At 43.8% G+C, this 45,455-nt stretch carries 44 protein-coding genes; 31 read left to right on the forward strand and 13 right to left on the reverse strand.

Annotated elements, in window-relative coordinates; genetic code table 11:
- Positions 1 to 78: 78 nt before the first annotated feature.
- The gene (gene nrfA / locus AB4238_RS02835) at positions 79 to 1,482 is read right to left on the reverse strand and encodes an ammonia-forming nitrite reductase cytochrome c552 subunit (RefSeq protein ID WP_372031109.1); all 1,404 of its coding nucleotides are present in this window, start codon (positions 1,480 to 1,482) and stop codon (positions 79 to 81) included.
- Positions 1,483 to 1,722: 240 nt separating this feature from the next.
- Between nrfA and narQ the strand changes: the two genes are divergently transcribed.
- Both narQ and AB4238_RS02845 read left to right on the forward strand, forming a co-directional pair.
- Positions 1,723 to 3,426 carry a nitrate/nitrite two-component system sensor histidine kinase NarQ gene (narQ, locus tag AB4238_RS02840; protein ID WP_372031111.1) on the forward strand — a complete coding sequence of 568 codons (1,704 nt, stop codon included), beginning with the start codon at positions 1,723 to 1,725 and terminating at the stop codon, positions 3,424 to 3,426.
- Positions 3,427 to 3,513: 87 nt separating this feature from the next.
- Positions 3,514 to 4,143, forward strand: coding sequence for a response regulator (locus AB4238_RS02845; RefSeq protein WP_372031112.1), 630 nt, complete (start codon positions 3,514 to 3,516; stop codon positions 4,141 to 4,143).
- A 67-nt stretch (positions 4,144 to 4,210) separates the two neighbouring features.
- On the opposite strand, the gene AB4238_RS02850 is transcribed toward AB4238_RS02845, so the two are convergent.
- Entirely contained in the window at positions 4,211 to 4,588 is a 378-nt protein-coding gene (locus tag AB4238_RS02850) for a YacL family protein (RefSeq protein ID WP_372031114.1), read from the reverse strand.
- Positions 4,589 to 4,822: 234 nt separating this feature from the next.
- On the opposite strand from AB4238_RS02850, the gene AB4238_RS02855 reads away from it, so the two are divergent.
- The 3 genes from AB4238_RS02855 to AB4238_RS02865 all read left to right on the forward strand — a co-directional run bounded on the left by AB4238_RS02855 (position 4,823) and on the right by AB4238_RS02865 (position 9,713).
- Complete coding sequence (locus AB4238_RS02855; RefSeq protein WP_372031115.1) at positions 4,823 to 6,280, forward strand: sigma-54 interaction domain-containing protein; 1,458 nt, start codon at positions 4,823 to 4,825, stop codon at positions 6,278 to 6,280.
- Positions 6,281 to 6,440: 160 nt separating this feature from the next.
- A complete protein-coding gene (ccoG, locus tag AB4238_RS02860) occupies positions 6,441 to 7,874 on the forward strand; it encodes a cytochrome c oxidase accessory protein CcoG (RefSeq protein ID WP_372031116.1) in 1,434 nt (477 codons plus the stop codon).
- 240 nt (positions 7,875 to 8,114) lie between these two features.
- Positions 8,115 to 9,713 (forward strand): AMP-binding protein, encoded by a 1,599-nt coding sequence (locus AB4238_RS02865; RefSeq protein WP_372031118.1) that lies wholly within the window; start codon positions 8,115 to 8,117, stop codon positions 9,711 to 9,713.
- A gap of 84 nt (positions 9,714 to 9,797) precedes the next feature.
- Here AB4238_RS02865 and AB4238_RS02870 read toward each other — a convergent pair whose 3' ends face one another.
- The gene (locus tag AB4238_RS02870; RefSeq protein ID WP_372031120.1) at positions 9,798 to 10,745 is read right to left on the reverse strand and encodes a hypothetical protein; all 948 of its coding nucleotides are present in this window, start codon (positions 10,743 to 10,745) and stop codon (positions 9,798 to 9,800) included.
- A gap of 437 nt (positions 10,746 to 11,182) precedes the next feature.
- Here AB4238_RS02870 and AB4238_RS02875 point away from each other — a divergent pair, with 437 nt between their 5' ends.
- Positions 11,183 to 11,461 (forward strand): hypothetical protein, encoded by a 279-nt coding sequence (locus AB4238_RS02875; protein WP_372031121.1) that lies wholly within the window; start codon positions 11,183 to 11,185, stop codon positions 11,459 to 11,461.
- 21 nt (positions 11,462 to 11,482) lie between these two features.
- On the opposite strand, the gene AB4238_RS02880 is transcribed toward AB4238_RS02875, so the two are convergent.
- The 5 genes from AB4238_RS02880 to AB4238_RS02900 all read right to left on the reverse strand — a co-directional run bounded on the left by AB4238_RS02880 (position 11,483) and on the right by AB4238_RS02900 (position 17,522).
- On the reverse strand, positions 11,483 to 11,995 hold the full coding sequence (locus AB4238_RS02880) for a lipocalin family protein (protein ID WP_372031122.1): 513 nt from the start codon (positions 11,993 to 11,995) through the stop codon (positions 11,483 to 11,485).
- A 240-nt stretch (positions 11,996 to 12,235) separates the two neighbouring features.
- The gene (locus AB4238_RS02885) at positions 12,236 to 14,116 is read right to left on the reverse strand and encodes an ABC transporter transmembrane domain-containing protein (protein WP_372031123.1); all 1,881 of its coding nucleotides are present in this window, start codon (positions 14,114 to 14,116) and stop codon (positions 12,236 to 12,238) included.
- 120 nt (positions 14,117 to 14,236) lie between these two features.
- Positions 14,237 to 14,788 (reverse strand): heme utilization protein HutZ, encoded by a 552-nt coding sequence (gene hutZ / locus AB4238_RS02890; protein ID WP_372031124.1) that lies wholly within the window; start codon positions 14,786 to 14,788, stop codon positions 14,237 to 14,239.
- Positions 14,789 to 14,880: 92 nt separating this feature from the next.
- Positions 14,881 to 15,393, reverse strand: a complete 513-nt coding sequence (gene hutX, locus AB4238_RS02895; RefSeq protein WP_372031125.1) for a heme utilization cystosolic carrier protein HutX — start codon at positions 15,391 to 15,393, stop codon at positions 14,881 to 14,883.
- A 77-nt stretch (positions 15,394 to 15,470) separates the two neighbouring features.
- Positions 15,471 to 17,522 (reverse strand): TonB-dependent hemoglobin/transferrin/lactoferrin family receptor, encoded by a 2,052-nt coding sequence (locus tag AB4238_RS02900; protein ID WP_372031126.1) that lies wholly within the window; start codon positions 17,520 to 17,522, stop codon positions 15,471 to 15,473.
- A gap of 304 nt (positions 17,523 to 17,826) precedes the next feature.
- On the opposite strand from AB4238_RS02900, the gene AB4238_RS02905 reads away from it, so the two are divergent.
- The 19 genes from AB4238_RS02905 (at position 17,827) to AB4238_RS02995 (ending at position 35,051) form a co-directional block, all read left to right on the forward strand.
- The gene (locus AB4238_RS02905; RefSeq protein WP_372031127.1) at positions 17,827 to 18,567 is read left to right on the forward strand and encodes a TonB family protein; all 741 of its coding nucleotides are present in this window, start codon (positions 17,827 to 17,829) and stop codon (positions 18,565 to 18,567) included.
- Between the two features lie 201 nt (positions 18,568 to 18,768).
- Positions 18,769 to 19,533 carry a MotA/TolQ/ExbB proton channel family protein gene (locus AB4238_RS02910; protein ID WP_372031128.1) on the forward strand — a complete coding sequence of 255 codons (765 nt, stop codon included), beginning with the start codon at positions 18,769 to 18,771 and terminating at the stop codon, positions 19,531 to 19,533.
- A complete protein-coding gene (locus AB4238_RS02915; protein ID WP_372031129.1) occupies positions 19,533 to 19,946 on the forward strand; it encodes an ExbD/TolR family protein in 414 nt (137 codons plus the stop codon). Before AB4238_RS02910 ends, AB4238_RS02915 begins: the two co-directional genes overlap by 1 nt.
- 123 nt (positions 19,947 to 20,069) lie before the next feature.
- The gene (locus AB4238_RS02920) at positions 20,070 to 20,981 is read left to right on the forward strand and encodes a hemin ABC transporter substrate-binding protein (protein WP_372031130.1); all 912 of its coding nucleotides are present in this window, start codon (positions 20,070 to 20,072) and stop codon (positions 20,979 to 20,981) included.
- Between the two features lie 23 nt (positions 20,982 to 21,004).
- Positions 21,005 to 22,021, forward strand: a complete 1,017-nt coding sequence (locus AB4238_RS02925; protein ID WP_372031131.1) for a FecCD family ABC transporter permease — start codon at positions 21,005 to 21,007, stop codon at positions 22,019 to 22,021.
- Positions 22,022 to 22,040: 19 nt separating this feature from the next.
- Positions 22,041 to 22,865 (forward strand): heme ABC transporter ATP-binding protein, encoded by an 825-nt coding sequence (locus tag AB4238_RS02930; protein WP_372031132.1) that lies wholly within the window; start codon positions 22,041 to 22,043, stop codon positions 22,863 to 22,865.
- Between the two features lie 214 nt (positions 22,866 to 23,079).
- Positions 23,080 to 24,441: a heme anaerobic degradation radical SAM methyltransferase ChuW/HutW gene (gene hutW / locus AB4238_RS02935; protein WP_372031133.1), complete on the forward strand. Its 1,362-nt coding sequence runs from the start codon at positions 23,080 to 23,082 to the stop codon at positions 24,439 to 24,441.
- A 92-nt stretch (positions 24,442 to 24,533) separates the two neighbouring features.
- On the forward strand, positions 24,534 to 24,860 hold the full coding sequence (locus tag AB4238_RS02940) for a DUF2956 domain-containing protein (protein ID WP_372031135.1): 327 nt from the start codon (positions 24,534 to 24,536) through the stop codon (positions 24,858 to 24,860).
- Between the two features lie 263 nt (positions 24,861 to 25,123).
- Positions 25,124 to 25,294: a trimethylamine N-oxide reductase system protein TorE gene (gene torE / locus AB4238_RS02945; protein ID WP_372031136.1), complete on the forward strand. Its 171-nt coding sequence runs from the start codon at positions 25,124 to 25,126 to the stop codon at positions 25,292 to 25,294.
- A 41-nt stretch (positions 25,295 to 25,335) separates the two neighbouring features.
- Complete coding sequence (gene torC, locus AB4238_RS02950; protein ID WP_372031138.1) at positions 25,336 to 26,514, forward strand: pentaheme c-type cytochrome TorC; 1,179 nt, start codon at positions 25,336 to 25,338, stop codon at positions 26,512 to 26,514.
- 14 nt (positions 26,515 to 26,528) lie between these two features.
- Positions 26,529 to 29,021, forward strand: coding sequence for a trimethylamine-N-oxide reductase TorA (gene torA, locus AB4238_RS02955; protein WP_372031139.1), 2,493 nt, complete (start codon positions 26,529 to 26,531; stop codon positions 29,019 to 29,021).
- Entirely contained in the window at positions 29,018 to 29,677 is a 660-nt protein-coding gene (gene torD, locus AB4238_RS02960) for a molecular chaperone TorD (RefSeq protein ID WP_220737050.1), read from the forward strand. The genes torA and torD overlap by 4 nt, the downstream gene beginning before the upstream one ends.
- Before the next feature lie 301 nt (positions 29,678 to 29,978).
- Positions 29,979 to 30,263 (forward strand): hypothetical protein, encoded by a 285-nt coding sequence (locus AB4238_RS02965; protein WP_372031140.1) that lies wholly within the window; start codon positions 29,979 to 29,981, stop codon positions 30,261 to 30,263.
- 202 nt (positions 30,264 to 30,465) lie between these two features.
- Positions 30,466 to 31,098: a type B chloramphenicol O-acetyltransferase gene (gene catB / locus AB4238_RS02970; RefSeq protein WP_372031142.1), complete on the forward strand. Its 633-nt coding sequence runs from the start codon at positions 30,466 to 30,468 to the stop codon at positions 31,096 to 31,098.
- Positions 31,099 to 31,337: 239 nt separating this feature from the next.
- Entirely contained in the window at positions 31,338 to 31,979 is a 642-nt protein-coding gene (locus AB4238_RS02975; protein ID WP_372031144.1) for a LiaF domain-containing protein, read from the forward strand.
- A gap of 466 nt (positions 31,980 to 32,445) precedes the next feature.
- A complete protein-coding gene (locus AB4238_RS02980; RefSeq protein ID WP_248973115.1) occupies positions 32,446 to 32,691 on the forward strand; it encodes a YdcH family protein in 246 nt (81 codons plus the stop codon).
- A gap of 314 nt (positions 32,692 to 33,005) precedes the next feature.
- Positions 33,006 to 33,338 (forward strand): NINE protein, encoded by a 333-nt coding sequence (locus tag AB4238_RS02985; RefSeq protein ID WP_372031146.1) that lies wholly within the window; start codon positions 33,006 to 33,008, stop codon positions 33,336 to 33,338.
- A gap of 394 nt (positions 33,339 to 33,732) precedes the next feature.
- Positions 33,733 to 34,542 carry a cytochrome c3 family protein gene (locus AB4238_RS02990; RefSeq protein WP_372031147.1) on the forward strand — a complete coding sequence of 270 codons (810 nt, stop codon included), beginning with the start codon at positions 33,733 to 33,735 and terminating at the stop codon, positions 34,540 to 34,542.
- 17 nt (positions 34,543 to 34,559) lie between these two features.
- Positions 34,560 to 35,051: a hypothetical protein gene (locus tag AB4238_RS02995; RefSeq protein ID WP_371994492.1), complete on the forward strand. Its 492-nt coding sequence runs from the start codon at positions 34,560 to 34,562 to the stop codon at positions 35,049 to 35,051.
- An 87-nt stretch (positions 35,052 to 35,138) separates the two neighbouring features.
- On the opposite strand, the gene AB4238_RS03000 is transcribed toward AB4238_RS02995, so the two are convergent.
- The 3 genes from AB4238_RS03000 to AB4238_RS03010 form a co-directional block, all read right to left on the reverse strand.
- Positions 35,139 to 36,620: a YdiU family protein gene (locus AB4238_RS03000; protein WP_372031149.1), complete on the reverse strand. Its 1,482-nt coding sequence runs from the start codon at positions 36,618 to 36,620 to the stop codon at positions 35,139 to 35,141.
- A gap of 105 nt (positions 36,621 to 36,725) precedes the next feature.
- Positions 36,726 to 38,027 (reverse strand): NAD(P)/FAD-dependent oxidoreductase, encoded by a 1,302-nt coding sequence (locus AB4238_RS03005; protein ID WP_372031151.1) that lies wholly within the window; start codon positions 38,025 to 38,027, stop codon positions 36,726 to 36,728.
- 118 nt (positions 38,028 to 38,145) lie between these two features.
- On the reverse strand, positions 38,146 to 38,316 hold the full coding sequence (locus tag AB4238_RS03010) for a hypothetical protein (RefSeq protein ID WP_372031154.1): 171 nt from the start codon (positions 38,314 to 38,316) through the stop codon (positions 38,146 to 38,148).
- Between the two features lie 10 nt (positions 38,317 to 38,326).
- Here AB4238_RS03010 and AB4238_RS03015 point away from each other — a divergent pair, with 10 nt between their 5' ends.
- Positions 38,327 to 38,626, forward strand: a complete 300-nt coding sequence (locus AB4238_RS03015) for a DUF6482 family protein (RefSeq protein WP_372031157.1) — start codon at positions 38,327 to 38,329, stop codon at positions 38,624 to 38,626.
- Positions 38,627 to 38,635: 9 nt separating this feature from the next.
- Here the strand turns inward: AB4238_RS03015 and AB4238_RS03020 are convergent, their stop codons facing one another.
- Positions 38,636 to 39,352 (reverse strand): helix-turn-helix domain-containing protein, encoded by a 717-nt coding sequence (locus tag AB4238_RS03020; RefSeq protein WP_372031177.1) that lies wholly within the window; start codon positions 39,350 to 39,352, stop codon positions 38,636 to 38,638.
- 188 nt (positions 39,353 to 39,540) lie between these two features.
- Here AB4238_RS03020 and AB4238_RS03025 point away from each other — a divergent pair, with 188 nt between their 5' ends.
- The 3 genes from AB4238_RS03025 to AB4238_RS03035 all read left to right on the forward strand — a co-directional run bounded on the left by AB4238_RS03025 (position 39,541) and on the right by AB4238_RS03035 (position 43,143).
- The gene (locus tag AB4238_RS03025) at positions 39,541 to 40,779 is read left to right on the forward strand and encodes an MFS transporter (RefSeq protein ID WP_372031160.1); all 1,239 of its coding nucleotides are present in this window, start codon (positions 39,541 to 39,543) and stop codon (positions 40,777 to 40,779) included.
- Positions 40,780 to 40,999: 220 nt separating this feature from the next.
- Complete coding sequence (locus tag AB4238_RS03030) at positions 41,000 to 41,518, forward strand: hypothetical protein (RefSeq protein WP_372031163.1); 519 nt, start codon at positions 41,000 to 41,002, stop codon at positions 41,516 to 41,518.
- A gap of 329 nt (positions 41,519 to 41,847) precedes the next feature.
- The gene (locus tag AB4238_RS03035) at positions 41,848 to 43,143 is read left to right on the forward strand and encodes a hypothetical protein (RefSeq protein WP_372031166.1); all 1,296 of its coding nucleotides are present in this window, start codon (positions 41,848 to 41,850) and stop codon (positions 43,141 to 43,143) included.
- An 89-nt stretch (positions 43,144 to 43,232) separates the two neighbouring features.
- Here AB4238_RS03035 and AB4238_RS03040 read toward each other — a convergent pair whose 3' ends face one another.
- On the reverse strand, positions 43,233 to 43,844 hold the full coding sequence (locus tag AB4238_RS03040; protein ID WP_372031168.1) for a TonB family protein: 612 nt from the start codon (positions 43,842 to 43,844) through the stop codon (positions 43,233 to 43,235).
- A 382-nt stretch (positions 43,845 to 44,226) separates the two neighbouring features.
- Here AB4238_RS03040 and AB4238_RS03045 point away from each other — a divergent pair, with 382 nt between their 5' ends.
- Positions 44,227 to 44,790: a Crp/Fnr family transcriptional regulator gene (locus AB4238_RS03045; RefSeq protein WP_372031171.1), complete on the forward strand. Its 564-nt coding sequence runs from the start codon at positions 44,227 to 44,229 to the stop codon at positions 44,788 to 44,790.
- Between the two features lie 105 nt (positions 44,791 to 44,895).
- Positions 44,896 to 45,408, forward strand: coding sequence for a YgjV family protein (locus tag AB4238_RS03050; protein ID WP_372031175.1), 513 nt, complete (start codon positions 44,896 to 44,898; stop codon positions 45,406 to 45,408).
- Positions 45,409 to 45,455: the final 47 nt, after the last annotated feature.

Consider the following 45,455-nt stretch of genomic DNA (forward strand, 5'->3'; position numbering starts at 1 on the left):
TAACTGACCGGCATTACTCATAATGAGGGCTTTTTTACAATAGAGCTATGCAGAGAAAACTTAGCTATATATTAGCTATTACTTGTAAGTCGCTTCACGCTTTTCAGCTTCAGCATCCCACTTAGGTAACATAGTTTTCTTGAATTCAGCTTTATCAGCATTCATCTTCTTCATATCCATACCTAGAGCTGCTTGAGCTTTAGCTTTGGTAGAAGTGTCAGGGTAAGCAATTGGTTGCTTAACACCTTTAGCAGCGAGTAGTTGAGCAAGCTTGATGCGAGCATCAGCAGCTTTGTCTACCGCAGTACCTAGTACACGAAGCGCTTCATCAGCAGCGTGAGCAGCAACACCGTGTGATGCAGTTGCGTAGTCCCAGCGCCATTGTGAATGACGAATATCCATAAGGATAGGCTTCATTTCAACTTCAGTTGCACCCGCATCCCAAGCAGCTTTTGCTTCGAAATGAGCTTTAACTAACTGAGTTTCAGCGCGAGCTTTAAGGTCAGCAACTTTATGCTTACGTTCTTCAGTTAGGTTAACCATGAACTCTTTGCTTTGCTCGTGACAAGTTGCACAAGTTTCTTCAAAGCGATCGAATGGGTTACCCACTTTGTGATCGGTAAACTTACGGCCTTTGTCACTCTTAACTTTAGGCATGTGACAGTCAGTACAACTTACGTTGTTCTTACCGTGAACACCTAACTGCCAAGTTTCATAACCAGGATGCTGTGCTTTAAGCATTGGTGTTTTAGAAACAGCGTGAGTCCAGTCAGAGAACTCCATGTTGTCATAGTAAGCTTCCATCTGTTCAACAGTGGTGCCCATATCCCAAGGGAATTTAACAAAGCCTTTCTTATCTTTAGTCTTCTCGAAGTAGTACTCTACGTGACACTGACCACATACCATTGACTGCTTGTCTTTCTTAGACGCTTTATCAAATGGAGTGCCAAGTGTTTCCATTGCGCGTTCAGCGAATGGACGAGAGATACGTAGCTTAGAAGAACCTTTTACGTGACAATCGCCACAGCCAAGTGCGTTAACGATTTCAGGACCGCCTTTAGACCACTTGCCAGTGAAGTAACCATCTTCACCTTGCTCTTCGATCATACGAGGTACATCTGGGCTCTTACAAGACCAACATGCCATTGGCATTGGACCATCTTCAGCTGAAGTAGGTGCGCCAGTACGAAGCGTATTACGTACGTCTGTAACAGCGTACATGTGACCACGAGGAGCGTTATAGTCTTTAGCAAAACCATAACCTGCCCAAAGGACAACTAGGCTTGGTACTTCTTCAAGCATATCAACAATTTCTTTGCTTTCTGAAGTGTCATGCCAAGTCTCATATTGATTCTTGAACTTATTTTTGTAAACTTCGTTACGAGGTTCAGTTTTATCACTTGCGAATGTGCTGCCAGCTAGTAAGCTAGCAACGACCATTGCACTAAGTGCAAAAGTCTTTTTAGTTAATGTTCTCACCATCTCATCTCCATATTACTTTATAATATTTATAGCCCCACCTATTGCAAGGTTGAAGTTAGACTCTTATTTAAAACAAAAACATACCCCTTAGGGGGTATCCCGTGGAAAACTTGCGTTAGATCAACATGTGAACGTGTTGTTGCTCACACTTTTGCGTTTTTGTTAATGTATTCAATCAACCACTAATGTAGAACCGCTATAAACGAATAGCACATAAACCCAATAATTGAGAGTTTTTGAATGAAAAAAGGCAGACTTACATCAGCAATATGGGGATTCATGTTAACCCTGATATTACTCTCTAGTGGACTCGCCATTTTTGCCATTGTTAATCTTTCGTATAGTTTAGGTGATGCTCGGGCGATAAATGCGTCAGGCTCACTACGAATGCAAAGTTATCGGCTCATGTTTTATGCCAATTCAGGCAGTGAATCCGCTGCAGATAAAATAGCGGAGTTCGAGAACACTCTTAACTCTCAAGCCCTTAGAACATCACTGACTTGGTACACCCCTCAAGATCTTAAAGATAAATATTTGGCCGTTATCGATAAGTGGCAAGTGATGCGCTATTACATTGAGTCGGAAAACTCTCGGCTATACGCAGCAGCATTGAAAGACTTTGTCGATACCATCGATCTTTTTGTATTAGAAACAGAGCAACACGCCGCCTTTAAACTTAAATTACTCGCCATTAGCCAAATCACCGGTTTGGCAATAATGTTACTGATTGCTTTTGTCACCGTAAGAATTGCTAAACGCAAAGTTGTTAAACCTTTGCAACAATTGATGCAGGCCGCCGATACAATTTCACAAGGTAATTTTAATGTAGATATGCCTAAAACAGAGTATATCGAATTGAGTGCACTAAGCAGCGCACTCGATACCACAGTGAAAAAGCTTGCCAGTGTTTATCAAGGACTCGAATCACAAGTCCAAGAGAAGACAATAGCCCTCACCCGTGCTAACAACGAATTAAAATTACTCTACGATAATGTGGTGATGTTGCATTCAAGTAAATTAGACATTAGTACATTAACCGATGCAATTAATCAGCTGCAAAGCCATGATCCCGATATCAATTTAAGATTGGTGGTCGTCGAAGAAGAGCAAGTCCAATATATTATTGATGCGCAAGGCGAATGGCCTCGTGATGCAAAAGCCACACAAAAATTTGCGCTGCAGTTTGAACATAATAACTTGGGTTATTTGGAGGTTATCTCTAGTCAAACTTTCTCCACTGCGCTTTATAGCAATTTTGCGATTATGCTTGCTCGTTCAATGGTCACCTATAATGCTGGAGAGCAGAGACAACAGTTAGCACTGATGGAGGAGCGCGGCGTAATCGCTCGGGAACTGCATGACTCATTAGGCCAATTGCTATCCTTTTTGAAAATCCAAGTTAACCTGCTTTCTAAAGAACTAGATAAAACCTCAAAAAGTCCCCGCGCGGCCGAGCAGCTGCAAGAGATAAATGAAGGGGTTAATACTGCCTATGTGCAGCTTAGGGAATTGCTATCAACCTTTAGATTGACCATAAAGGATCCCAACTTAGGTCATGCTATTGAGGCCATGATAGAGCAGCTCCGCGGCCAAACTGATGCCGAAATAACTTTAGACTACAAGCTTCCAGTACAGTTGCTCGGGGCACATCAGCATATTCATATCCTGCAACTCACCCGAGAAGCGACGCTTAATGCAGTAAAGCATGCCAAAGCAAAACATATTCACATTAGTTGTCAGAAGATCAGTGACGAAAAAGTGATTATTGATATCAGTGATGATGGCGTAGGTATCGAAAAGCTTAAAGAGAGAGACCAACATTTTGGCTTAGGGATCATGCATGAGCGCGCCAGTCGCCTCTCAGGTGTGGTAGAATTTAATCAAAATGAGGAAGGTGGTGCCACGGTGAGCTTAACTTTCCCGCCTCAACAAGAACCTGTATAGAACTATTGACAAATAAAACAGGCACATAAGGCAAAAAAGATGCATATTTTTTCGAATTACAAATTTACCTCAGCAGGAGGCCTTTAAATGGGTAAGCCTTATTCAGTACTCGTTATTGACGATCATCCATTATTACGTCGTGGGATCTGTCAGCTTATTACTTCAGATTCAGATTTCACTCTGTTTGGTGAAGCAGGAAGTGGCCTAGATGCGCTTTCAGCAATAGCTGAAAATGAACCTGATATCGTATTACTTGATTTGAATATGAAAGGGATGACGGGCTTAGATACCCTCAATGCTCTGCGGCAAGAGGGAGTTACCTCTCGCATCGTCATTTTAACGGTATCTGACGCTAAGCAAGATGTGATTCGATTGGTAAGAGCGGGTGCTGATGGTTATCTGCTAAAGGATACCGAGCCAGATCTACTGCTCGAGATGCTGAAAAATGCCATGCTTGGCCATCGTATTATTAGCGATAATGTCAAAGAGTATTTGTCGGAGCTAAATAGTTCGGTCAACGAACAGGAATGGATTGAAAATCTAACACCAAGAGAGCTTGAAATTCTGCAGCACCTAGCAGAAGGCCAAAGCAACCGTGTCGTTGCAGAGCAGCTGCACATTAGTGAAGGTACCGTTAAGGTACATGTGAAGAACTTACTGCGTAAAGCAAACGCAAAATCTCGTACCGAGATGGCCGTTAGATACCTTAACCAGTAATCATCTATCCAAAACTAAACAACAAAAGGCAGCCTAGGCTGCCTTTTTCAATACTTAACTGACATCATTAGCGCTCATCTAAAAATTTACGCCAATTAATCAATACATCGTAAAAGTCTTCTAGTCCGCAAAAAGCTTCTGACTCACCATCATAAAATGACATCGACTCATCCATCTCAACATCATCACTGTCACCTTCGGCGATATTATTAGCAAAAATTCTAGCTTGCTCGCGGTCTAACTCAATAGAGAGTGCCTTCCCGACGAGGCGCCAATCACTTAAATGGCTAGCTTGTAATTTTTCAATATGCTGACAGATCTCAACATGTTTCTCGGCATTATCACCTAGCTCTTCCGACAACCAAAAACCTAATGCCTCATGATCCATACTAAACCGCGCAAATGCAGTGCCGGTTATTGTATTGCGCAAAAAATCGTATTCCATAATTAGGCTCAAAACTCAGTAAAAACTCAACTGATTACCATTTTAACTTAATAAACGCTTAGCTGCCCTGTTCAATTATCTTTTCATAACTAATAAAAACCAGTAACCAGCAAATATTCACTTAAACAGTAGCCTTATACTTACCTCAACCAATGCAGTCACGCTATATCGTGACTTTGCAATTTAGCTTATACTTGTGCTGGATTGCTCACCTTATATCGCGACAGGAAGACTATGACTGCTATCAATCTGCAACAAAAAACCACGCATGCAGACTTTCTGCCTGAAAACCAACTGATACTGAATGCCGTCAGCGAAGGGATCTATGGTTTTGATCTCGAGGGCAATGCGGTATTCATCAACCCTGCCGCAGAAAAAATGACAGGTTGGCAAACTCAAGAGCTATTAGGGAAAAATATTCATGACTGCCATCACCATAGCCACAGTGATGGCAGCCACTATCCCAAAGAAGATTGCCCTATCTACAGCACACTTAAAGATGGTGTCGCCCGTGAAATAACCCACGAAGTATTCTGGCGCAAAGATGGCTCAAGCTTTCCAGTGCATTACACCTCTACTGCCGTCTATAAAGATGGTGTAATGATGGGGGTAGTAGCGATATTTCGTGACATCAGCATTCAAAAGCAAACCGAGCACTCTTTGCGTCAAGCATTGGAGCAGGTTCAAGCGTTGTCAGAAAAGTTATCTTTCGAGAACCAGTACCTGCAACTAGAACTTGCAGATAGAACCGGGGACGTGGGGATCTCAGGCAGTAGCCCGCAAATCATGCAACTAATCCAGCAAATAAAACTGGTGGCAAATACAGAAAGTACCGTGCTCATTAGTGGCGAAAACGGCACTGGTAAAGAGTTAGTAGCGCGTAACCTGCACCGCTTAAGTAACCGCGCCGACAAACCGTTAGTGAGTGTTAACTGCGCTGCATTCTCATCAGCCCTGTTAGAGAGTGAACTGTTTGGTCATGAAAAAGGCGCTTATACCGGGGCTACAAGCCGCCGCAAGGGACGGTTTGAACTGGCTAACAATGGCACCCTATTTCTCGATGAAGTGGCAGAACTCACTCTTGAAGCCCAGTCAAAGTTACTACGCGTAATTCAAGAACAAGAGTTCGAACGAGTAGGTAGCAGCCAAACGATAAAAGTGGATATAAGATTGATTACAGCTACCCACCATGACCTACTCAAACGGGTCGAACAGGGATTATTTAGAATGGATCTTTACTACCGCCTTAATGTCTTTCCAATTATCGTACCGCCACTGCGTAATCGATTATCTGATATTCCCGAACTCGTCAGCCATTTAATTCAAGAACTTAACAAAAAACTCGGTAAGAAAATCAGCAAAGTGAGCCAACGCGGCATGCAAAAGCTCATTAAACACAGCTGGCCTGGCAATGTACGTGAACTGCAAAATGTCCTTGAAAGAGAAATGATTTTATCAAATGGTCCGGTACTAGAGTTTGGCCAGTTAGCCGCTGAATCACAAATGCAAACATCAAGCAGCACCGGGACTAAGCAAACATTAGCTGAAATAGAAAAAGCCCACATACTAAAGATATTAAAGCAGAGCCAATGGCGGATCTCTGGTGCAACTGGCGCGGCGGCAATACTCGGTATGCCGCCTAGCACCTTACGATCTCGAATGAGCAAGTTGGGTATTAGCCGTCCCATCTAATATTGCCTAGTGATCACGATATATCGCCACTTATCGATATATCGTGACAAAAACACATTTCAAATGGGTGTAAAGCAATAAAAATCAGATACTTAATATGTGGCCTAATGCTTGCTATATAGATCCTGAGTGAACAATGTCAGTGTCTATAGAGAAGCCAATGTTAAATAGCAATAGTAACAGCAGTACAGTAGAAAACAGCAGCGTGGCTAAGAGCAGCCCACTACCAAATCAACGTATTCCTATAAAGCAGATCGACAGCCAAACCAATGGCAAGATCCATATTCGCCAGCAAAAAGGATACTTTCAACGAATTAGAACCGGGATGAATAGCCTTCTAGTAGCGCTATTTTTCCTACTGCCTTTTATCTCCTATCAAGGCAGGCAAGCTATCTTGTTCAATATTAGTGAGCAGCAGTTTATCTTTTTTGGCACTACTCTATGGCCGCAAGACTTTACTATTCTCGCTTGGGTATTTATTGCAGCCGCTTTTCTACTGTTTTTTGCCACGGTATTTTGGGGCAGAGTCTGGTGTGGATACTTATGTCCGCAAACCGCTTGGACATTTATGTTCGTTTGGATTGAAGAGCGTATAGAGGGCAGTAGCAACAAACGTTCAGCCCTAGACAAAGCACCAATGAGCTTACAAAAGGCGAGCAAGCGCATCAGTAAACACTTAGCTTGGGGCGCAATAGCTCTACTTACCGGCTGTGGCTTTATCGCTTACTTTATTCCTGCTCGAGAACTGTATTTAGACATTTTTACTTTCGACGCCAGCTTTTGGATCGCCACCTGGGTATGGTTCTTCGCGATTTGTACCTACTTAAATGCAGGCTGGATGCGCGAGCAGATGTGCCTACATTGCTGCCCGTACGCACGCTTTCAGTCAGTGATGTTTGATGCTAATACCAAGACAGTCACCTATGATGCCAGCCGTGGTGAAAGCCGTGGTCCACGCAAACGCAAACAACAGACTGACTTAGGTGACTGCGTAGATTGTAACCTGTGTGTGGATGTTTGCCCTACCGGCATTGATATTCGTAATGGCCTACAGTATGAATGCATTAATTGTGGCGCCTGCGTCGATGCGTGCAATCAAACCATGGAGAAATTCGGTTATAAACCTGACCTCATCAGCTACGCCAGCGAAAATGAGCTAGTCGATAAAGCCGTGCCTTTTTACGAGTCCTATAAGTTCCTAGGCTATGGTATCGCCGCATTAATCATGTTGACTGTGATTGGTTTTGACATCAGTAACCGTTCAGCCATTGAGCTTAATGTTATTCGTGATAGACAAACCCTTTACCGTGAAACGCTTACCGATGCTATCGAGAACAGTTTTACCTTAAAAATCCGCAACAAAACTCAACAGGCACGTCATTATCAAATATATGTCTCGGGCAACAACAGTTACCAACTTGCAAGCAAATCACGAGTATTAATTGAGGCAGGCGAACAATTAGATTACCCCGTTACTGTTTTAGCCGACCTTAATGCACTTGATAAAAGCCGCAGTGAAATTACCTTTGTGGTAGCCGAGCAGCACAGCCATAGTCAGGTAACACAAAACTCCAGCTTCTTTAGCCCGATTTAAACTCCTGTTCTCATCTCAAACGATGAAAGGTAATGCACGATTTGCTTTGCCTTTCATTTTTATACCCGCAACAAAATAGAGTAAAAATTCTAACCCCAACAATACGATACTCTTCTTTAGTTTGATTATTGCTGAAACAATTTATTTCACTGTTAGGCATTGACCTTGGAGGGATAACCGCACTAATCTAAACACCTGTTTGATTTTTACTAATCCATAATAATTAGCTAAGGTTTCTCGATGGCATATGATTCAGACTCAACACTAGACCTTTCACGCTACGCATCGCTTAACGATCTGATAGAGCTTGCTAGTGCTAGATACGGTGATAAAGCCGCGTACTCCTGCTTAGGCCAAGAGACAACCTTCAACGAAATTAACCGCTACTCACGTCAATTTGCCGCTTATCTGCAGCAAGAAACTAATCTAGTGCAAGGTGATAGAGTCGCAATTCAACTGCCTAACATTACTCAGTTTGTAATTGCAGCTTACGGCGCTATCAAGGCTGGTATGGTGCTAGTGAACACTAACCCACTCTACACTCAGCGTGAACTTATCCACCAGTTCAATGACTCAGGCGCTAAGGCCTTAGTGGTGTTGTCAGACTTACTGCCAACGTTAACCGAAGTGGTCGCTAACACTGGCATAGAAACAGTTATCTCAACCCATGCGATGGACTTAATTGCACCACAGCCACAACCTGAAGTGCCATTTGCAACGGTGTCCTTTTGTGACGTGCTTGCGGCAGGCGAAAAACTCAACTACGCACCAATAATAAGCGTGCCAGAACAACTTGCAGCTCTGCAATATACTGGAGGCACAACCGGCTTATCGAAAGGCGCAATGCTGACCCATGGCAACCTGCTCGCCAATGCGATGCAAATCAAATCTCGCTTAGGCGATCGTTTAGTGGAAGGGGAAGAGATATTTGTCGCCCCCCTCCCCGTGTATCACATCTACGCTTTTATGGTGAATTTGGTACTCTATTATGAACGCGGTGGTTGCTCAGTACTTATTCCTAATCCACGTGATATTTCAGGATTAATTAACACCCTAGCGCAGTATCCATTCACCGGTTTTGCGGGGCTCAACACGCTCTTTGTTGGCCTCTGCCATCAACCTGAGTTTAAAGCATTGGATTTTAGTCACCTAAAAGTCACCATCTCTGGCGGCACTGCACTCACCCAAGCCGCCGCCAATATTTGGCAGCAAACTACAGGTTGCACCATCTCAGAAGGTTACGGCTTATCGGAAACATCACCGGTAGTTTCACTCAATGCCCCAGGGCTTGAGCAACTAGGTACTATAGGTAAACCCGTACTTGGCACTCACGTAAAAATCTTAGATATGGATGATAAAGAGGTCCCCAATGGCGAAACTGGCGAGCTAGCAGTCTTTGGTCCACAAGTGATGTTAGGTTACTGGAATAATCCTGATGAAACCGCCAAGGTGATGACCAGCGACGGCTACTTTAAAACCGGTGATATTGCCTTAGCAACAAATGATGGTTACCACAAAATTGTCGACCGTAAAAAAGATATGATCATCGTCTCAGGCTTTAACGTTTACCCTAATGAAGTCGAAGATGTGCTATCAAATCATGAAGCGGTGCTTGAATGCGCCGTCATCGGTGTCGAAGATGAGCGCAGCGGTGAAGCCGTAAAAGCGGTTATCGTGCTTAGTGACAGCAATATGGATCACGAGCAAGCCAAGACAACCATCGACAGCTACTGCCGTGAACAGCTCACCGCTTACAAAGTCCCTAAGATCATCACCTTTGTCGACGCCCTGCCAAAATCAACTGTTGGAAAAATCTTACGTAGAGAGCTGCGTAAGTAATTCTAAATTAGGCTTTGAGGCTTGATGGTTAATACAAAAAGGGAGCCAATGGCTCCCTTAATAGTTATTGTGTAGCCTCGATAGCTAGCTAAATAAACTTGCCTGAGCATCAACCTGCTTTTTATTGAACTTGTACTTCTTACCTTGCAAAGTTTCAACGTTTTCGTTGCTATCAATTTTGCGTAGTACAGTTGAAACTGAATGTCCTGTAATTTGTATTTCTCCAGTTTCATCTAATTTTTGATGGTTCAATAATACACACTCAATAGCAGTCCCATGTTTAAAACTGATTACTTCATGAAGAACATCTAGATTAAATTCTTTATCATTCATTGAGAAAGAAATTGACTCGTTGTCGTAGACGCCTTTCCACTTAAACCGACCTTCTTTTAGAACTGGTGCAACAATTTCAATTAGAGCATCTTCGACAATTATAGGAGTAAGATTATGAGACTGGATAATGAAGTTTCTGAATTTATTACGTAAGACTATACGTTCATCTGTAATTGGAAAGTCATTGGAATTAAGAGATGAAAAGCCAATCCTATCAACCTTATTATAGCGATTAAGTTGCTTATAAAAATTCGATTTTCTCGTAACTATTTTTAGGTTTGTTTCTAAAGCCTCAGCAACTTTAATAATTGTGTTTTCATTAACATGATCTTGTTCGAGCTCCTTATTGAGCTTCCTAATTCTAAGTTTTTTCTCCTCAATACTTAACCGCAAATTTTGTTTTTGTAAGTCATCGATTTCCGGATCGTTTAAAGGTACTCTTGAGCTGACAATTGCAATAACTGAGATAAGTATAGAAACTTGGACTCCATTTTTACCAATTACTTTCCAAATTTCTTTTAAACCACCTTCACGATATGCTTCTGATTCCAATTCAACCGCAAAATTTAACTCTTTAGCTATTTCTATAGCAATGGCTAAAAACTCCGATTCACATTGATTTCGTACGAGTGCATTCATTGAGTGTGATGCATCATTAAAGTAATAATGTAATTCGAGCTTTTCTGCTGATAAATCCATATCTCAGTCCCTTGGTGGTATTAGATCTATTATGAAGTAATTCAAAGGCATGATGCAAATACTGATATAGCTAACAATAAATTTGAAGGCATCCCATTAACTTCAACTTCTACCATGCTTAGATTCCAATTTCCTGCGGCAGGTACTGGTCAATCTGCGATTTCCCCCCGGAAACCAATGGCCTCAGCCGCATCTACACTAGGTTATAAAAGCGCAAACTCGCAACATTTGAGTTTTCAATATGCAGATACTAAAGCCAATAACAAATTCAGAGCAGATTAGTTACAACCAGTTCCCCATCGGAGTTGCCGAAGTACGTAGATAACTCTTAGCTTTTAAGATTGTCGTAGAACCATCATGGTCTTTCCCGTGCATCCATGCACTTCAAGACATTCAGGCATCCTGCCTATCAGATGATGGTTCAGGCTCTGGGGGACATGGATGTCCCATTTGAGCTGTTAGGCGATTTTTATTGGAGTACGAGGCCTGTACTCAACGCATGTAACTTCGTAGGGGCGGCAGGGGTGATCCAAGAAGGGATTGCTGTTGCCCCCCTCTTGGCCGAGTGTGAGCTGGAAGCTCACGACCTTTATCAAGCGAAGCTTGAACATCTCAGCCTCGGGTATGAGCGAAGCGCCACGACCTTAGTGGCCGTAGGCCATAGTGCAGGATTCAGAGATGCACAATTAAACGCAGCTTTAATCGCTAGTAGCTAACAGTTACCTACCCGTAACGTTCTATGACTGTTTAACCCAAATAATCTCATCCATAGCAAAACCTAACTGCTTAGCCTGCTCGGTAAACTGCTGTTTAAGTTCCTCAGTTACCTCTGGCGTTCTAGATAAAAACCACAGGTAATCGCGGTTGTAACTGGTGATAAAAGCGTACTGATAACCCTCTTTATCCAGTTCATACACCACATAAGAGCCGTAAAATGGTCCAAAAAATGACACCTTTAAATGGCCAATGTTAGTCTCATCAACAAAGAACGCTTTACCATCGGCGCTATCCCACACTTGCTCGTCGGTTTTAAAACCGCGATTAGTCACCTTAACGCCACCATCTTCACGCATCTCGTAATTAGCAGTCACTTGAGTCATGCCGCGCTCAAAGCTATGGTCGAGTCTTGCGATCTCATACCAAGTGCCAAGGTACTTAGGTAGCTCAAAATCATCAACCGGCTCTATGCCTTTTGGTAGGCTAGTACAAGCTGACAAAAACAACATCGATAACACTAAGCAAAATCGCATAGATAAGCCCTCAAGAGAGTGGTAGTAAACAACATTGATTCAGTACGTTAACGACCAGAATATAGTTCACTATGGCCGCAAATTTATCTTAATATGTTTAATGTTAACCTGCGACTTAGCTTTCTAGCTACGTTTCTATCTCATCGTCCAAGCAATCTTCTCGTTAACAATCTAACCTGCTAACTCTTAATATAAAAAGGGCGAATCAACTCGCCCTTTTTAAACCATACAATGACACGGCTAACTCGTTGCCGCGGTAACGTCTTCAGTCAATAGCTGTAAACTGGCAAATTCACGATATAGCTCACTGCTTTGCATTAATTCATTGTGGGTGCCACTGGCGACCAGTTGGCCTTTATCCAGCACCAAGATCCGGTCGGCATTTATAACCGTTGATAGACGATGGGCAATGATTAACGTTGTTTTGTTAACCATTAAGCTATCAAGCGCTTGCTTAACCTTTTGCTCGCTGATGGCATCAAGGGCGCTGGTTGCTTCATCGAGCAATAAGATTGGCCTATCCGCTAATATGGCTCGCGCAATGGCTATTCGCTGCTTTTGCCCGCCAGATAATCGCACACCGCGCTCACCAAGGTAGGTGTGGTAACCATCACTAAATTCAGTAATAAACTCATCGGCTCTAGCAGCAATGCAAGCCTGCTTTACCTCTGCCTCACTCGCGTCCAGTCGCCCGTATCGCACATTTTCGAGCACACTGGTTGCAAAAATAACCGACTCTTGCGGCACTAATGCATACTGCTGTCTAAGGGTTTGCGGACATAGCTTTGAGATATCAACGCCGTCAAGTTCAATGCTACCGCTGTTAAGCACGTAAAAGCGCTGCAGTAATTCAAACAATGTACTCTTGCCTGCGCCGCTGGCACCGACTAGGGCAACTCGCTCAGCCGGTTTAATGTGAATATTAAGTCCACGGATGACTTCATCTTCGCCCTGCTGTTTTATGCCACCTTCACGGATATTACTGTAAGCAAACCGCACCTGTTTTAACGCCAGTTGTCCTTTTACCACCTCAGGCAAAGACAATGGCTCAGCCACGGTCGGAATATCTATCGGTGTTTCAACCAGTTCGATCAATCTCTCTGTCGCACCTGCAGCTCGCTGTATCTCGCCAATGACTTCACTGATCGTTGCCACAGACCCCGCGACCATCACCGCATAAAACATAAAGGCGGATAGCTCACCACCAGTGATACTGCCATTCATCACATCATGGGCGCCCACCCAAGTCACCAACGCAATGGCTAGAATACTTAAGAACATCACCAACGAGATAAGAATAGAGCGATACTTGATACGCCCTTTGGCTGCATCCATGACAGACTCGACACGCTCACCAAATAGCGCACGGTCTCTATCTTCATGGGAGTAGGCTTGTACGGTATGGATCTCATGTAAGGTTTCATCGACATAAGCACCCAAGTCGCCCACTTTGTCTTGGCTTTTACGGGATAAGTCACGCACTTTACGGCCAAAAAAGAAGATTGGCCCCAGCACCATAGGAACCGCCAATAGCACTAAGCCTGTCATCTTAAGACTGGTGATAGCCATCATAACGATGCCACCAATCACGGTCACACTGGCTCGCAGTGCCATAGATAAACTTTGTCCAACCACTGATTGCAGCAATGTAGAGTCAGCCGTAAAACGGGAGATCACTTCGCCGGTTCTAAGTTTGGCGTAGAATCCCGGCGATAACTTCAGTAGGTGATCATAAACTTTAAGCCGAATATCGGCGCTTACTCGCTCGCCTAGCCAAGTCATCAGATAGAAGCGGCAAAATATCGCGCTGCTACTCAAGGCCGTTATTGCGACCACCAATAAAATAATTTCGTTAAGACGTGATCCATTGTCTTGTAAAAAACCTTCGTCAACCATCAAACGGACACCTTGTCCGAGTGAAAGCCAAGCTAAAGAGCCGATAAACAAGAAGATAATCGCCGCAATAACTTTAGCGCGGTAAGGTTTTAAAAAAGCACCAATCCATGGCAAAACCGCGCGGCGACTAACCGGTGGGGTTAGGCTGGCAGTTTCTAGCGGCGCCTTATTAGGCGCATTAGTCTCGGATGTTCCAGTTGAGACAGAAGATGCTTGTTGGCTCAAGGCAGTGTCCTAAGTTAAATGTGAACTAGAGTAGAATAACAAAACCCGCTAAGTAGCGGGTAATGATTATGTGAAAGAGTGCAAACAGCTTGATTTGTTTAAGCTGCTACATTTTTACAATTAAGATGCTGTCGTGTCAGCAAGCTCCGCTTTTGGTGTGCCATGGTGACCATCACGTTTCCAATCGACATCAAGCAGTTCCGCTCCAGATAGGCTAAATGCCTGACCAAAGCCTTTAACATAGAGCCCTTGATGGGGGTTAAGCTTGAACAGGTTGAAATCGGTTAGACTGGCGAGGTTATCAATCATCTCACCAAAGCGGCCAGAGAGTGCCGCCACCCCTTTTATAAAAGTGTCGCTTTCACGTTCGACCAATTCAGCAGTGGCATCAAAGGTTAAGCGCTTACGGGCAAAAACACTCTTGGATTCATTTTCGTCTTCAACCAGCATCACCGACAAGATATTTGAGGCTTTTAGGTTAGTGCCGTGACGAGCAAGCTCACTGACTAAAATGTAAAAGCCATCATCGGCTAATGCGAATGGTGCATAGCTTGCGTTTGGAATACCACTAGCATCTTGGGTTGCAAGCTGCAGGGTTGAACGAGCATGCTTAAACTCTTCAATCTCTGGTAGTAGTTTGTCTCGTAATCTTTGCTCTTTTTCAGTCGTCATTGCACTATTCTCTTATTTTAATTTGTAACCAGCACTTCAGCTTTTCGAGCTGTGGCTATTAGGTTTGTTCCGCTAAAATCTTGTATATAGCGTTATGCTGTAGTGGTTTGTAGCTCAGCTTTTAATGCCTTAAAGCGAGCAACTTGTTCTGGCAGTAATACTCGTTTTTTGTCGCGACCTAAATACACTTTAAATACCACTTCACCAGCGGGCCCAAAAAAGTTAATTGAGTGACTTTCTGTACCGCGAAACGGCTTGCTGATTAAGGCTATGGCGCTAATGTCATCTAGCTTTAAGTGACCATGCAGGCCATCACCTTTAGTGATGAGGTTGTAATAACCGTGGGCATACTTTCCTTTAGGGAATGCGCCTTTAAACTCAAAAATGCTTCCTGAAGCCGACACTATAGTGGTCATGTTGCCCCACTCAGGCAGAGACGTTAGCAAGGCATCTTTTTCAGAGACGGGAAGCAACGCCAGTTGCTCGCGGGGTAGTGCTGACACCACTTCAAACTCTGACACGTTTAATTCTGCCGCTATTTGACTAGGCATTGCACTTGGGTTATCAATCAAATGCTGACGGATGGTTTCTACTGTAGCTGACATGGAATATCTCCAATTAGAAAAACAACAAAAGGCCAAGTCACCTATTGTTGCTGACTTGGCCTTATTCGATAGCTTCGTTAGAAGCTATAACGCGCAGACAATTTGAAATTCCTTCCCTGTTCATACAGGGTTTGCCACGTTTGGCGATATTCCTCATCACCGATATTTTCTACTGCAAAGTCGACTCTTAGCCCTTCAAATGTGCCCATTGCAGGTTCCCATGCAACATAGACATCCCAAAGTTTATAAGAGTCATACTGATTCGTGTAATCCTCTGGTAACTGGTCTTGCTCAGCAACGTAAGTGAAACGCGTACCGAACTTCATATCACCTTCCATAATGGCTTGCGACAGATCGATGCCCAACTTTTTAGCTGGTATGTTAGTCAGGTAGTCGCCTTCGGTTTTGTCTTTGCCCTCTGTTTGACCGTAGTTTAAGGTCACTCGCGTTTGCTCATAACGGTAACGTGTACTGAACTCAAAACCGGTTAGCTTGGCTTCATCAACGTTATTCCAAGAGGTGGTTTGCTCAAAGCCGGGAATACCCATAAGCGGATCTGATACTGACTGTTCGATGAAATCATCGACATCATTTCTAAACACGCTTAGCGTCATTGCTAATTCGTCATTACCTGCAAGCTCGCTAAAACGAAGATCCGCTTTAATCTCTTTGTTTTGCGCTTTCTCGGCTTTTAGATCTGGGTTGATTTCAAAGGTATTACAAAGCCCACCAGGTAAGAAACCAGGGATCGGCGGGATGCAATAATGAGTACCGGTTGAGTACATCTCCTCAATACTTGGTGCACGGAAAGCTTGGTCATAGCGAGCGCTCAAGGTTAACCAATCCGTTGTCGTCCATACCAAGCCTACAGATGGAGAGAACGCACTGTCGTCAGATTCTTGGTTTAAGTTGTTACTGGTATTTTTAAAGGCGTCGTAGCGTACGGCGGCATCAACTTTCCAGTTGTCAGAGAGGCTAACATCGGCACGAGTGAATGCTCCCCAAACCGCGGTTTCACCATCAATATCATCAGGGCGCTGACCCGCTTGACCGCTGTCGTCACGTACTGTTTTAATCGTATCTTGGTAACCATCGACGCCGTATGTTAGTACCGTGTTTGCGAACTCTGAGCTGTTGTTGATACTAAAACCAAGGGTATTATATTCAGTGCTATCGACTTGGTTTTTTGTAACACGGTCTTCGTCATAGTCGGTACCATTCCAGTACAAGGTGGCATTGAGATCGAGCAACTTATTTGCCGTCGGGTTGAAGCTATAATCTAATGTTACGTTTTGATCGTTAGTTTTTCGCTTCACCAGTGGTACAGAGCTTCCCACTTCGGTGGTTGGATTACTAGGAACTAATTCATCGATTTTTGAAAATCTTGCAGAAAGCTGTAAGCGCTGCTCGTCGGTCGGCTCCCAACCGAACTTGGCTAAGCCACTTGTGCCTTCAGAAGCGCTATTTTCAAGGGTTTGGTCGTTACCCACTTTAATATTATTACTGTCGTAATAACTACCATTTATCAGCCAATCTACTTTGCCTGTGTTCGCGGTTTCAGATAATCCGTAGATTGCACCACTGGTTTTAATGCGATCTCCATTGCTTTCGAAACCTTGCTTTATATAACCGCCGAACGTGTCTTCATCTTCAAGAAAGTCACTCGCAGACTTGGTGTTTTGGGCAACAACACCACCAATAGCACCGCTGCCCCAAAGGCTACTTGCTGGGCCACGTAGCACTTCAACAGAGCTCAAAAGTTCAGGATCTATAAAATAGGTCCCGCGGTGACCAGAATTAGTATTTTGACGTGCGCCATCAATGGTCTGTAAAACACGTTGGCCACCTAAGCCTCGAATTTCAACCCCTTGTGATGAAGCTCTAGGTCCATTTGATACGTTGACGTTAGCTTCGTTTTTAAGCGCTTGTGCAACAGACGCTGGCTGGAACTCTTGTAACTGCTCTTCATTCACAACAGCAACACTGCGGCTGGTTTCAGACACTTTTTCAGCAACGCGAGTTGCAGAAACAACCACTTCATCGAATTCGGTGACTTTTTGGGTATCTTCTGCGTATACGCTGGAGCTAAAAGCCATTGCCATCGCAATTACGAGCGGCTTCTTGGTCATGTTTCAATCCTCAAGGTAAGTTTATGGGGCAGCGACAACAACTCATTTAGTCCTTTAATTGCGCAGAATCGGACACCCGTTCTATTATTTTCGGCACTTTACCTGAGAAAAAAATATAGATCAAATGAAAATCATTATCATTTGCGATCTCATTAAGACTTGTGTATCTTGGTGTCATTCGATAAAACTATTGAATATAACCTTTTGTAAAATATGTAAATTGTAAGTTTTGTAAAGCTTGGCTAAGCATATGTATTTCTTAAGGTGTATTCAGCAGTAATGATTTTAGACAAGACAATCGACCATGACTCCTAAACGATACTTTGCTTTTGGTTGCATCACTTTGTTAATCCAAGGTGGAGTGCTTGCCTCACAAAACACTGCCCCAAGTCTGCAACTAGATGCAGGCTCAGCAATGGGCACCCAGCAGGCGGTGAACCTTTCTATTGCTATGCAGGCAAGCCAAGCACCAGCAAGTAACGTTGCTGAACCAGAGGCAGTTAAAGATATTGCGCCACCAAAACCCGTTAAAGCTAAAGCTGTCGAGCCCACCCCGGCTGAACCAAAATCTGTTGTAGAAACGAAGCCTAAAACTGTAGCGACCACAGCTGAAAAACCAACCGCAAGTCATAAGCCAAAAGCTGAAGCCATTGCCAAACAAACTGAAGCTCCAGAGCCCGTCAAAGCGGCAGCTGTAGACGATAGCCGTAAAGAGATAGCCCACAATCAAAACCAAGTCAGTGCTAAACAAGGTGTTAGTCAAGAGTCTGTGCAATTAAGCCAGCCAACTTTTGCCGCGCCACCAGCACAGCCTCATTATCCTAAAAAAGCCCGCAAGCGTGGACTACAAGGAACAGCAACCATAGAGGTAATGTTCAACCAATTAGGTGAGCAGTTATCACTGACCTTAATTGACAGTTCTGGTTACCGATTACTCGACAAAGCAGCACTTAATGCTGTTGAAAAGTGGCAATTTTCAGCTCCATCGCCGCAAACCGCATACGCCTACACAGTGCGTGTACCAGTTAAGTTTCAACTCAATTAGTACCAGTATTTAGTACCAAGATTCGAGACGGTGCTAAATCGGAAAAACAGAACCACTGATTTTAAATTTCAATGACGTTTCTCTAGGAGAGAAATTTAGACTCTTTTAGCTGCTGCTAAAAAGTAACAAATGCGTTTTAGGGACGACGCGAATAACACCATTAACAAGACGCGATAAATGGTTATCGTATAGGAAAATTAAATGTCTCAAGCTTTATCTCAATCAGCAGCGCAATCTGTGTCTCAACCGCTATATCAGCAACTTGCAGAGCAACTAGGCTATCTTACATGGCCACTCTTTATCTGTGCTTTTGTGGCATTGATGATTATCCTCGAGCGCCTTGCACTCATGCTTTATGAACTGCCAAAACGCGACGGCTGGTTAACTCAACTGCGCCAACAAGCACGCAGCGCAACCCCTGAGCAACGTCAGCAATTGACTGCAGAGATCAGTCAAGGCCGCAGCATGTTGGCTAAAGGAACAGCACTGCTATTACGCCATAGTGACCAAAGCCGTGAGATGCGCGAAGAGATCGTCAACTTGTGGCTGGTAAAGCAAAAAAGCCGATTACTGTCAGGGCTCAAAGTCTTGCAGATCATCGGTATCATTACCCCGTTACTTGGCTTATTAGGCACAGTGCTTGGTTTAATCGAAATGTTTAATCAACTCGGGCTTTCCGACGGTCCGGTAACGCCGTCGGAACTGGCTTCTGGCCTAGGCCTTGCGATGAATACCACTGCTGCTGGACTGATTATTGCGGTTCCCGCTATTACCCTAGCTCACCTGTTTACCCTTTGGGCTGAAAGACGTTGCAATAAACTCGCCCATGCACTCAACCTGTTAAACCTGTGGCTAGAAGGTTTTGATCAAGCCTTGAGTATAGGCAGCGATTCTGCTGCGCAGCTCTGCAGTAAAGCGGCAACTTGCAAAGAAGCAAGCTGCCAAGTGCCAAATGGAGCTAGCTGATGATCACAAGTGATAGCGAGCAAAGCAGCGCTTTACAAGGGTTAGATCTAACTCCACTCATTGACATCATCTTTATCGTACTGGTGTTTTTACTGTTAACCGCCAATACCCAGCTACTTAGCTTGCCAGTCGATGTGCCGACAGAAGCTGACTCAAGCTTAAACGCTCTGACTCATGATAAACATGTGGCGATAAACATTCTCACCGCCGATCCACATTGGGCGATTAACGGCACCACATATCAAAACTTCGATGAGTTTGAAGCCGAATTCATCAATATTTTTAATGCTGATCCTGACGTGAAGGTAGTGGTTGCTGCTGACAAAAATGCCCCTGTACAGCCCTTAATGAATGTACTGGCATTGCTACAGCGACAACAGATCAGCAATACCCAAATTTTGATGGAGCCTTAATACATAAACCGCACTCAAGTAAGCAGCACCTTAGACAAGTTGCTTTTAGTTACTGAGCCAAATTTCTGTGAGCCAAATTGTTGGAACACGCTTTAATGACAAGTTTAATTTTGGGAGTTTTTCATGCTTAATCTAACGACTATCCTGCCCTTTAGCCGCCGCATGGCTACGAGCCTTTGCATATCAGCGCTATTGTGCAGCAGCGCTATTGCTCATGAAGGAGAGCATCAGCATACCAGTCCACGCGTTGTTAGCGCCGGAGCGGGAATGACGGAATTAGTATTTGCACTCGATGCTGGCAACGAGTTGGTTGCCGTTGATTCCACCAGCCAACTGCCAACTGAGTCTAAAGATATCGCTAAACTTGGTTATCACCGAATGCTATCTGCAGAGGGCATTTTGGCGCTTAATCCTAGCATTGTGATGGGTTCAGATGCCATGGGACCTAAAGCAACGTTAGAGGTATTGTCGGCCGCTAAGGTTAACGTGGTACAACTGCCCAGTGCCAACACCCAAGCTCAGCTTTATAGCAATATAGATCAAATGGGTAAGCTGTTACAAAGAGAGCCCCAAGCAAAAAAGCTTAAGTCTAAATTGCAGCAATCATTTGTAGATATTGAAGCTAAAAAACAACAGATAGCCAGTCAAGGCGATGCGCCTAAAGTGTTGTTTCTACTGCTGCAGCCAGACAGACCCGCTCGTGTTGGCGGTGATGACACAGCTGCAGATATCATAATTAATCTAGCAGGCGGCAAAAATATTGCGGGGTTCTCTGGCTATAAAAGTGTTTCACAAGAGGGGATCTTGGCACTGAACCCTGACGTTATCTTGATCTCAAACCGTTCAGACAAAGAAACTGACAACCCGGTTGATGCATTGCTAAAAAACATGCCATTACTGGCACACACTCCAGCGGGAAAAAACAAACAGATCCAAAATCTTAACCCACAAGCACTACTGGGTGGCTTAGGGATTAGTGCAGTCGCAGCAGCTGATAAGCTAGCTAGTGATTTTATCAGCGTTAAGCGTTACTAAATCAGCAACTCTGGAATCGTTAAATGGAAAATACTCGTTGGCTTTGGCTCTGTTTACTGACCGCTTTGGTCGTAACAAGCCTGATGTCTGTCAGCATAGGTCCACTGCAAATTAGCCCCAGTGCTAGCTTCAGTGCCGTCATCAATTGGGCAACACATATAGAGCTTGGAAATGTCGCCCCTCATGAACAGTTAGTGATCGATAATGTGCGCTTACCACGTACCTTGCTCGCCTTAGCAGTGGGAGCTGTGTTAGCGCAATGTGGCGCTGTTATGCAGGGGTTATTTCGTAACCCTCTGGCCGATCCGGGCATAATTGGTGTCTCCTCCGGCGCAGCACTTGGCGCCGCTATTTGTATCGTGCTGTTTCCCCAAGGCGGTGAATATGCCGTTGCAATCAGCGCTTTCTTGGCAGGTTTAGTCACCACATTAGTGGTCTATCGCCTAGCCAGTAGTCCAACGGGGACTTCAGTCGTGCTACTGCTACTATCGGGAGTTGCTGTTGCAGCACTAGCTGGCGCAGGGATTGGGTTACTGACCTATATGGCTGACGACATGGCACTTAGGGATCTCACGCTTTGGCAGCTTGGATCGATAGCGGGAGCCCAGTGGCATTACGTCATACTCACACTCATTGCGCTTGCGCTCGTCAGTTGGCAATTTAACCGCAGCGCCAAAGCACTGAATGCATTGTTACTTGGAGAGGCCGAAGCTCGACATCTAGGGCTAGATGTCGACAAACTGAAACTGAAACTGATTGTGCTATGCGCTATCGGCGTCGGAATATCAGTTGCTGCCACCGGCATTATTGGCTTTATCGGCCTAGTGGTGCCGCATCTTGTTCGCATGCTGGTAGGCCCAGATCATAAGCAACTATTACCTCTTAGCGCTATGCTCGGCGCCGCGTTATTAGCCCTTGCAGATATCGGCGCCCGCGCTATCGTTGCCCCATCGGAGCTGCCAGTGGGTTTAGTGACAGCTCTGCTCGGTGCGCCCTTCTTTATTGTTTTATTACTCAAACAGCGCAGCAGGTTAGTATGAAGATGAGGTTGATATAAGTATGAAGCAAACAAGGTTTTCTCAATCTAAACCTCTATCGCAATCTAACTCTCAGGCGACTGTAATAGAAGTTAACCACCTGTCAGTGCGCATTGGCCATAAACCTGTGCTTACCGACATCAATCTAACTTTACAGGCAGGTGAAGTGACTGCGCTTTTAGGGCCAAATGGCGCAGGGAAATCAACCCTGCTCAAAAGCTTGTGCCAAGAGGTTGAAGCGGAAACTGGTCGGATAAAAGTTCACGGACAAACCATAGACAGCTGGGATAGGCAGCAGCTAGCGAAATCTCTTGCTGTTTTGCCGCAACATGCCTCATTAACGTTTCCATTTAAGGTCAGCCAAGTGGTTGAAATGGGGCTATACCCATTAACGCTTTCCCAACTACAAGGTCAGCAACTCATCGATAACCAGCTAGATAAATTGGATTTAACGGCTTTGAAAGACCGCAGTTACCCGACGCTCTCTGGAGGTGAAAAGCAGCGAGTACAGCTAGCACGAGTATTAACTCAACTGGCGCAATCGGATAAGCCGGCAATTTTGTTTTTAGATGAACCAACATCAGCACTGGATTTGGCGCAGCAACACCGGGTTTTAAAACTGGCAAAGTCACTTGCTCACGAAAGTAATTATGCCGTGGTGGTTGTGCTGCACGACCTTAACCAAGCATCCCGTTATGCCGATAGGTTGATTATATTAGAGCAAGGTAAAGTTGTTAGTGACGGTGTACCCGCTGCAGCCTTAACGCCGGAAACCATAAGGCAAGTGTGGAAGTACGATCCCATCGTAGTGATGGAGCCGGGACAACAAACCCCACTGCTGTTTTAACTCTCAACTCGACAAGCAACTTACTCTTACTGACGAGTGCATTGGTCCTCGTTTTAGCCTTGCTATTTCCATGGATGGAGATAGCTCATACCACCCTATTAGACTCAATATTTACATTGCAAACAGCTGCTAACTTGATCCATCTCACCCAAAGACCAATTGATAATAGTTATCATTCAAATATACATTTTAATTATAGTATTTGAGAGTAGTAATGATTCTGACGCCATCCATGACGGGGATCTCAAGCCCTGAACCACTGCAACATGCTTTTAAGGTAAAGAGTGCACCACACGCTGGTCGCAGTGGCAGCCGCCCAGCTAATGTCACACCAGAGCAGTGGCAACAATGGTGGCAACAACCTAGCGAAAGTGAACAGCGAGCCCTGTATATTCATATCCCTTTTTGCCGTAAACGTTGTAGTTTTTGTAATTTCTTCGAAAATGGCGCTAACCCACAGCGAATAAGTGATTATATGCAGCAGCTGTGTCAGCAATTGAGCGTTGCCGCTAGTAGCCCTTTTGCTCAGAGCCAACCGTTCGACACTGTATACATAGGTGGTGGTACACCTACCGACATACAAGCTACAGAAATTGCAATGCTAGGTGCTGCGGTAAACCGCTTCCCACTGGTTGATAATGCCGAGGTGACGCTCGAAGGTCGTCTCAATGGCTTTGATGATGACAAATGGCATAGCGCATTGGATGCTGGCTTTAATCGCTTTTCATTCGGTGTGCAGAGCTTTGATACCGAAGTTAGGCGTGCCGCTGGCCGCTTTGATGACAAAGCACAACTGCTGCAGCGGCTATCAACGTTAAGCCAACACGACAGCGCCAGCATTGTGGTCGATCTTATTTTTGGTCTTCCGGGGCAAACACTGTCAATTTGGCAGCATGATTTACAAGCAGTCTTAGACAGCGATGTACATGGAGTCGACCTTTATCAACTTATAGGCCTAGGTGGTACCCGTATTGATCGTGCCAGTGATAAAGGTAAAATTCTGGGTACCGATAGCAGTGAATTTCAAGCTGACAGCCAAACCCGCGCACAGATGTATGCTTATGGTGCAGAGTATCTAGAGTCGAATCAATGGCAACGCCTATCCAGCTGTCACTGGCGCCGCGATGCACGTGAGCGCAGCATTTATAACTCGTTAGCTAAGAGTGGCATTGAGATCCTTCCCTTTGGCGCAGGAGCTGGCGGCAGTATTCATGGGCATTCTATGATGAACGCTCGCAGTTTGACCGAGTGGCATCAAGCCCAACAACAGCCTTGCACGATTGGCAATGGCGCAACGTTATCTACGCCTCATAATGTACCAGGAATGATGTTTACGCCTAACCCATCAGCCAAGCTTGACGCAATCTTCAAGCGCGGTTTAGATAGTGGTAAATTGCAGTTTAACCAACTTGAAACTCACCTAGTAGAACAGTTACAGCCGCTCTTTGAAGCATGGCAAAGCCATGGACTCGCGCAGCTTAGCAGCAACGCCTTAACACTGACGTTGGCGGGACGTTTTTGGAATGTAAATATGCAAACGGGTTTGTTTGAGTTTCTGACAGAAAATAAAAGTTAAACAGGATTTAATCTCGCTGAGAAAATAAGTCACTAAATGATAAATAGGCTCATGTTATAGTGAGCCTATTCTTAGCTAAGCATTCATAAAATATGGCACAGCAGATCTCAGACGAAACCAAAAACGACGCTATGAAAGTGGCAAAATCGACCCAGAAACCAGGGCAAACAAAAGAGCAAACGAAGCTGATTGCTCAAGGTATAGAAAAAGGTATTGCGGAGTATAAAAAGCAGCAAAAAGGCAAGGCTCGGGTACGCGATAAACAAAAGAAACAGCAGGTTCGCGCTAAGGCGAGAGCTGCAGAGTCTGAGCATATTGAAGAAAATATTGAAGACCGCGCCGCCAGCCCTTATCTGCCTTGGGGCTTATTGACCCTTAGTTGGATTGGATTTATCAGCTACCATGTTATGACAAAATAATCCTACTTTAAATATCAGCCGCTGTTTGCAGCGCTTATGGACGGCTGATATGACCCCAGCATGTTATTACGCCCAGCCTCCAGCCAAAACCAATACAAGTCACTGATTTTAAAAACTACAACTTGCTTAATTACCAATCTCTAATTCTGTTCATATTTATTCATAACTTGTCTCAAGCTGTTCATTGCAAGCCCCATCGCTGTTCATATCCTCTCCCTATAATGGCCTCATCAAAGAAAGGATTGAGCTGGAGCTGAACGGTCATGACAAATCAAAATCCGAATAAATTAAACACGAGTAGCAAAAAAGATGAGCTTAAGGCTTTGAGCTTCATCATCTTTATATTATTCCCTGCACTAAGCATCGCCTTTGTGAGTAGCTATGGTTTCATCATTTGGATGATCCAAGCATTTGGCGGCGTTGTCGCTCACTAATCCCCTATTTCACTTTATAAACTTATTACGAGGATGCGATTATGAGATGGTTACTTAACATCTGGCGCACACTAACCAAACCAGCACAATACCTTACACTCGGCACTGTTAGCGTGTCAGCATTTCTAATGGGAGTTATCTTTTGGGGTGGTTTTAACACCGCGCTTGAAGCAACAAACACTGAAGCGTTTTGCATTAGCTGTCACAGCATGGAAAGCATGCCGTATAAAGAGCTACAAGAAACAGTGCATTGGTCAAATCACTCAGGTGTGCGCGCAACCTGCCCTGACTGTCACGTTCCTCATGAGTGGAGCCGGAAAATTGGCCGTAAAATCGAAGCTTCTCACGATGTTTGGGGCTGGTTACTGCAAACCGTCAATACCCCTGAAAAATTCGAAGATAAACGCCTAGAGATGGCCAGCCGAGAATGGAAGCGATTCGACCGCGATAACTCTTTAGCCTGTAAAAACTGTCATAACTACGACTCGATGAAGTGGGACAGCATGTCTAAGCTCGCGCAAAAACAGATGAAGCGTGCCGCAGAACTGGATCAAAGCTGTATCGATTGCCACAAAGGTATCGCTCACAAACTGCCTGATATGGGCACGGCACGTGCGCCAGAACTCATTGCAGAAGTAGGCTCTGGCGTTAACGGTTTAGAGGTTGACCAAAACTACTTTACGGCACTGACCAAGCCTGTTTACTTTAATGAAAAAACAGACGTTGAAGCCGGCACTTTGAACATCGCCACTAAAGTGAAAGTATTAGAACTTAAGGGCAATCGCGCCAAAATCGGTATCGACGGCTGGAGAAAGAAAATCGGTGCAGGCCGCGTGATCTACTATGACTTTGGTTTAAACATTTTATCGGCTCAGCTCACCAAAGATGCGGCGCTTGAAGAGGGTGTGATTCAAACTTTCGAAGAGAAAGAAGATCCAATGACCGGCCTTAAATGGCAGCGCGTTGAAGCCGTTATTTGGACTGATACCGACTATCTACTTAGCGACTTACAGCCACTTTGGAACTACGCTCGCAGCACCTATAGCGACAGCTGCAGTGTGTGTCACACCCAGCCAGATGAAGCGCACTTTGACGCTAACACTTGGCCAGGTATGTTCCAAGGCATGATCGCATTCGTCAACATGGATCAAGATACTCAAGCGCTAGTACAGAAATACTTGCAAGAGCATTCATCAACTTTCAATAAGTCGGCTCACTAATAGGACTGCAGATTATGAACAGAAGAGATTTTCTAAAAGGCTTAGTCGGCACCTCATATGTTGTACTTAGCAGCTCATCGGTTTTAGCACCATTAAATGCCTTAGCGGCATCAGGCGCAAAAGCCAGTGATGGATGGTTGACCACAGGTTCACACTTTGGCGCATTCAAGATGAAGCGCAAAAATGGCGTAATTGATCAGGTCATCCCGTTTGACCGTGATAAATATCCGACTGACATGATTAACGGCGTTAAGGGTTTAGTCTACAACCCATCTCGTGTGCGTTACCCAATGGTTCGTTTAGACTTTTTACTGAAAGGTCATAAAAGTGATACTAGTCAACGTGGTGACTTCCGCTTTGTACGTGTCACGTGGGATAAAGCACTGTCACTATTTAAAGACTCACTTGATGAAGTGCAAACTAAGTATGGTCCATCAGGACTACACGCAGGCCAAACCGGTTGGCGTGCAACCGGTCAACTGCACTCTAGCACCAGCCATATGCAACGCGCTGTTGGCATGCATGGCAACTTTGTTAAGAAGGTCGGCGACTACTCTACTGGTGCTGGGCAAACTATTTTGCCTTACATCTTAGGCTCTACAGAGGTATATGCCCAAGGTACGTCTTGGCCGCTTATTCTTGAGAACTCTAAGACAATTATCTTGTGGTCGAACGATCCATACAAGAACCTGCAAGTGGGCTGGAATGCTGAGACTCATGAGTCTTATGCTTACCTTGCCGAGCTAAAAGAGAAAGTGGCAAAAGGTGAGATCCGCGTTATTAGCATCGATCCTGTCGTCACTAAAACCCAACAGTATTTAGGTTGTGAGCAGTTATACGTTAATCCACAAACTGACGTAGCGTTAATGTTAGGTATTGCCCACGAAATGGTGGCAAAGAACCTTCATGACACCAAGTTTATTGAAGGTTACAGCTTAGGCTTCGACCGTTTCTTGCCTTATATTCAAGGTGAAACCGATGGCGTTGAGAAAACACCAGAGTGGGCCGCTGAGATCACCGGCGTTTCTGCTGAGATCATTCGAGATCTCGCCAAGGTAATGACAAAGAGCCGCACCCAAATGCTCATGGGCTGGTGTATCCAACGCCAGCAACATGGTGAGCAACCCTATTGGATGGCAGCCGTGCTCGCCACCATGATAGGTCAAATAGGCTTACCTGGCGGCGGCATAAGCTATGGTCACCATTATTCAAGCATTGGCGTGCCATCATCTGGTGCAGCAGCGCCGGGCGCTTTCCCGCGTAACTTGGATGAAGACCAAAAGCCACTGTTTGATAGCAATGACTTTAAAGGCACCAGCAACACGATACCAGTTGCACGTTGGATAGACGCGATACTTGAGCCCGGTAAAACCATTGACTCAAACGGCAGCAAGGTCACCTTTCCAGATATTAAAATGATGGTGTTCTCAGGCAACAACCCTTGGAACCATCATCAAGATCGTAACCGCATGAAGCAAGCATTTCAAAAGCTTGAATGTGTGGTCACTATCGACATGAACTGGACGGCGACTTGTCGTTTCTCTGACATTGTTTTGCCTGCATGCACAACCTTTGAGCGTAACGATATTGATGTCTATGGTAGCTACGCTAACCGTGGTGTTTTAGCAATGCAGAAGATGGTCGAGCCACTTTATGAAAGCTTGTCTGACTTTGAAATCTTCACTCGCTTTGCTCGTATTATGGGTAAAGAGAAAGAGTACACTCGCGGCATGACCGAACGTGAATGGCTAAACAAGCTATACACAGACTGTAAAAATGCTAACGCGGGTAAATTTGAGATGCCTGAGTTTGACCAGTTCTGGAAACAGGGTTACGTGCACTTTGGTGAAGGTAAGCCTTGGACACGTCACGCCGCATTTAGAGATGATCCAGAGATCAACCCACTGGGCACTCCATCAGGCTTGATTGAGATCTTTAGCCGTAAGATTGCCCAATATAATTACGATGACTGCCCAGGCCACCCAACTTGGATGGAAAAATCAGAGCGTAGCCACGGTGGGCCTGGTTCTGAAAAATTCCCGGTATGGATGCAGTCTTGCCACCCAGATAAGCGTTTGCATTCACAGATGTGTGAATCTGAGCAGTTCCGTGAAACCTATACCGTTAACGGTCGCGAACCGGTTTATTTAAACCCTGATGACGCTAAAAAACGCGGTATTAAAGCAGGTGACGTGGTACGAGTGTTTAACGACCGTGGCCAGCTACTAGCGGGTGCAGTGGTATCAAATAACTTCCCTAAAGGGGTTATTCGTATTCACGAAGGCGCTTGGTATGGTCCCGTTGGCGAAGACGGTAGCAAAGAGGGGGGCGCAGAAATTGGCGCACTATGTAGCTACGGCGATCCAAATACTTTAACCCAAGATATTGGTACATCAAAACTGGCGCAAGCATGCTCTGCCTATACCTGCCTGGTTGAATTTGAAAAGTATCAAGGTAAAGTACCCAATGTTAGTTCATTTAGCGGACCAGTTGAGATAGCACTATGAGCACAGGATCAGCAGCGAACCCAGTAAACCAAGCAAGAAGTACCATTTACCAGTTACTTTCATCTTTGTTTGCCAAGGAGATCGACCATAAAACACTGCATGAGTTAACCAGCACTCAGGCACAAGCGTTTTGGTCACAACTTGCCGCTGAACCTAGCTTTAAAGCTGATGTTGAGGTGCTTGTTGCGGAGTTTGCCAAGCTTAATAGTGATAAAGCTTTATTGGAGCTTGCTGCCGATTATTGCGGTCTATTTTTGGTGGGCACTAAGCACAGTGCCTCACCTTACGCCAGCCTATATTTAGTCGATAATTCCGCAACGGAAAAGCCAACAAATAAGGCTGATGAACCACTGTTATTTGGTGAACAACACCAACAGATGACTCAGTTTTTAAAACAGAGTCAACTGCAGGTACAGAGTGAGTTTCCTGAGCCTGCCGATCACCTAGCGGTAATATTGGCTTATGTGGCGCATATCAATATGCATAGCAGCAACCAAGAGCAGCTTGAGTTTATTCGCGACAATCTCGCTAATTGGTTAGCAACTTTTGTAGCAAAAGTCGCCAAGGTCGACACTGGCAATTTCTATATCGCCTTAGCGCAACTGACACTTGCTTGGGTTAACTCAGATCTAGAGTGGCTGGAAAGCGAAAGTTAACCTTAATTGGCGCTCATTCCTAAGCGCTGAACCAGCCTAAATTACATGCCGATAGTGACTGTCCACTATCGGCATTTTTGTCTCTACCTTTAAATGAATCCACTTAACTATGTAACGCTCAGTTGTAAAACTTTGACTAGGGCTGTTTATTTTTGACGATGTTGTCTATCTAATCGCTACACAATATTGCCGTCCGCTTCCCTAAGTAAATCAAAAGTGCTATACAGAACAAGTGAGTTTATAACGCTCAATTTGACGACACTGCGTGACCAAACCTCAAAGGACAAGGAATCGATAGATCATGGAAGAACCACTGTTAATCATCGTTATTTTAGGGCTCATTTTTTACATTTTCCATATACAAAAAACAGATAGAAAATTAAAAATCATAGAGAATAAAATAGACACATTACTAGAGAATAATGGCATTGTATTTGATGAAAATATCCACGTCTCTAAAGATGTGTTAACGGCGATTACCTTAGGTAAAAAGTTAACCGCTATTCGGTTATATCGCCAAGAGACAGGGGCCAGCTTAAAAGAAGCTCATGAAGTGATTAACCGAATTTCCGCAAAAGCTGAATAATCGCAGCTATGATCTCTTCGCAACCAGTGGCACATGTGTATAATGCCGAAAAATAAGCCTAATGGCGCAGAAGTAAAAGCAACAAATTGCTATTTTGAGTACCATTGGCAAACCTCTGGAGAGCCAACAATTACCAGTGTTGTCACCCAGTGCTAATTCCTGACTTAAATATTGCCTGCATTAGAGCTAAAGGTTTTATAACTTGAACAACTATTTCGAAAACCCATTTGTGGGTAAACCACTGCAAGAGCAAGTCACTAACCCCAATATTATTGTCGGTAAGCATAGCTATTATTCTGGCTATTATCATAATCACAGTTTCGATGATTGCGCACGCTACTTAATGGCGGATAGAACTGACATCGATAAGCTCATTATTGGTAGCTACTGCTCCATAGGCTCCGGAGCTGTATTTATGATGGCGGGCAATCAAGGCCATCAACACGATTGGATCAGTACCTTTCCCTTTTTCTATCAAGATCATGAAAACTTTAGCCATGGGATTGATGGTTTTGAACGTGCTGGCGATACCGTTATTGGTAATGATGTTTGGATTGGTAGTGAAGCCATGATAATGAGTGGCGTCAATGTTGGTGATGGCGCTATTATTGCCAGCCGCGCTGTCGTGACCAAAGATGTTGCGCCATACGAAATTGTGGGCTCTAACCCAGCTAAACATATTCGTTTCCGATTTTCTGCAATAGAAATATCTCAGTTACTCGAAATGCAATGGTGGCTTTGGACGGACGAGCAACTCAAACCTGCAGTGCCACTAATGTGTTCATCAAATATCGCGGCTCTATATGATTATTGGCAGGCTCTTCAATTAAAATAACCCTAACCTCGTCACCAATGTAGCATTATGCTTATCCATAACAGCCGCAGTTAAAAGCACCACTTTTTAGTGCTATGTTTAACTAAGTAGCCAACTAATCACAGCATATTAACTCAGACAAGCAGCAACATTTAAGTAACATTTAAGTAACATACTGATTAAAGTGCTATTTGTTAAGTTGGTATACAAAATGCTTAATTAGTCATCTTTATAACGACTAATTGCCAAAGGAGCGGCTGATGCCTGTCACATTAGAAGATAGACCAATTGAAAAGGTTAGAGAAGAAGTCATCGATAAGCTGATTGTGAATTACAGTCACGGAATCATCTCCGCAGAAGCGTTTGAGCGCCGCCTGGATGATGCGATGGCCAGTGACTCTCATCAAGAGCTACTCAACTTAGTGGCTGATCTATCACTCTCAGCAGACGATGAATACAGCAGCAAGAAAGATCAACAATTCACTCCCAATTACACTAGCAAGCAGCAAGATGACACACTGAATATCAATTGTGTGCTTGGCAATAATGAACGTAGTGGTCAATGGGCAGTCCCTAGAACAATTCAAGTTAACAATGTGCTGGGCGAAACCACACTCGACTTTACCGATGCTATTTTTCAGCACCAAGATATCACCATAAAACTTAACTGTATTTTAGGCAGTGCAACGGTATTTATCCCTGAGAATGTCAATGTGGTGTGTAAAACCTACTGCGCTGTAAGTAGTATTGAAAACTGTGCACCGTCGATGGCGAACCGCCAAGCCCCTATCATTACTATCGAAGGTAAAGTCATTCTCGGTAGTCTATCTGTTTCAGTAAAGCGCACGATTAAAGAAAAGTTTATCGCTTTTGCTAATCAATTAAAGGACACGTTTAGCTAATATCAACTCCATGAAAGAGTTGCTCATTCAGCGGGAGTTAAAATCACTTAGACAAGTCAGTGGTTTATCGCTAATCGTTATTCTCTATCGAATGGCACATGCGCTGTATTAAGTGATTTCCCCATGCCTTAAATATCAGCCGCACGTTGTGAGCGCCTCTGGCGCTTTCACTGCTAGGTTGCATTGACTTAACAACGCGCCTTGAATTGAAAGCCCTGAGAAAGCTCTGAACTGAGTATATCCATAATGGAATTGATATAACTGTATGACATGGCCAAATACGCTTCATGAGACGAATTCAATTGTGTTTTCGCCGGCATGATAACGGCCTTACTTAATGGCTTTAATAAGGCTAATAAATTTTGTTAGAGAGATCACTAAAATAGCTAAATTTAGCCTTTGATAAAATCAACAATGCTGTAATGTGGAGAGTAACAACGTTGTAGTTCACATTTCAGGAGTAACTATGCTAAATGAAAATCACGCGCTTATTTTTGACTTCCCAGAATTTAAACAAGACATTGTCCATTTGAACCATAAAGACCCAATCTTTGAAGAACAGTCCAAGCAATATCACCTATTAGATTATGAAATTCGTCAGCTAGAAATTGACGGTAGCCCAACTGATGACGAGCATATGCACCAACTCAAGGTACAGCGCGCCAACCTAAAAGATGTGTTGTTTCAGAAGTTAAAAGAGCATCACCAGTAAACGTTCTAACCTCTATCGAGATATCATTTCATAGCCCTTAGCCAGAGAATATTATCGATAACAAACAAAAACACGACCAGTAGAAAGTTTGCTTATATCAATTGATATAGGCAAACAGCGCTGGACTTATGCATTGCCCTCCCCTTGCTCGTAAAAACTTCAATATCCTAAACTCAATAGCCCAAGCTCAATTGCAGCAAGCCACTCTTTAACTCATCAATCCTATGAGCTTTATTTTAATAGTGTGAACTACACACCTATATTTCAGCGCACGCTTGTACGCATAATGTATTTTTTGATAATTGGAGATTGCAATGCAGAATATCAATTGCCCTCAGTGCCACCAAGAGATTGAGATTGACCTAACAACTTGTCCGCATTGCAAGGCCGCACAAGGGCTGGAATCTCTCTGTGGTGTCGATCCTGATATCCGCATCAAGAATCAACGCCTCGCGGTATGGTTTAGCGTTCTGTTTGGCGGCTTAGGGATCCACAAGTTCTACTTAGGACAGCATCTAAAAGGTAGCTTATACCTAGTTTTTAGCTGGACACTTGTGCCTTTTATTGTGGGTTGGGTTGATGCCGTCCGCACCTTTAAAATGAGTGCATTTAGCTTTGAGCAGCGTTATAGCCGTAGGGTGAGCTAGTTAGTTTGAATAAAGTCGCTAAACTGCGACTTTATTCATCGATAAACTATAGTGAAATACTACTATCTATGAAACCTAATGATAATAAGTAGGATAAAACTCTGTAATTAGTATTACGCACTAACAAAAGCACTTATTACGCACTTTTTTATCAACATACTATTGTTCTAAGACATAAAACGCTAAGAAAGAGAATTGATATCACAGCCATATCCGCCCCCAAAATTACTTTGAACTAGCTCTCATCACCATTTTTCACGCCTGTCATGCTTACCTCAAGCCAACGCAGCAATGAAATCTGGCACCGAGTGAAGTCAGTTATCAATAGTCTGCTGCTAATTCAAAACGCTCAACCTAAGTATTGAGTGACTTATAAAAAATGGGACGTGAAACGATGAAAACATTAAATAGAAGACAAGCAATAAACCGTATCATTGGTATCTCTTCAGTAGCCGCTGGCGGCGCACTAGTAGCCAACCCAGTTATTGCAGCCGTAACGAGTAGTACTGGTGATTGGAAACTAGAAGTCGGTACTCGACTCGCTTATGTTAAGTTAGATCCAATGACTGTCGCCAAGTTAGCCTATGAGACTGGTAACGGTTGTATGTTCCAAGTATTTGACAGCATTATTCAAAGCTTAGCGGCATCAAACTCTCCTGATGCAGAGAAATTTGCTCAAGTACCTACCGCAATGGCACATTATGGTTATGCTGGTATGTTAGGCGAAGGAACAGTTTGCGGTAATATTAACGCGACTGGCATGCTAGTTAACTTGCTATCTATTAATGGTGAATCGGCCAATAGTATCCTTAACCCAACCATGCGCTATTACGAAAGTGAGAAGCTGCCACTGCAAACTGCTGAGTTTATTGCTGGTATTGGTGCTGATATGACAGAGACCCTCGATCAAGTCGGTACGCCAACATCTGCCAATAGCATTATGTGTCACTCTTCAATTAGCCTTTGGGCCAATGAAAATGGTAAATCATTTAGCCAAAAAGGTATGCGTTGTAAGCAACTGTCAGCTTCAATTGTTTATGAATTAGTCACTATGCTAAACAATGCATTTGACGGTGATATGACAAATCCACATCCAATTTCAGATACGGTTGCCAGCTGTCAACAGTGCCACACTTCTGAATCTACATTTGCCCCAAGTGTGAAAACCAATATGGCATGTGATACCTGCCACACTGGCCACTAATAGCAGGGAGAATGATAATGAAACACACTAAACTATGTTGTGCTATCGGCCTCAGCTCTGTGCTTTTACTCGGTTGTGGTAGTGATGATGACGACAACAAACCAGTAGAGCCACCTGTAGAGCCACCGGTATCGACAATTGGAATTAATGATACAGAAACCTTGAGCGTTAACTTAACAACTGTCGATGCAGAAAAAGGCAGTGTGGCATTAACACTGACTGGCGATGACGAAAAGTTAGTCACCGACGCAGGTGCCTTTAACTTAATCTTGATGGGTTACCCTAAAGAAGGCAGTTCATCAGTCAAATATAAGCTTGGCTGGCATCAAGCTAACCATTCTAACTGCATTGCCGATGTCGACTGCACCATGGCAATTACGGAATTAGAATCAGGTAAGTACAACCTTGAGCTAGATTCAGTTGAGTGGAAGGATGCCATTGACAGCTATCGCGTCGCAGTCGAAGTCAAAGGTGAAAAAGCACACTTAGAGCTAGCGTTTTTAGATTGATGCCTCACCCCACAACTCGGCATTAGTACTCGACTACCACGCAATGAAACATTACATTGCGTGGTTTTTTTAGCTTTAATGGAGAGGCTAAGTGCCGCAATAAGTGGTGAACTTTCCAAAGCTAGCTGGGGCTGACTGAGCATACTCCTGTTTATCTTGTTGCTTACTAAAAGGCTTGGCTAACACACTAACAAGTGCTTCAAATGGTTGATAGTCGTTGCGCTCCTCTGCCGCTTCAATAGCAGATTCCACTAAATGATTTCGCGGAATATAAATTGGGTTAACAGTGTTCATTAACTCAACGCTCTCTTTTGCAGACAATGATTCTTGCGCCAACCTGACCTGCCACAACGGTTTCCATTGCATAAATAAACTTGAGTCAGTAAACAGCGATTCAGCCTCATTGCTATCTGACAGAAGATCATCAGCTAACAAACGAAATAGCTGAGTATAATCTACCTTCTGCCCTTGCATCGATGCCAGTAATTGTTCGCAAAGCTCATAATCACCTTCAAGCTCGGCGACCATACCAAGTTTAGCGCGCATCCCCTGCAGCCAATGTGATTTAAATTGATCCCAAAACGCTTTTATCGCATCGGTGGCTTGGGCTATCGCTTTATCTGAATCGTCATTGATTAACGGTAGCAATGTTTCAGCAAAACGGGCCAGATCCCATTGCGCCATCGCTGGCTGATTACTATAGCTATAACGCCCATCTTGATCGATAGAACTAAACAGCGCGCGAGCATCATAATCGTCCATAAATGCGCAGGGGCCGTAATCGATAGTCTCACCGCTTATGGTCATGTTATCTGTGTTCATGACTCCATGTACAAAGCCGACTAACATCCATTGGGCGATGAGTTGCGCCTGTTTATCACGTACAGCGCAGATTAAATCTAAGTATGGTTGCGGGCTTTGTTTAAGTTCAGGATAGTGACGTGCAATAGCATAATCGGCCAGCTGCTTAACTTTATCTTCGGCTCCTTGCGAAGCAAAGTATTCAAATGTCCCCACCCGAATATGACTTGATGCAACCCGAGTGAGCACTGCACCAGGTAAATATCGCGTTCTATAAATAGGCTCACCCGTGGTTACAACCGCTAATGCTCGCGTGGTAGCAATGCCTAACGCATGCATCGCTTCACACAGTATGTATTCACGCAGAATTGCGCCAAGTACCGCTTTACCGTCACCGCCGCGAGAGAACTGGGTGCGACCAGAACCTTTAAGCTGAATATCGAAGCGTTGCCCAAACTTGTCGATAGTTTCGCCTAACAGCAAAGCGCGACCATCACCTAATTGCGGACTAAACCCACCAAACTGATGGCCGGCATAAACTTGTGCTAATGGCGCAGCGCCTAGGGGCGCTTCGCTGCCAGAAAAGACTTCGGCTAACTGAGCATGATCTTGATTGCTGATCCCTAGCTGTTCAGCCAATGCAATGTTTAGCTTTATCAACTCCGGAGTGGGTGCTTTATCACCTTGGCAAGAGACATAAAACCCCTCAAGTTCATTGGCATAGCTATTATCGAAATCGAATCCTAAATCAATCACTTGTTTGCTCATCAAATGTCCATCTTATAATGAAATATAAACTATTCTTATTACGCTTACTGTACCTCAGTCCTCCGTTAAACGGTAATTTTGACTGGATTATTAATATCTAATGCTCTAGTGTAATTTCATTCTTGGCCTAACCACTCTCATTAGCTTTTCAGCTAACCATAATGCTATGGTTTTAAAGGTGCCATGAATGGCCTTTTGATGCATGCGATACAAAGATATATAAACGAAACGCGCAATTTTACCTTCAACAAACATACTGCTTTTGGTCAGATTCCCCATCAAGCTACCCACTGTGCTGTAGCGCGATAAATTAACCAATGAGCCGTGATCGACATAAACATATTCGATTAATGCTTCCGCATTCATGTCCTTGATAATATTCTTTTCCGCACATTGTGCCATTTGATGCGCCGATTGCGCTCTAGGTGGGACAAAGCTGCCGTCAGCCTGTTCAAACGCACAACAATCACCAATCACATAGATATCATCGTTCACAGTGCTTTTAAGTGTGGCTTTAACCTTAATCTGGTTAGCTCTGTTAAGCTCAAATAGCTGCATATCTTTGATAAAGTCAGGGGCTTTTACACCTGCAGCCCAAAGCATCAAATTCGCCTCAATCAATACCCCTTCGGCGGTGACAAACCCAGCAGCAGTTGCCTCGCTAATACGTGTATTTTCTTTGACTGAGACGCCAAGTTGAGTGAGCTCATGACGCGCAGAGCCAGCGATTCTTTCGCTCAAAGCAGGCAAGATCCTCGGCCCTGCTTCAATCAAATGTATATTGAGCTTATCAGCCGTCATTTTACTCAGGCCATATACTTTTAGAAGATCGGTAACATGATATAGCTCAGCAGAAAGCTCGACCCCAGTCGCGCCTCCACCAACAATCGCAATATTAAGCTCATTAATAGAATCTGATTGGTGCACCCGAGTGAAGCTGTCTAAAAGCGCATTGTGAAAACGATTCGCTTGCTGATGAGAGTCGAGGAAAAAACAGTTATCTTTTACTCCTGGAGTATTAAAGTCATTACTGACACTGCCGATAGCAATCACCAGTTTATCGAACTGTATCTGGCGTTCAGGTAATAACACCTTGCCGTTATCATCAGTAATCGGTGCTACAGAGATAGACTTATCTTCTGGCGATAAACCACAAAAGGTTCCAAGTTGGAATTGATAACCATGTTTAGCGGCATGTGCTGAATAAACGACACCATCAAGATCAGAATCTAACGAGCCCGTCGCGACTTCGTGTAGCAAAGGTTTCCAAATATGGGTGCGATTCTTATCAACTAATATAATCTGCGCTAACTTTTTTTTACCTAACTTGCGCCCTAATTGAGTCGCCAGCTCAAGTCCACCAGCGCCGCCGCCCACAATCACAATCCTCGGACATATTAACGTCATTGCTTATCCTTTCTTTAATGATGCCAGTTCTACCCATTCATGCGTAACCAAGCAATGAATAGCAGAAGTCTAATTTAGACACTCAATACAATGCCTCAACCAACAAATAAAGTCATGGTTAATAAGGCCAAATAAACAGCAAAAACCAGTCATATAAACCAAGTAAGTGTAAGTAACCAAGGTTATTAGCATCAACTTGGTCTGCCAGTACATCACCTTGCTGGCGCATAAAGCTGTTTAAAAGGTGAACTAATTTCACCAAGAAAACGTATACCTTGAAAATAGACAAGGAGCTACCTATGAAAAACTTCGGCAAAGCAGACACACTGCAACAAGAGGCGTTAGAGCAAACCAATGTCCCCAAGATCATCGGTGTCGCAGATTCCACCCATTATCTTGTTGGTGCAGTCGATTCCAATAAAAACTTCATTGAGCTTACTGAAGAGGAAGAGATTTTAGTCGTTAATTCATTGGTGCAAGCCAAGCAGCTGCTGCGCAACCATCGTTACCAACAAACCCAGCTAGAGTATCAAACTGCTTATGATGAGATGTGTGGTTTAGAAAGTAGCGGCCATTATCAAGAAATGATCAAGCTCTAATGCACTGCTTTAAGGATCAGTCTGCTTAATGTATTGCTTGGGTGATTTACCGAGCGTTTTTTTGAAAAAAGTAATAAAAGCGCTCACAGATTCATAACCTAGCTCTTCAGCAATACGCTGAACAGACTCACCACTAGCAAGTTTTTGCAATGCTAATACGATATGCAGCTGCCCTCGCCAACGGCCAAAGGTTAGCCCGACCTCTTGCTTGATGAGTCGCGCTAAGGTTCTCTCACTCATGGCATGAGCTCTAGCCCAATCACCGACAGTTCTTCTATCGTCCGGCGCTTGAATCAGCTTCGCAGCAATTGACTTTAACCTTGGTTCACTCGGCGTTGGAAAATCGTAGTGCGCTGTCGGCATCAACCGTAATTGATCGATGAGTACTTTTGCCACGTCGGCTGTAGCACTAGCGGCTTGGTAGTCCTGATCTTGTTGAGTCAAATGTATCGTCAACTCCCTTATCAATGGGGTTATCGATAAGGTACAACTCTTTTCTGGCATGCCTGCCACGTCAGGATCAACAAATAGCATACATACATTGGCATTACTGGAGATCAAATTGCTGTGCCACTGTTGGCTAGGGATCCACACTGCACTGTTAGGAGGCACCATCCAAATAGCATCGGCAATTTTACACTTTACATAGCCGCTAAGTGCGATAACTAGCTGACACTTACGATGCTGATGTTGTGGTGTTTCTGCATCCCGCTCTCCTCCTGACATGCTTAAAGCCACCACATCTTGCGGAAAAGCATCTGAGTCAAATACAGGAAACGAATTAATTTGTTGCAACCGCTTTGACCGTTTATAGATATAAAATGTCACTATAGCTCAATACAGCAATAAAAATGAAGCGTAATCTAGCCCACTTTCACTGCCAAACAGTCATTCTTTTGCTCGAGGAACTCATCATGGCAAAACAACTCTCTTTTCGTCTTACTGGCGGCGCTTTTTTGATGTTAGGTGTACTACTTATTTCGCTTAGCCTTAGAAGCCCGATCACAGGTATCGGTCCTCTGCTTGATTTGATTCGCTTAGAACTGAATTTATCAGCGACCCAAGCTGGAATGCTGACCACACTACCTTTACTTGCATTTGCTTTTTTCTCGCCTATCGCATCCAGAATTGGTCGTAAACAGGGACTGGAGCAAGCGTTAATGCTATCACTGATTTTAGTGACCATCGGCTTAGTCATTCGCTCGATAGGCAATGCGATAGGACTATTTTCTGGTACCGTAATTATTGGCGCCGGTATTGCTATTGCCAATGTATTGCTGCCGAGCTTAATGAAGCGTGATTTCCCAACTAAGATTGCCACTATGACTTCTATTTACGTACTCATGATGGGGGCCGGTTCCGCGCTCAGTGCCAGCTTAGCCATTCCATTAGCAGATCTAGCATCAAGGCTGTCAATTAGTGCCGTACCTAGCTGGGCGTTCTCATTAGCTAGCCTAACTATTTTCCCTGTTATTGCCATACTCGTCTGGTTACCACAACTACGTAGCCATACAGCACCTAGCAAAGATTCCACTGAGCTTGATGGCCACAGTTATCTATGGCGAAATACCGATGCTTGGTGCATCACCTTGTTTTTAGCGCTGAACTCATTTTTGATGTATATCTTTATCAGTTGGCTTCCAACTATTTTGGTTGAGCTTGGCTACAGTCATCATCAAGCAGGGGTCATTCACGGTGTACTGCAACTGTTCACCGCTGTGCCCGCAATAATACTTATTCCTCTAATGGCAAAGGTCACAGATAAGCGCTTACTGAGTTTTAGCTTAACCATCATGGCGTTTTTTGGCATTGTCGGCCTAATCTATGCGCCGAGTTACGCCATGGTATGGGGAATGTTATTTGGTTTTGGCGCGGGAGGCGGTTTTATTGTCGCATTAGCACTGATAAGTTTACGCACCCAAACGGCACATCAAGCTGCCACACTGTCGGGAATGGCACAGTTTTTAGGTTACCTTTTGGCCGCGACAGGGCCAATTATCATGGGAGCGATTCATGAACATAACGGCAGCTGGCAGCAACCTCTCACTATATGCGCAGTCATAGCGTTAATTTGGAGTGTATTCGCTATTTTTGCCTCTAAAAGCCAGCCTATTAGCTCTAAATCCAACACTCTATCGCCTCAAGCGGTTTAGTTTTTCTGGGTCGCTATATTTCTTTAGTAATCAGTACCCAGTTACTGAGCGTTAAATTATTGATTTAGAGCCTGCTTCAGTTGCTTTAAATCAATATTAACCATAATAAGCTTATATTGACTCCTACCTAAGTGATTGTTACCTTAGCACTGCGCAAAATTAACTACTTAGTTTTACTAAGATTTAACCATGGATTGAAGCCTCTTTAACGGACTAAATAATGAAAAAAGTACTCCTATGTGCAGCAGTATTAAGCCTTGCTGCCTGTAAAAGCACCGACATTCGTAACATCACTAGCTCAGTATCAGACATAGCGAGCATTGGTTCTGCTACAACGACCAACACCACTACAGCTCCAGGTTATGAACATAGCCCTGTGCAGTATGCTAATGAATCTGAAGATATCAGCGTACATCGCACAGGAAAAACAAGTAAGGATTACGGTGTAATTCGCTCAATTAGGGCAGAGAAAAATCCTAATGGAATGACAATGGTGCGTTTTGTTGCCTATCATCTCGATAGTGGTGCAGCATTAGAAAGCAATCAATACTTGTATTCAATGGATGAGAATGGCTGGATGAACAAGAAGTCAATTCTTACATTAGATACCAGAGCTAAGATGCTTAATAGCGGCGAATATTACCTAAAGGCTAAGGCTAAAAGTGGTGATTTCTATACCACAGGAATGGTGCAATTAGCATCAGGCGTCACTAATGTTGTGACAATCGACCTGCAATAAGTCAGATGAATTAATCCCTGCTCACAGCGAATACTCCTTCACTTATGGCTCTTCCTCTGATTAATAAAGAGCCATAGTGAAGTGAGGTTAGCAATAGCGACAGTTAATTTTCTCAGCGAGCTGCTAGCGAGTCACAGGTAGAAATACTCCTCAACACCTTGCTAATTCGATCAGAAAAGTCGTAATGACTTTTGCTCAACTTACTTCTTCCTCCTTTTATCAAATCATCATTTCGAGCTAATATCAGCGCAAAAAACAATCTCGATTCTATGTTAGCGGCTTTCGGCCTGTGCGGCCATAAATTAAATAATACCAATAAAGGGAATAAAATGAATTTTGTTAAAGGGACCTGTAGCCTTGCAATTGTAGGGCTTTTAGCTGCTTGTGGCGGCGGTAGTGATGGCGGTAGTAGCGCACTACTGCAAGAGCAGCAACTTAGCCTGCAGACCGTTAAGCACAATTATTGTGGCGTAGAGTCCCCCATCGCCAATATTAAAGTTCTGTTCCATAATCAGTCTGGTGATGTGATTAACGAGTATGCCACCGACCAGCAAGGTCAACTGCAAGTAGATTGGCCATCAAATGCTAAACACGTCACCGTGGCCGGTGATGACTATTATACCGACGGTAGCAAAAACCTTTATCTCATCACTGAGCTTGATGTTGAAGCTGGTGACTTAGGTGAAATCCCCTTTCTTGCTTTCAACGACCAAGCAGGTTGCAACTGCCATAAGGTTGATATTGACCTGCAACAGCTCATCAATGAAGCCCCTGATAGCAGTCTATACATAGGTAGTAGCTACCTTCAATTGACTTCCGGCACGACATCTATGAGTAAAACCTGGTGTGATAATTATGATGGTATAAGCATTCAGCTTATTGCAGCAGATAATTCCTCCAGTATGGCAGGAGATATTAACCTATCCAATGTGAATAATTTGTCGCTCACTTTAGAGGACTTTACTAGCCCCGGAGTAGAGGTTAATGTCGATTGGGGCAATCACATAACAAGGGCATACGCCAAGGAGGGGTGGAGCAACACCAATTTATTGCATGGAGGCTATGTTCCTGTCTTTATCTATCCAGGGTTAACCAGCAATAACTATGTTCGCTATCATGAGCTCGACGAAGCCCATGTCGGCAACGCTACCGCTGAGTTCTATACATATTCTTACACTAAAGTAGACAGTGAAGGCGAAATTACCAACGACTTACAACCTTGGGAGCTCAGCAATAACTTTACTGATGCCCTATACAAAGTGCTGACTTCCTTTGCCAGTAATCAGCTGCCATATCAATACGACTTCAGCAACGCTGATAACAATATTGCATTTACCCGCATTGCACTGCTTGGAGCAATCGATACAGGTTCAGCGGAGTGGATATTCAGTGGTGGCGTCTCAGGTGAGATCCCAGACTTTGACTTAACTGAAGCACTAGAAGCTGAGTTAGCATCATTACACAGCGCTGCACTGCGAGTCTCTCTTCGAGGCTACAGCGGCTATAAGCCGCTCAATGAATGGCGAAAATTAAGAGCGGCTATGAATGAAATGGACAACAGCTATTTGAGCCCACTCAATGATGAAAGCCGCTTCATGGAATTTACCTTTGAATTAGATCGTTAAGCTAACTAAGGCCGCATAGCAGCATGAGTTAATTTGTTGCGCTAACGGCATCGATATTCACTGATGTCGTTAGCGGCTATCACACAATGTTACTGCGCTTTATCTAAGGTAAAGTCCAGTCTCACCTGCTGCTTTGTTTGCGTGACAGGATTACCTTCAACGACTTTCGGCTTGTATTTCCAGCCTTTAATTGCCCGTACGGCAGATTTGTTGAAAATTCTTTTTGGATTGGCATCTAAAACGCTAACATTAGTGACGCTGCCAAGAGTACTAATATCAAACTCAAGGATCACGTAGCCCTCTTTACCGTCTCTTGCTGCTGCAATCGGGTACTGCGGTGACACTTGTACAACTGGCAATGCATCTTGATTAATAGGGCCTTGAGTATACTGCTCTATAACTTGTGGCATGACAGGTGGAGTCATCTCAGCAATCGACGTGACATCGCCGTCACCACCGTTAGGGATAGTAATCACAGGAGGTTTTGTCACAACGGGTTTAGGCTCAATTCTAATAGTTTTTTTGGGGGGTAATGGTTCAGGAATATCAGCAGTAATTTGAAAAACAGGTGCGACCGTTGGCGTCCCGCTAGAGACTTGATCCGTTTTGACTAGCTGTGACATAAAGATGAATAAACCCAAAGTAACTAGGGCTCCGGTTAGCATTATACTAGTACGACTAAACAGGCTATTTCGACTCATAGATTATCCTTTCTTGAGTGGGTGCCCTTTTATACCTAGCAGGATAAATCCAAAAAGCCAAACATTTTGTTACATTCTTAGCCAAACAACTTAAACCGAAACAAAACCAAAACAAAATCGCAACATAAAAACAACAAAAACCTGTAAAACAGGTGACTACCTCTCTGTATTATTTAATATTCGTTGCTGAGTAGACAATGAGTTATCACCGATTCAACACTAACTGTGTCAAAATACACCATTTGTAAATCTTCACGTTGATGCAGAAAGTAGCATTAATAGATGCTGGTTCATTAATTGAATGATGCCAATAAGGAGTGTTTTTCGATTGAGTAATCTAATCCATAGGGGGTCAACATCGGTCCCACCTAAAGAATCATTAGTGATTCTGTCCAGCGTTTTAAATGAACTTGGACTAGATGAAGTATTAGCCACCAATAGCGTGCAGTCTTTAGCACAAAGCTTGTCCGTTTGTTGCGGTGATATTTTATTACGCCAAGGTGAAATTCAAAACCATGTATTTTTTGTCGTCTCTGGCATCTTAAAGGCTTGTCACTATAGCGATAATGGCAGTGATTTGTCTAAAGAGTTTTATTTTACTAATGAGCTTTGTTTTCTCTATTCCAGTTGGTTAACAGGGCAACCCGCCCAGTATCAAATAGAGGTTTTAGAAGATGCATTGATCCTACAGTTTCCTATAAGACTTCTGTCTCAACCGAAATGGCAAACAGTCAAGATTGCGTTACTAAGCCAACAGTTAATTTATAAAGAACAGAAAGAAGCCTTCTTGTTACTCAATACACCTGAGCAACGGTATCGATTCCTAACCGAATACAGGCCTAACTGGGTTAGGCAACTCAATAACATTCAGCTAGCCAGTTACATAGGGATAACTCCGGTGAGCTTGTCTAGATTAAAGTCCCGCCCCTCCAATAAAGCCAAGTAAAAGAGCGATAAATTAACTTAAGATAATGACTATAACAGACGACCTGCTTAGCCTTAGAGGATTGAAAAGCTTGTATCTACAAGCTTATAAAACTAAGGCTACAGTATGTCCGCTTATACTCTTTCACAGTGCTTCATTGTTATCGCTATTTTATTCGATATTCTGTCATTTCAATTTAAACAAAAACAAAAAATAGTGGCCTGTTTATCTATTTCAGGCGTACTCATTACCAGCCATTTCGCACTCCTAGAACAGTGGACTGCTACAGCATTAATGTTACTGGCAACTTTCCGATACTTTGTCACTATCTTTACTCACTCCAAGCGGGTCATGAGTCTATTTCTCTGCTTAAATGCCTTAGTATTCATACTAACCTTTTCCGGTGTATTAAGTTTGCTAAGTTTTGTTGGGAGCTCGCTTCAAACTATCGCTGCATTTTGTCAAAACGACCGACGACTGCGTCAGTTTATGCTCATCGGTACTAGCATTTGGCTGGTCAACAATATTGTTTTAGGCTCACCGGCAGCGGTGGTGATGGAGATCCTATTTATAAGCAGCAATCTTATCGCTTACTACCGTTATTACGGGTTAGTCATTCACGCAAAAAACTCAAACTAATCATATTTATATGCAATTAAAAAGGGGCACTAATACCAATTGCATTA

The organism is Shewanella sp. 10N.286.45.A1 (assembly GCF_041470405.1).
GTDB lineage: Bacteria > Pseudomonadota > Gammaproteobacteria > Enterobacterales > Shewanellaceae > Shewanella.

Bases quoted from the DNA above. Each gene is read 5' to 3' on its own strand.
- narQ (WP_372031111.1), top strand. From the start codon at position 1,723: ATGAAAAAAGGCAGACTTACATCAGCAATATGGGGATTCATGTTAACC.
- AB4238_RS02925 (WP_372031131.1), top strand. From the start codon at position 21,005: ATGGAAAATACTCGTTGGCTTTGGCTCTGTTTACTGACCGCTTTGGTC.
- AB4238_RS02875 (WP_372031121.1), top strand. From the start codon at position 11,183: ATGGATGTCCCATTTGAGCTGTTAGGCGATTTTTATTGGAGTACGAGG.
- AB4238_RS02900 (WP_372031126.1), bottom strand. From the start codon at position 17,522: ATGACCAAGAAGCCGCTCGTAATTGCGATGGCAATGGCTTTTAGCTCC.
- AB4238_RS02995 (WP_371994492.1), top strand. From the start codon at position 34,560: ATGAAACACACTAAACTATGTTGTGCTATCGGCCTCAGCTCTGTGCTT.
- nrfA (WP_372031109.1), bottom strand. From the start codon at position 1,482: ATGGTGAGAACATTAACTAAAAAGACTTTTGCACTTAGTGCAATGGTC.
- AB4238_RS02920 (WP_372031130.1), top strand. From the start codon at position 20,070: ATGCTTAATCTAACGACTATCCTGCCCTTTAGCCGCCGCATGGCTACG.
- AB4238_RS03050 (WP_372031175.1), top strand. From the start codon at position 44,896: ATGTCCGCTTATACTCTTTCACAGTGCTTCATTGTTATCGCTATTTTA.
- AB4238_RS03035 (WP_372031166.1), top strand. From the start codon at position 41,848: ATGAATTTTGTTAAAGGGACCTGTAGCCTTGCAATTGTAGGGCTTTTA.
- AB4238_RS03025 (WP_372031160.1), top strand. From the start codon at position 39,541: ATGGCAAAACAACTCTCTTTTCGTCTTACTGGCGGCGCTTTTTTGATG.
- AB4238_RS02880 (WP_372031122.1), bottom strand. From the start codon at position 11,995: ATGCGATTTTGCTTAGTGTTATCGATGTTGTTTTTGTCAGCTTGTACT.
- hutZ (WP_372031124.1), bottom strand. From the start codon at position 14,788: ATGACGACTGAAAAAGAGCAAAGATTACGAGACAAACTACTACCAGAG.
- AB4238_RS03020 (WP_372031177.1), bottom strand. From the start codon at position 39,352: ATGTCAGGAGGAGAGCGGGATGCAGAAACACCACAACATCAGCATCGT.
- AB4238_RS02990 (WP_372031147.1), top strand. From the start codon at position 33,733: ATGAAAACATTAAATAGAAGACAAGCAATAAACCGTATCATTGGTATC.
- AB4238_RS02855 (WP_372031115.1), top strand. From the start codon at position 4,823: ATGACTGCTATCAATCTGCAACAAAAAACCACGCATGCAGACTTTCTG.
- torC (WP_372031138.1), top strand. From the start codon at position 25,336: ATGAGATGGTTACTTAACATCTGGCGCACACTAACCAAACCAGCACAA.
- AB4238_RS02850 (WP_372031114.1), bottom strand. From the start codon at position 4,588: ATGGAATACGATTTTTTGCGCAATACAATAACCGGCACTGCATTTGCG.
- torE (WP_372031136.1), top strand. From the start codon at position 25,124: ATGACAAATCAAAATCCGAATAAATTAAACACGAGTAGCAAAAAAGAT.
- AB4238_RS03030 (WP_372031163.1), top strand. From the start codon at position 41,000: ATGAAAAAAGTACTCCTATGTGCAGCAGTATTAAGCCTTGCTGCCTGT.
- AB4238_RS02980 (WP_248973115.1), top strand. From the start codon at position 32,446: ATGCTAAATGAAAATCACGCGCTTATTTTTGACTTCCCAGAATTTAAA.
- ccoG (WP_372031116.1), top strand. From the start codon at position 6,441: ATGTTAAATAGCAATAGTAACAGCAGTACAGTAGAAAACAGCAGCGTG.
- torD (WP_220737050.1), top strand. From the start codon at position 29,018: ATGAGCACAGGATCAGCAGCGAACCCAGTAAACCAAGCAAGAAGTACC.
- AB4238_RS02940 (WP_372031135.1), top strand. From the start codon at position 24,534: ATGGCACAGCAGATCTCAGACGAAACCAAAAACGACGCTATGAAAGTG.
- AB4238_RS03005 (WP_372031151.1), bottom strand. From the start codon at position 38,027: ATGACGTTAATATGTCCGAGGATTGTGATTGTGGGCGGCGGCGCTGGT.
- torA (WP_372031139.1), top strand. From the start codon at position 26,529: ATGAACAGAAGAGATTTTCTAAAAGGCTTAGTCGGCACCTCATATGTT.
- AB4238_RS02915 (WP_372031129.1), top strand. From the start codon at position 19,533: ATGATCACAAGTGATAGCGAGCAAAGCAGCGCTTTACAAGGGTTAGAT.
- AB4238_RS02910 (WP_372031128.1), top strand. From the start codon at position 18,769: ATGTCTCAAGCTTTATCTCAATCAGCAGCGCAATCTGTGTCTCAACCG.
- AB4238_RS02965 (WP_372031140.1), top strand. From the start codon at position 29,979: ATGGAAGAACCACTGTTAATCATCGTTATTTTAGGGCTCATTTTTTAC.
- AB4238_RS03015 (WP_372031157.1), top strand. From the start codon at position 38,327: ATGAAAAACTTCGGCAAAGCAGACACACTGCAACAAGAGGCGTTAGAG.
- hutW (WP_372031133.1), top strand. From the start codon at position 23,080: ATGATTCTGACGCCATCCATGACGGGGATCTCAAGCCCTGAACCACTG.
- AB4238_RS02985 (WP_372031146.1), top strand. From the start codon at position 33,006: ATGCAGAATATCAATTGCCCTCAGTGCCACCAAGAGATTGAGATTGAC.
- hutX (WP_372031125.1), bottom strand. From the start codon at position 15,393: ATGTCAGCTACAGTAGAAACCATCCGTCAGCATTTGATTGATAACCCA.
- AB4238_RS02975 (WP_372031144.1), top strand. From the start codon at position 31,338: ATGCCTGTCACATTAGAAGATAGACCAATTGAAAAGGTTAGAGAAGAA.
- AB4238_RS02865 (WP_372031118.1), top strand. From the start codon at position 8,115: ATGGCATATGATTCAGACTCAACACTAGACCTTTCACGCTACGCATCG.
- AB4238_RS02930 (WP_372031132.1), top strand. From the start codon at position 22,041: ATGAAGCAAACAAGGTTTTCTCAATCTAAACCTCTATCGCAATCTAAC.
- AB4238_RS02845 (WP_372031112.1), top strand. From the start codon at position 3,514: ATGGGTAAGCCTTATTCAGTACTCGTTATTGACGATCATCCATTATTA.
- AB4238_RS02870 (WP_372031120.1), bottom strand. From the start codon at position 10,745: ATGGATTTATCAGCAGAAAAGCTCGAATTACATTATTACTTTAATGAT.
- AB4238_RS03000 (WP_372031149.1), bottom strand. From the start codon at position 36,620: ATGAGCAAACAAGTGATTGATTTAGGATTCGATTTCGATAATAGCTAT.
- AB4238_RS02905 (WP_372031127.1), top strand. From the start codon at position 17,827: ATGACTCCTAAACGATACTTTGCTTTTGGTTGCATCACTTTGTTAATC.
- AB4238_RS03040 (WP_372031168.1), bottom strand. From the start codon at position 43,844: ATGAGTCGAAATAGCCTGTTTAGTCGTACTAGTATAATGCTAACCGGA.